This window comes from Isoptericola sp. NPDC056605 (genome assembly GCF_042792795.1).
GTDB lineage: Bacteria > Actinomycetota > Actinomycetes > Actinomycetales > Cellulomonadaceae > Isoptericola.
The window spans coordinates 539,071-594,611 of record NZ_JBHTVT010000001.1 but is presented as its reverse complement, the minus strand read 5'-3'; the positions used below and the strand labels follow the sequence as shown (position 1 = coordinate 594,611).

Genomic DNA, 55,541 nt, shown 5'->3' with positions numbered 1-55,541 from the left:
TGCTCGGCTCATCGGGGATCCTCCGCTGGTCGGGCCGGGACGTGCGCCGTCGCAGCGTCCCGCGACCAGGTTGCCATCAACTTTCACGATGTCAACCGACAGGGAAACTCTTCTACCTCCTCGGGCCACCGCCCGGTTGTCCCTCAGACGCACACGGCTGTCCCCGGCACGCAGACGGCCCCGTCGAGGGCGGCCCACCCGTGGTGTGGTGATCCACCGGCATCGGCAATCGGTCCCGGAAGCAGACCGCGCACCGATCCCGCCGGAACGCGCATGGCCAGGAGGTGCCCGTGGATCCCCGTCGCATGCCGACCGACCCGCCCCAGCCCACCTCTCCGCCCGCGCCGGCGGACGACGGCTCCACCCTGGAGCACGCGCTCGACATCCCGCCGGCGCCGCTCACCGGCTCCTACCGCTGCCTGCTCCCGGCTGAGACCTGGTGGTGGTCGGAGGGGATGTACCTCGTCCACGGGTTCGAGCCGGGCGAGGTGGTGCCGTCCACCGCTCTCGTCCTGGCCCACAAGCACCCCGACGACCGCGAGCGGGTGCGGCGGCTGCTCGCCGCGGCGCAGCGCACCGGGACCCCCTTCGCCAGCGTGCACCGCATCATGGACGCGCGCGGTCGCGAACGTACCGTCGTGCTCTCCGGCCAGGTCCGGCCCGCCGCGGAGGACCCCGCCACGGCCGTGCTCCAGGGCTTCGTGACCGACGTGACGGCCGAGGTCAGCGAAGACGCGGCCCGGATGGCCTCGCGGCAGGTGGCCGCGTCGGCGCAGAGCCGGTCCGCGATCGACCAGGCCAAGGGGGTGCTGATGCTGCTCTACGGCCTCGCGGCCGAGGACGCCTTCACCGTCCTGCGCAGCGCCTCCAACACGCACAACGTCAAGGTGCGGGACCTCGCCGCGGCCGTGCTGGCCGCCGCGCGCACGCACGGGACGGCGGCGCGGCCCGTCGTCGAGGACCTGCTGCGCCAGGCGCTCCTCGCGACCGGACGGTCCGTCACGACGCCCTGACGTCCGGCGCTCACCGGCGCAGGGTCTGCGACGGCAGTTCGTCGTGCGCCCGGCGGTAGGCGGCGGCGAAGTGGCCGAGGTGCAAGAAACCCCACCGGCGCGCCACGGCCGCGACCGTGACCACCTCCGGGTCACCGTCCAGGAGCTCGCGCCGCGCCCCGTCCAGCCGGGCCCGGCGCAGCGCGTCCCCCGGGGTGGCGCCCAGCGAGCGCCGGAACGCCGCCTGCAGTCCGCGGGTGGAGACGTGCACGGCGGCCGCGACGTCGTCGACCGTGATCGCCTCGTGCGCGTGCTCGTCGATGTACGCCGACGCCCTGCGGACGACCGGCGGCAGCACGCGCTCGGCCGCTCGCCCCTGGTCGTCGAGGGCGACGTTCGGGAAGGCGTGCAGCAGGGAGAGGGCGACGTGGTGCGCCAGCGAGCTCTGCAGCACCGCCGACGACAGCGCCTCGGCGTCGCGGGTCAACGACTGCGCGGCGTACCGTGTCGTCGCCTTCCAGGCGCGCGCCGCCGCCGGGTCTCGCGGGGACCCTGACCGGAACAGGTGGGTCGGCTGGTCGCGCCCGGTCAGCCGCGCGGCCACCGCGCGCACGTAGCCGCGGTCGAGGGTGAGACCGCTGGTCCGGGCGGTCTCCCAGGTCGCCGTCGCGCGGTCCGGCGCGTCGAGCAGCACCGGGCCAGGGCCGAAGGCCTCCCCCGCGTGCTGCAGCTCGATCTCCCCCCGCAGCTGGAGCACGACGATCGGCTCGGGCTCGTCCAGAGCCGAGCTCCCCGGCATGGGGAGCGTGTGGTCCGTCCAGGCCAGGCGCGCGATCGCGGCGGAGCGGATGGAGAACTCGAAGGCCTGCTTCGGCGCGCGCAGGTGGACCCGGGGAAAGATCCTCTCGAGCGCCTGCTCGGCCTCCTGGGCGTCGGAGGTCCGCAGCTCGAAGCCCGCGACCGGTGTCGTCATCCGCCTACCGTCGCGATCCCGCGGGCGCAGCGCAACAGACCAGGTCACGAGTTCGGGACACGGGCCGGTCGCCCCGCCCCGCCGCGTTCGGCGGGCGTCCGACACCGTTCTCCGCCACTGTGGGAGAAGCGCCTCGGGACCCGCCCGCCACAGGAGACCCCATGGACCACCGTCTGGACCACCGCCGCTCCAGCTCACGCCCCCGCCGCACCCGCGTGCTGGCCGCCCTGGGCGCGGCGGTGCTGACCGCGACGACCGCCGTCGTCGGCACCACCGCCGCGTCCACCGCGAGCGCCCACCCGCACGGTGGCGGGCACGGTGACGTGAAGGTGCCCACCGCGGTCGGGTACGGCGGCGCCGTCAGCACGGTGGACCCGGAGGCGAGCCGGGTCGGCCTGGACGTGCTGCGCAAGGGTGGCAACGCGGTCGACGCGGCGGTGGCGGCGGCCGCCGCGCTGGGGGTGACCGAGCCGTACAGCGCCGGGATCGGCGGCGGCGGGTACTTCGTCTACTACGACGCCGACACCGGCGAGGTGCAGACGATCGACGGCCGGGAGACGGCGCCGGCGGAGATGCCGAACAACGCGTTCATCGACCCGGCGACCGGCAAGCCGTACCCGTTCACGCCGGACCTGGTGACGAGCGGCGTCTCGGTGGGCACGCCGGGTACGCCCGCCACCTGGCAGACGGCGCTCGACGAGTGGGGCACCTACTCCCTGAAGAAGGCGCTGAAGCCGGCGACGCAGCTGGCGCGGCGGGGCTTCGTCGTCGACCAGACGTTCCACGACCAGACGGCGGACAACGCCGAGCGGTTCGCGGCGTTCCCCGCCACGGCGGAGCTGTACCTGCCGGGCGGGGCGCCGCCCGCCGTCGGCAGCGTGTTCCGCAACCGCGACCTCGCCGCCACCTACGACCTCCTGGCCAAGCGCGGGACCGACGCGTTCTACGGCGGACGGCTCGCGGCGGAGATGGTCGACGTCGTGCAGCACCCGCAGACCTCCCCCGACACGGACCTGCCCGTGCCCCCGGGCTACCTCGACCTCGACGACCTGGCCGGGTACGAGGCGCTGGTGCAGGACCCGACCGTGTCCGACTACCGCGACTACGACGTCTACGGCATGGCGCCGTCGTCCAGCGGCGGGTCCACGGTGGGCGAGGCGCTGAACATCCTCGAGACGTTCGACCTGTCCGGGATGGACGACGCGGCCTACCTGCACCACTACCTGGAGGCGAGCGCCCTGGCGTTCGCCGACCGCGGCGCGTACCTGGGCGACCCGGCGTTCGTCGACGTCCCCCTCGACACCCTGCTGTCGGACGACTTCGCGGCCGAGCGCGCGTGCCTGCTCGACCCGGAGGCGGCGGCGACCAAGCCCGTGGCACCCGGGGACGTCGACGCCGACGACGCGGCGTGCGGCGAGACGATCGCCCCCGCCGACTCGGACACGGAGAACGTCTCGACGACGAACCTCACCGTGGTGGACGAGGACGGGAACGTCGTCGAGTACACCCTCACGATCGAGCAGACGGGCGGCTCGGGGATGCTCGTGCCGGGCCGCGGCTTCCTGCTGAACAACGAGCTCACCGACTTCTCCACCGTGTGGGCGGCCGACGACCCGAACCGCATCGAGCCGGGCAAGCGGCCACGGTCGTCGATGGCGCCGACGATCGTGCTGCGCGACGGCGAGCCCGTCCTGGCCCTCGGCTCGCCCGGCGGCTCCACGATCATCACGACCGTGCTGCAGACGCTCACCAACCACCTCGACCGCGGCATGCCGATCGGCGACGCGCTCGCCGCCCCGCGCGCCGCTCAGCGCAACACGGCGTCCGTCACCGCGGAGCCGGAGTTCATCGAGGCCTACGGCCCGGAGCTGGAGGCGTACGGGCACACGCTCGTGCCGGCCGGAGACGCGTTCACGTCCGCCGCGGAGATCGGCGCCGCGACGGCGGTGCAGATCGGCGACGACGGCCTGCTCACCGCCGTCTCCGAGCCGCGCCGCCGCGGCGGCGGCGCGGCCATGGTGGTGCACCCGGCCGAGGAGTGAGCCGCTACAACCGCGGCGGCTGCTTGTACTGCTCCAGCAGGGTGCGACGGTCGAACTCCGGCGTCGGCCCGCTCTGGCTGGCGCCGTCGGGCTTGTCGTAGCGCTGGCTCGCGCGCTGGCGGTGCCGCATCGAGCGGGCGGTGCCCCAGCACAGGACGACGACGACCACGACCCACACGCCCTGCAGGGCGAGCTCGACGCCCTCGGGGAGCTCGACCGTGAACAGCACGACCGTGGCGGCGACGAGCACGGCCAGCCCGGCGCCGGCCAGCACCCCGGGCCGGATCCTCATGCCAGCGAGCGTAGCGGCCTCCCGGGGACAGCTCTCGGGGGCGGCCGTGCCGCAGGGCCTCAGCCCTGCGGCAGGACGACGTTCACCAGGTTCGCCGAGGAGCCGCGGACCATCTCTCCCGCGGCGTCCTCGACCCAGCCCGCGACGGACAGCCGCGTGAGCGGGACGTCCGTCGTGCGCATCGGGAACGCCACGTAGGAGCTCGCGCCCGGGGCGACCTGCCTGGTCACCTCGCCGTAGACGGACGAGGCCACGATCGTGAGGGTCTCCGGGTCGGTGTTGAGCACCCGCACCGTGAGGTAGTTGCTGCCGCCCATGGTGCGGATCTGGGCGGTCGGCAGAAAGTCCGTGCCCCCGTTGAACCCGTCGCCCGAGACGACCACGAAGTCCCGGACGGCCTCGTCCTCGACGACCGTTCGCACCCCGTCCGGTGAGGCGGCGGACGCCGTGGCCGCCCCGGCCGCGCCCGTGGCAACCAGCGACAACGCGAGGAGGACGCCGGACGCGGCGCGGACGGTGGATCGCGTGCGGGACATACGAGGCTCCTTCGGCCGGGACGGGTGGCCACGTCGCCGCGGCCAGGCACGAAACTACTGGCAGACCCCGTCCCGGCACGACGGACACCCGGCGCGCGCCGCCAGCCCGGCGCCGGGCTGCACCCGGGCCTCAGCCCTCCGGGAGGACCACGTTCATCATGTTGATCCCGGTGCCTCGCACGACGTTCCCCTCGGCATCGAGCACCTCCGCCACGATGAGCAGGGGGACGAGCGGCACGGTCGACGTCCGCAGGTTGACGGCGACGTAGCCGGACCTGCCGGGCTCGACGAGCAGCGACCTCTCGCCGTAGGCGCTGGAGACCCGCACGTGCGCGGGCTCGACGTCATCGTTGTGCACTCGCACGGCGAGGTAGTTGCTGTCTCCCATGAGCCGGATCTGCGCCTCCGGCCGCACCCAGACACCGCCGTTGAGCGCGTCGCCGCCGACCCCGACGAAGTCGCGCACCGGGGTGACGTCGGCGGCAGACGCGACGGCGACGTCCTGCGCGCGCGCCGGAGCTGAGGCAGACGCGGGGATGGTGGTCACGCCCGCAAGGACGGCCGCGACCCCCGCGATCGCGGCGGCGCGGGACCTGCGGGACAGACTTCTCGAGGACATGCACGATCTCCTTCGAACGGGACGGTGTGGCCGCGTTCGTCGCGGCCGGGCACGAACCTACTGATGGCCCCGGTACCGGCGCGGTGACGCTCAGCGTGAGGCCGCGTGCGACAGGGGCGACGGTGTCGCGGCGCCCTCCAGGACGGCGGGCAGGTCGGCGACGCTGTCGAGCAGGTGCGTGTGCGGCGCGGCCTCCAGGACCGCACGCGGCACGCCGCCGCTGAGCACGCCGACGACCAGCGCGGCGCCGGCGTTCGTCCCGGCCTCGAGGTCGAGCACCGTGTCGCCGACGGTGAGCACGCGCGCGACGTCGGCCACCCCCGTGCGCTCCATCGCCCGGTGCACCATGAACGGCGCGGGGCGGCCCGCGGGCACGTCGTCGGTGGTCACGACGGCGTCCACGACCCCCTCGGTCCAGCCGAGCCGGTCGAGCAGCAGGCCGGTGACGTCGGCGGAGAAGCCGGTGGTCAGGGCGATCCGCGCGCCCCGTGCCCGGAGGTCGGCGAACGTGTCGAGCACGCCCGGCATCGCCACCGGCGGGGTGGCGTCGTACGCCTCGCGCAGCAGGCGCTCGAAGTCGGCGAACGCCGGCTCGACGGCGGACGGGTCGCCGCCGAGCGCCAGCAGCGCACGGATGGCGGTGCGCTTGTCGGCGCCCATCCAGCGGGCGACGTCGGCGACGTCGGCGGTGCTGCCGTGGCGGCGCACGGCGTCGTGCAGCGCGCGGTAGACGGCGCCGCCCTCCTCCACGGTGGTGCCGGCGACGTCGAACGCGGCGAGCGCGATACGGGCGGACTCGATGCGGTCGGGGGCGGCGGGTTCGGTCGTGGCGGTGTCGTTCACGGGGTTCCTTCCGGTGGGTGGGTCGGTGGCGGGGCGCTCAGGCGATGACGCCCGCCCGGTCGAGGACGTCGGCGGCGAGGCCGAGCCCGGTGGTCATGCCGATGCCCGTGGTGACGGCGGCGACGTGCACGCCGGGCGCGGGCTCGGCGACGAGGAACTCTCGCCCGGGGGCGGTGGCGTAGGTACCCTGCCAGCGCTCGACGACGCGCAGGTCGGCGCCCGGACGGGACGCGAACAGGTCGCGGCCCAGGCGCAAGAGCACGTCGAAGCCCTCCTCGTCCTGGAACACGGGCGCGTCGTCGGCGCGCAGGTGGGTGTCGCCGAGCAGCAGCGAGCCGCCCTGCGGGGTCGCCATGAGGTTGACGTCCCAACGCGCCCCGGCGGGGTCCGCCGCGGCGAGCTCGGCCGCGACGTCGGCCGCCGACGGGCAGGCCGCGAACGCCGCGTAGCGCACCATCGACCAGCCGGTGAGCAGCGGCGTCGTCAGGCCGAGGGGCACGTCGGGCCGCACCCGCAGCATGTGCAGCCGGCAGCGGCGCAGCCCGGCCTCCTCGGCGAGGTCCGGCAGCAGCCGGTCGAGGTCGTGGTGCGCGGCGACCACCACGACGTCCGCCTCGAGGGCGCCGCGCGTCGTCTCGACCCGGCCGGGCCCGACGGAGCGGGCCGCCGTGCGCCAGCGGAACGTCACGCCCTGCGCCTCGAGCCACCGTGCCAGGGCGGGGGCCGCCGCCCTGGGGTCGACGAGCAGGTCGAGCGGCAGGTGCGCTCCCCCGACCACGGGCTCCGGGCGGACGGGCACGGCCGCCCGCGCCGTGGCGGCGTCCAGGAGCCGCACCTCGTCCGTGCCGCGCTCGGCCGCGAGCTCGCCGAGCAGGCGCAGCTCGGCGGCGGTGCGCGCGACGACGTGCGTGCCCACCGGGGCGACGTCGAACCCCGCCGCGGCCCCCAGGGACAGCCAGCGCTCGCGGGCGGCGAGGGCGTACCGGCGCGCGTCGCCGGCCTGCGCCGTCGTGCACACGTGGCCGAAGTTCTGCACGGAGGAGCCGACCACCCCGGCCGCCTGCTCGACGACCGTCACCCGGTACCCGCGCCGGTGGGCCTCCGCCGCGGCGCCCAGGCCGACCACCCCCGCCCCCACGACGACGACGTGGCCTCGGGTCGCGGGGGCGCGGCGGGTCGAGGAGGGGTGCGGGACCGTCGTGGCGGGGCGGGTCATCGTGTTCCTCCGGGGTGGTGGTCGGGCTCGTTCACCGCACGGCCACTTGGGGCCGGTACGGTCCGGGCGTGAGCAGCGAGAAGGGGCCGTCGGCGCGGATCGTGCGCGTGCTCGCGGACGAGCTCGCGGGGCTGCCGTCGGGCACGCGCGTCGCCTCCGAGGCAGAGGTGGGGCGCCGGTTCGGCGTCGGGCGCGCCGCCGCGCGGGCGGCGCTGGGCGAGCTGGAGCGCCGGATGCTCGTGAGCCGCATCCAGGGTCTGGGCACGTTCACCCGCCGCCGCGTCGACTACCTCGTGGCGCCGGGGCGCGCGCCGTCGTGGAGCCGGACCCTGCGCGAGGCGGGCGCGTCGCCGCGCACCGTGGTCCTGGCCTGCGACGACGTGCCCCTGCCCGACGACGTCGCCGCCGCGCTGGAGGTCCCGACCGGCACCCGCGGGTTCCGGCTGGTGCGCCGGTCGCACATCGACGAGATGCCCGCGGCGTGGGGCGTCGAGTGGCTCGCGCACGGGCTCGTGCCCGAGCTGCCCGCCGCGCTGCGGCTGGAGGAGTCGCTGGACACGATCCTGCGCGCGTCGGCCGGCACCCGCCCCGAACGGGCGTGGACGCGGGCGAGCGTGGAGCCCGCGCCCGAGGAGGCGAGCGACGGCCTCGGCTGCCGGCCGGGCGACCCGGCGTGGCTCATGGTGAGCCTCGCGCGCGACGGCGCGGACGGCCGCCCGCTGCTGTTCACGGAGCGCTGGGTGCGCGCCGACGCGGTGCGCGTCGTGCTGGAGCTGGGGCAGGGCCGCGACGCCTGAGCGGAGAGGCGTCACGGCGCCACCGCCGCGCGCGGCGCGGTGCCGGCGGGCCCGGTGAGGAGCCCGGCCAGGTCGACCAGCGGCGCGGCGGGGGTCACGAGCTCGCCCCACGGCACGACGTCCCGCGTGCGGTCCAGCAGCCTGAGCGCGGCCCGCAGGTGCCGCGGCTCGTAGTTGTGCACGCCGGTCACGGTCAGCCAGCCGCGCACGACCCGCTCCGGGTCGAGCGGCACGGCCGGCGACGGCGCCACCGACCCGACGAGCACGAGCCGCCCGCCGACGTCGAGCGCGTCGAGGCACCGGGTCACGGCCGGGGTCGCGCCGGAGAGCTCGATCGCGACGTCGGCGTCCCCCACGGACTCGCCCGTCCCCAGGGCCGCATCGGCGCCGAACCGGGCGGCGAGGTCGCGGCGGGCGGGGTCGGGGTCGGTGACGACGACCTCCGCGGCCCCGGCGTCCCGCGACGCGACGACCGCGGCCAGGCCGAGCATCCCCGCCCCGCTGACGAGCACGCGGCGGCCGGCGAGCGGCCCCGCGGCCTCGACCGCCGCCATCACTGTCGCGGTGGCGCACCCCGCGGGGGCAGCCAGCGCGTCGGGGACGGTCACGGGCACGCGGGCGATCGTGGCCCCCGCGGGCAGCACGAGGTGCCGCGCGTAGGTGCCGGACAGCGGCCAGCCCGAGTCGAACGCCTCGTGCCCCACCTTCCGCACCGACCGGCACTTCGCGGTGCGCCCGGCGCGGCAGCGGTCGCACTTGCCGCAGGCGACGGTGACGCCCCAGACGACGCGGTCGCCCGCGGCGAGCGCGCCGCCGTCGTCCCCCACGGCGCCGCCCGGGCCGACCTCGACGATCTCGCCGACCGCCTCGTGCCCGAGAACGGACGGCGACGGCGACGACCGCCGCCCCGAGACGGTGTGCCGGTCGCTGCCGCACACGGTGGCGAGGAGCACGCGGACGAGCACCTCGCCCGGGCCGAGCGCGGGGAGCGGGACGTCGACGAGGCGGACGGCGTCGCCGCCCTCCCACAGCGCGACGGTGGTCAGGACAGCTGAGCGCGGATCCACCCGGAGAGCCTCTCGATGAGCAGGACGACGACGAACACGAGCAGGACGATCCCGCCCGCCACCTGGAAGTGGAGGGTGCGGACGGCCTCGAAGAGCAGGAAGCCGACCCCGCCGGCGCCGACGATCCCGAGGATCGTCGAGGTGCGGATGTTGACGTCCAGCAGGTACAGGCCCGACCCGACGATCCCGGGCATGGCCTGCGGCAGCACGGCCGAGCACAGGACCTTCCACCAGCCGCCGCCCACCGAGCGCACGGCCTCGGCGGGCCCGGCGGGGAGCTCCTCGACGGCGTCCGCGACGAGCTTGCCGAGGAAGCCGATCGAGCCGATGCCGAGCGCGACGGCCCCCGCGACGGGCCCGAGGCCGACCGCGGCGACGAACACCACGGCGAGGATCAGCTCGGGGATGGCGCGCACCACGAGGACCACGGTCCGCGCCGCGCCGTACACGAGCGGGTGCGGCGCCACGTTGCGCGCGGCGAGCAGGCCCAGCGGCAGCGACAGCAGCACGCCGATACCGGTGGCGGACAGCCCGATGGCGAGCGTCTGGAGCAGGGCCGCCCACAGCGCGGGCCCCAGGGTGGTGAGGTCGGGCGGGAACGTGCGCCCGGCGACCGCGAGCAGGTCGGGCACGGACGTGGCGAGGGCGAGGGGGTCGATGTCGAGCCGCACGAACGACACGACCAGCAGCGCGGCGGCAGCCCCACCGGCCGCCCACCGCACCGCGCGGTCCCGGCCGTACGGGGGGTTCCGGGGCGCGAGGAGCGTGCGGCGGATCGCGACGGACAGCAGCTCCATGCCCGCCACCAGCACGAGGATCACGAGCACGATGCCCATCGCCTTGGGGTAGACCAGGCCGCGCAACGCGTCCTGCAGCGCGAAGCCGATGCCACCCGCGCCGACGAAGCCGAGCACCACGGACGTGCGCAGGTTGATGTCCACCCGGTACACGAACGCCGAGACCCAGGCGGGCACCACCTGCGGCACGACGCCGTTGAGCAGCTCGCGCACACGGCCCACGCCGACGGCGCGCACGGCCTCGCGCGGCCCCTCGTCGGCGCCCTCGATCGCGTCGGCGAACAGCTTGCCGAGCATGCCCACGGAGTGCAGGGCGAGGGCCAGGACGCCCGGAAGCACGCCCAGGCCCAGCGCCCGGACGAACAGCACGGCGAACACGAGGTCCGGCACCGCGCGGCAGAACGTGATGATCCCGCGCGCGACGGCGGCCACCGCGGGGTGCGGCGTCGTCGTGCGCGCCGCGAGGAACGCCAGCGGCACGGACAGCAGCGTCGCGAGCACCGTGCCGAGGAACGCCATGAGCACCGTGTCGAGGGCGAGCGTCGCGATCCGGGCCGGGTCGGACAGCTCCGGCGGCACCATCCGGCCGAGCAGGTTCGCCACGTCCTCGCCGCCGGCGACGAGCGTCGGCAGGTCCAGGCCGATCGCCGACGACGCGGCCAGCGCGAGCAGGACGGCGCCGCCCGCGAGCCAGCGCAGGGCGCGGCGCCGGCCGTCGGAGGGCGGGCGCAGCGGGTCCCCGCCGGACGGCGGTGCCGGGGCAGGCGCGAGGGACGTCGTCCCGGGAGGCGCCTGGAGGGACGCCGTCATGCCGCCACCGCCGCGGGCTCGACCCGCCGATAGATCGCCATCGCCTCGTCCCTCGTGAGGCCCGCCGCGGGCCGGTCGAGCACCTTCTCCCCCTGCCGCAGGCCGACGAGGCGGTCGGCCCAGCCGAGGGCGAGGTCCACCTGGTGCAGCGTGCACAGGACGGTCAGCCCCTCCTCCGCGCAGACCCGCACGAGCAGGTCCATCACCGTGCCGGCGTTCTCCGGGTCGAGGGAGGCGACGGGCTCGTCGGCGAGCACGACCTGCGGGCGCTGCATCAGCGTGCGCGCCAGCGCGACGCGCTGCTGCTGGCCGCCCGACAGGGTGTCCGCCCGCTGGTACGCCTGGTCCGCGAGACCGACGCGGTCGATGTGCGCCATCGCCTCCGCACGCATCCGGCGCGAGTAGGTCGACACGCCGTAGCGCGGCCCGCGCACGCGGCCCAGGCCGCCGATCAGCACGTTCTCGAGGCAGGTGAGCCGACCCACGAGGTTGAACTGCTGGAACACGAAGCCCACCTCGGTGCGCAGGTGCCGCAGCTCGCGCGCCGACGCGCGGTCCACGCGGGTGCCGGCCACCGTGACCTCGCCCGCCGTCGGCCGGTGCAGCCCGTTGAGGCAGCGCAGGAGCGTCGACTTGCCCGACCCGGACAGCCCGAGCAGCACGACGAGCTCCCCATGCCGCACGTCGAGGTCCACGCCGTCGAGCGCGGCGGTCCGACCGAACTCCTTGCGCAGCCCACGCACCCGCACCAGGGGCTCGTCGGTCGCGACGCCGGGCGCCGTCGGCATCGTCGGCATCGTCAGCCCTCGCACTTGTCGGACTTGGTGATCGTGCAGACCTCGCGGGTGCCGTCGTAGTCGGCGTCCTGCGCGGGCACGAAGCCCCACGCGTCCTCGTCGGTGAGCAGGCAGTCCCCGTCGCAGTACCCGTGCTCGCGCAGGTAGTCGGAGTTCGCCTTCTCGGTGAGCAGCGTCGCGAGCTTCTCGTTGACGTCGGCGCCGAGGGCGTCGTTGCCGACGAAGAGGGAGCCGGAGATCGTCTCCGACCTCCACACCTCCTTGAGGTCGCCGTCGGCGAGGTCACCGGCCGCCGGCAGGGTCTCCTCGACCATCGACTGCATCGCGAAGCCGACCTCGCAGTCCCCCGAGGCGACGGCGAGCGCCGACGCGTCGTGGCCGCCCGCATACACGGGCTCGACCCCGGCGGCGACGTCCTGCTCGGTGCCCGACGCGATGACGCCCGCGTCGATGAGCCCGGCGGAGGGGTAGAGGAAGCCCGACGTCGAGCCCGGGTCCACGAAGCAGACCGTCCTGCCCGCGAAGTCCTCCAGGCCGTCCACGGCGTCGTTGTCGCCCTGGGTGATGCCGAGCGAGAAGTAGCCGGGCTCGGCACCCTCCTCCGCGATGACGGACGCCAGCGGCGTGATCGCGGCGTCGTTGTGCGTCGCGAGGACGTACGCGAACGAGCCGAGGAACGCGAGGTCCACCTTGTCGGCGATGAGCCCCTCGATGACGCCCGCGTAGTCGGAGGCCTGGCTGACCTCGACCTGCGCCCCCGTCTCTTCCTCGAGCATCGCGACGATCGGGTCGTAGCCCTCGGCGAGGTTGGTCGAGTTCTCCGCGGGGATGGCGCCCAGGCGCAGCACCTCCGGGAAGCCCTGCTCCGTGGTGCCGCCACCCGCGGACGCCGTGCCCAGCGCACCGCAGCCGGCGAGCGTGAGGGCCGCGGCGCCGGCGAGCGCCGCGGCGGCGAGGGTGGTCCTGGTGGTCTTCATGTCGTCTCCGGTGAGGACTCGGCGATGGGGCTCGGCGCGGGCGCCGGTGGCCGGCGCCGTGCAGGAGTCTGGGAGCCCGCGACGACCGGCCGGCCCCGGGGAGGTGAACCCCCGGTGAAGCCTCGTTAACCGTCTCGCCAGGTCGTCCGGACAAGATGCACCGGTGTTCACCTCCCTCCCCTCCGCGACCGACAGGCCGTGGCCCCTCGGCGCCGCGCCCGCGGAGTGGTCGCTCGCCGGCGTCCGCGCCGTCCTGCCCGACCGCGTGGTGGACGACGCCCGCCTCGTCGTGCACCACGGCCGCGTGGCGGAGGTGGGCGAGCGGCCGCCGGGGTTCCGGGCGGACCTCGACGGCGGGGGTGCGTGGTGCCTGCCCGGGCTGGTCGACGTGCACACCGACGTGCTGGCGCACGAGCGCCGGCCGCGGCCCGGCGCCGACCTGCCGCCCGACCTCGCGGTGCGGACGGCGGCCGACCGCCTCGCCGCGAGCGGCGTGCTCACCGCGTTCCACGGGGTGCCGTTCGGCGAGCGCACCCCCGTGGGGCTCGCCGCGGGCGACCCCGGACCCGGCCCGCTGCTGGGGGCGCTGCGGGACCCCGAGGCCGCGGGGTCGGGGTCCCGCGTGCTGCACCGCGTGGACGTGCGGTGCGTGACCGGGCTCGCCGACCTGGAGGCGGCCCTCGCCGGTGACACCGGGGACGTCCCCCCGCTGGTGTCGCACGAGGACCACACCCCCGGCATCGGGCAGTACGCCGACCCCGCCACGATGGAACGTTTCCTCGTGGAGCGCGAGGGCATGACCCCGCCCGACGCGCGCACGCACGTGGCCGCCTGGCGCGCCGAGCGCGAGGACCGGGCGGACGTCGCGGCGGCCGCCCTCGACCGCCTGGGGTCGTGGGCCCGCGCCGGCCGGGTCCGGCTCGCCGGGCACGATCCCGAGACCCGCGCCGACGTCGAGGCACTGGTCGCGCGCGGCGGCGCCGTCGCGGAGTTCCCCACCACCGTCGAGGCGGCGCTCGCGGCCCGAGAGCTCGGCCTTCACGTCGTGGCAGGCGGGCCCAACGCCGTCCGCGGCTCCTCGCACGCCGCCAACGTCTCCGCGCGGGAGCTCGTGGCCCGCGGCCTCGTCGACGCGCTGGCGTCCGACTACGTGCCGTCGTCCCTGCTCACGGCCGTCGAGGTGCTCGTGCGCGAGGGCCTCGCCGACCTGCCGGGCGCCGTCCGGCTCGTCACCTCGGGCCCCGCGCGCGCCGCGGGGCTGGACGACCGCGGCGCCCTGGTGCCCGGTGCGCGGGCCGACGTCCTGCTCGTCCGGCGCGCGGGGCGGTGGCCCACCGTGGTCGCCGCACTGCGCGCCGGCCCGGCGGCGCGGTCCGGCCGAGGGGCGGGTGGCCCCGGCGTCAGCCGGTGACGAGCTTGCGGAGCAGGCCCTCGAGCTGTGCGCGCTCCTGGCGTGAGAGGGGCGCCAGCAGCCCGTCCTCGAGCTCGAGGTGCGCGGGGTAGGCCTCGTCGATGAGCCGGCGCCCCTGCGCGGACAGCGTCACGACGCGACCGCGACCGTCGTCGGCACGGCCCTGCCGGACCACCAGGCCCGCGGCCTCCAGCCGGTCGACCCGCTTGGACGTCGCGCCGGCCGTCACCATGGTGTGCTCCGCGAGCTCGCCCGGGTTCAGCGCGAACGGGGCGCCCGCGCGCCGCAGCGCGCACAGGACGTCGAACTCGCCCTCCCCGATCCCGAACCGCCGGTAGTTCGCCACGAGCGCGGCGGTGAAGTCGTCGGAGATCCGTCGCATCCGCCCGATCACCGCCATCGGGCTCGGGTCGAGGTCGGGGCGTTCCCGCCGCCACTGCGCGACGAACGTGGCGACGCGATCGGTCTCGGTCATGACCCCATCCTACTTTCCACGGAAAGTATGATGGTTTCCATGGAAACTTCTTCGCCGGCGCGCCGGGCGCTGGCCCGCGTCCGCTGGCCCCTCGTCGCCGCCGTCGGGCCGGTCGCGTTCGGGTCCACGTACTTCGTGACCCATCACTTCCTCCCCGGGGACGCCCCGCTGTGGGGGTCGGCCCTCCGCGCGCTGCCGGCGGGCGTCGTCCTCCTGCTGGTCGCGCGCCGGCTGCCTCGCGGCTCCTGGTGGTGGCGGTCTGTCGTGCTCGGCACCCTCAACATGGGGATCTTCTTCTGCCTCGTGTACGTCGCGGCCCAGCTGCTCCCGTCGAGCGTCGCCGCCTCGCTGATGTCGCTCAGCCCGCTCGCGATCGCGGGCGCGGCCTGGCTCCTGCTCCGCGAACGGCCCACCCCGCGCGTGGTCGTCGGGGCCGCCGTCGGCGGGGCGGGCGTCCTGCTGATCGTCGGCACCGCGACCGGCGCGCTCGACGGCTGGGGCATCGCGGCGTCCGTCGCCTCGATGGCCCTCTCGTCCGTCGGGGCGGTCCTCACCAAGCGGTGGCAGGACGGGACGCCCGTGCTCACGGTCACCGCGTGGCAGCTCGTCGTCGGCGGGGTCGAGCTGCTCGTCGCCGCGGCGCTCGTCGAGGGCGCGCCCCCCGCGCTGTCGGGCACCGAGGTCCTCGCGTTCGCGTACGTGAGCCTCGTCGCGACGGCGCTCGGGTTCGTCTGCTGGTTCAGCGGGTTCCGCCACCTCCCGGCCGGGGCCGTGGGCGTGATCGGCCTGCTGAACCCCGTCACCGGAGTCACCCTCGGCGTCGCGGCCGGGGGCGAGGTGCTCACCGGGTCCCAGGCGCTCGGGATCGCCCTGGTGCTCGCGAGCATCGTGCTCGTCAACCTGCCGCGCGGGACGCGTCGTCGCAGGGAGCAGCCGGACCTGGAGGTCGAGCCCGCTCAGCGCGTCGCCGCCTCCAGCAGCTCGAGCACGTGCACGTAGTCGCGCCCGGTGGCACGCGCCATGCCCATCTCGCAGGTGCGGTTGTTCGAGACGTACGCGTCGTAGCGGCCCCCGGGCAGCTCCCGCTCCCCCGCCGCGACGTCGGCCGCCTCGGCGTGCGTGGCGGCGGCGGTGAGCTCGGGGTGCAGCATGCCGCGGTCGCCGGCGAAGCCGCAGCAGCCCCAGGCCGCGGGCACGACGGCGTCGTCGGCGACGGCGGCCGCGACGGCGCGCAGGTCGTCCACGGCGCCCAGGTGCACGGTCGCGCAGGTCGGGTGCACGACGACCCTCCCCTGGCGCTCGACGTCGACCCCGCGGTCCGCGAGCGCCGGCAGCACGTCGGTGCGCACGAACGTCACGGCGTCGACGATGCGCAGCCGGGCGAACCTCTCGGCGTCCTCACCGGAGAGGTGGTGCGGCGTCTCGACCAGGCCGTGCGTGCAGCTCGACGCGTCGCACACGACCGGCAGCTCTCCCCCGCGGGTCGCCGTCCACAGGGCGTCGAGCACCTGCCGCGCCATCCGCGCCGCGCCACCCGGCAGGCCCTTGCTCACCCACGGCGTGCCGCAGCACAGCCCGCCGATGCCCTCCGGTACCGCGAGCCCGATCCCGGCGCGCTCGCACAGCACGCGGAAGGCGTACTCGGCGCCCACCGCGCTCCCGTCGAAGTCCGGCAGGCCCCGGGGCGCGGGGGCGAACAGCTCGCCCATGCACGACGAGAACAGGACGGCCCGGGGCGCACCACCGTCCGCGGCCGGGAGGTCGTCGGCCTCGCGCCGGAGTCCCGGGCCGGGCAGGTCGGCGTCGGCCCGCGGCACGACGTCGGTGCCGACGACGCCGCGCGCGACCTCCGAGGCGACCCGCACCACGGGCGTCGGCACCTTCGCCGCGACGCCCAGCGCGCCGCGCAGCACGTCCACGACCGGCCCCCACGACCCGGCGAGCGCCTCCCCGCCCTTCTGCACGACGGGCGGGTTCGACCGCGCCCGGTGCCCCTTCATCACGACGCCCGTGTCGATGCCGACGGGGCACGCCTCCACGCACATGGAGTCGGCGGCGCAGGTCTGCACGCCCCAGTACCGGTACGCCTGCTGCAGCTCCTCCCGCTCGCCCTCGGGCGCGACGGCGAGCTCCTTGAGCAGCGCGATCCGCTGGCGCGGCGTCGTCGTGACGGTGCGCGACGGGCAGCCGGGCTCGCAGTAGCCGCACTCCACGCAGCGGTCGACGAGCGGCGCGTCCTCGCCGCCGGCGGACGCCTCGACCTTGAGGTCGCGCAGGTGCTCGTGCGGGTCGTCCGTGATGACGACGCCCGGGTTGAGCAGGCCCCGCGGGTCGAACAGGTCCTTGACGCGGCGCATGACGGCGTACAGGTCGTCGCCGTACTGGCGGCGCACGAACGGCGCCATGATGCGGCCCGTGCCGTGCTCCGCCTTGAGCGAGCCGCCGTGCCCCAGGACCAGGTCGACGAGGTCGTCGCTGAACGCCGCGTACCGGTCCAGCTCGGCGGCGTCGCCCAGTCGCGGCGTGATCATGAAGTGCAGGTTGCCGTCCTTCGCGTGCCCGAAGGTGACGGCGTCGTCGTAGCCGTGACGGGCGAATAGGCCGCCCAGGTCGCGCACCGTGGCGGTGAGGTCCGGCACCGGGACGACGACGTCCTCCAGCAGCGCCGTCGCACCCGCGGGGCGGGCGCCCGCGACCGCCGTGTACAGGCCCTTGCGCACGCGCCAGAGGCGCTCGCGCGTGGCGGTGTCGGTGGTCAGCGCGGCGGGCAGCTCGAGCCTGAGGCCGTCGACGACGGCGCGCGCGGCGTCCTGCAGCGGGGCGAGCGCGTCGTCCGTCCCGGCGCGGTACTCCACCAGCAACGCCGTCTGGCCGGTGATGCCGGCGCCCTCTGCGAGGGACCGCATCGACGCGTCGGCCTTCGGGTCGGCCGCCGCGACCCGCAGCGACGCGGCGTCCATGAGCTCGATCGCCTCCGGCCCGGAGGCGCCCAGCGGCACCAGCGCGTCCGTGGCGCGCTCGAGGGAGTCGAACACGAGCAGCGTCGTCGCGACCTTCGTGAGCAGCGGCACCGTGCGGAAGGTGACGTCCGCGACCCAGCCCAGCGTGCCCTCGGACCCGATCATCAGGTGCTCGAGGATCTTCACCGGGCTGTCGTGGTCGAGCAGCGCGTTCACCGAGTAGCCCATGGTGTTCTTCATCGCGAACTGCCGCTGCACCTCGGCGCACATCGTCGCGCTGCCGCGCACCCGGTCGCGGAGCTCCGCGAGGCCGCGGTGCAGGTCCGGCTCCAGGACGGCGAGGCGCGCGTCGGCGTCCGGCGCCCCCGTGTCGACGACGGTTCCGCCGGGCAGCACGACCGTCATCGCCTCGACCGTCCGGTACGCGGTACGGGTGGTGCCCGACGACATCCCGGAGGAGTTGTTGGCCACCACTCCCCCGACGGTGCAGGCGATCTCGCTCGCCGGGTCCGGGCCCAGCCGCCGCCCGTGCCGCGCCAGGTGCCCGTTGACCAGGCGCAGCGTGGCGCCGGGCTGGCAGCGCACCCGGTCCCCGCCGTCGAGCACCTCGACGCGCGCGAACCGCGTGCGCGTGTCGACCAGCATCCCCGCGCCCGACGCCTGCCCCGACAGGCTCGTGCCGCCGGAGCGGAACGTCACCGCGAGGCCGCGGCGGCTCGCCTCCCGCATCGCGGCGACCACGCCGTCGACGTCGTGCGCGCGCACCACGACCTCGGGGCGCAGCAGGTAGTGCGACGCGTCGTGCGCGTGCGCCACCCGCGTCAGCAGGTCCGTCCGCAGCTCGTAGCCGTCCGCGCGAGCCGCCCCGCGCGTCGTGTCCCGTCCCGTCATCGCCCCTCCTGCGTGCCGAGCCCTGCGGCGAGCGCCGCCAACCGTCGACGCCGCGCCACGACGCTCGACGCCCGACCACCGTGGACACGGTTCGTCAGCAGCACCGCCGTCGCTCCCGTGGCGAGGTCGACGACGAACGACGTCCCCGTGAACCCCGCGTGCCCCACCTGGTCTCCCGACACCATGAACCCGGGGTCGCCCAGCCGCAGCCCGAGCGCCTGCCCCCACGGCGCGCCGGCGCGGCGGGCGACGTCGTCCGGCTCGACCAGCGCGCGCGACGACGCCTCGCTCACGACCTGCCGGCCGCCCGCGGCCCCGCGGTCGGCGACCAGCGCCGCCAGCCGTGCGACGTCGTCGAGCGTGCCGAACAGCCCGGCGTTCCCCACCGGACGGGCGGTCGCCGCGGCCAGCTCGTCGTGCACGCGACCCGTCGGCGTGCCCGGCTCGGTCGGTGCGACGTCGGCGGCGTCGACGACGTCGACGGGCGACCACCGCAGCCCCGCCGCCCCGAGCGGCGCACCGACGCGCCGCGCGACCACGCGGTCGAGCCGCTCGCCGGCGAGCTCCTCCAGGACCCGGCCGAGCGCGATGAAGCTCAGGCAGGAGTAGGCGTGCGCCGTCCCCGGCGGCGCGACCGGCGGCCCGAGGGCGTCGGCGAGCACGGCGTCCGGGTCGGCCGTGGTGCGCCAGGCGAGGGCCGTGGGACGCAGCCCGGCGGTGTGCGTGAGCAGGTGACGCGCGGTCGCGCCGGACGACGTCGCGGGCACGTCGAGCACCTCGCGGGCCGGAGCGTCGAGGTCGAGCAGGCCGTCGTCGACCAGCGTCGCCGCGGCGAGCGCCACGAAGGCCTTGGTCACCGACGCGAGGTCGAACCGGGTCTGCCCGCCCGTCGTCGCCCCCACGTCCCCCGGCCCGTCCGCGAACGCGCTCACCGTGCCCGCCGACGACGCGACGAGGGCCGCCGCGGAGGACCAGCCCTCGTCGGCGGCGCGCCCGTCGAGGAGACCGGCGGGCTGCGCGGGGTGCGGCACGGTGCGCTCCGTCCTCCGGGGTCGGCGCCGATCCCGGTCCTGGCAGATTTCTCCCTACCGTACTAGCGGTCCGGCACATGTCTTCAGGCCGGTGGCGGTGTCCGCGCCGCGACCGCGTTCCGTACTCTCGGCGGGTGCCCCACGACGCCCCCGCTCCCCCGCCCGCCGTCACGGCCCGCCGGATCCTGGTGGCGGGCACGTCCGGCGCGGGCAAGACGACGCTCGCGGGTCGGGTGTCGACCGTCCTCGGCCTGCCGTACACGGAGCTGGACGGCCTGTACCACGGCACCGGGTGGACACCTCGCCCGGAGTTCGAGGACGACGTGCGCGCCGTCGTCGCGCAGGACGCCTGGGTGAGCGAGTGGCAGTACACGGCCGTGCGGCCCCTGCTGCTCGAGCACGCCGAGCTGCTGGTCTGGCTCGACCCGCCGGTCCCCGTCGTGCTGTGGCAGGTCGGGACCCGCACGGTCCGGCGCCGGCTGCGCAGGACGGAGCTGTGGCACGGGAACGTCGAGCCACCCCTGCGCACCGTGCTCCGGGACCGCGACCACATCCTGCGGTGGGCGTGGCGCACGCGGCACAAGCTCCGCGGCCTCGACGAGCGGCTGGCCCGCGAGGCGCCGCACGTGCGGGTCGTGCGGCTGCGCAGCCGCCGTGACGTCGAGCGCTGGGTGCGCTCCCTGGCGTGACCCCGGGCGGCGTCGTCAGGAGCCGAACGTCTCCAGCCGGGTCGCGCGCTCCGTCTCCGTGAGGTGGGTGGTACCGCGCGCCGAACCGGAGGGCCGCGGCTACGTTCGCCCCTGTGACGACCGACCAGTCCGCCGCGACCGCGCCGCTGACCACCGCCCGCCTCGCGGCGCTCGCCGTCCCCGCCGCCGTGGTCGGCGTCCTGTCCGCCCTCGGCCTGGTGCTGGTGTCGTGGATCGCGGGCCGGCTGCAGGGCTGGCTGTGGGGCGCCCTGCCCGAGGCGCTCGGGGCACGCGCCGACTCCCCCTGGTGGATCGTCACGGTGCTCACCGCGACCGGACTCGCCGTGGGCGCCGTCGTGCGCTGGGCGCCGGGGCACGCCGGCGACGACCCCGCGACCACCGGGCTGGTCGCCGCCCCGCTCCCGGTCGGCACGGTCCCCGGCCTGGCGGCCGCCCTGGTCCTCGGTCTCGCGGGCGGGGTGAGCCTGGGCCCGGAGAACCCGATCATCGCCGTGAACGTCGCGCTCGCCGTCTGGCTCGTGACGCGGTCGCGCGTCGGCGTTCCCGTGCCCGCGGTGACGCTCATGGCGTCGGCCGGCACCATCGGCGCGATGTTCGGCACCCCCGTCGGCGCGGCGCTCGTCATGACCGAGTCGCTCGGCGGGCAGGGCCGCGGGCCGCTGTTCGACCGCCTGTTCGGCCCCCTCGTCGCCGCCGGCACCGGGTCGCTGACGATGTCGCTGATCGGGTCGCCCCAGCTGTCGGTGGACGTGCCCGGCTACACCGACCCCGCGTGGGGCGACCTCGTCGCCGCGCCCGCCGTGGCCGCCGCCGCTGCCCTGGTCTGCCTCCTCGGGGTGTGGGCGTTCCCCCACGTGCACGCGGCTTTCCACCGGATCGGCCACCCCGTGCTCATGCTCGGCGCCGGCGGCCTCGTGCTCGGCGTCCTCGGCGCGGTCGGCGGCCCGCTCACCCTCTTCAAGGGGCTCGACGAGATGCAGGAGCTCACCGCCGACGCCGCCGGCTACGGCGCCTGGGCGCTGCTCGGCCTCGCCGTCGTGAAGATGGCGGCGCTCGTCGTCGCGTCGAGCGCCGGCTTCCGCGGCGGCCGGATCTTCCCCGCCGTGTTCGTCGGGGTGGCCGTGGCGCTGTCCGCGCACGCCGTGGTGCCCGACGTGCACGTCGGGCTCGCCGTCGCCGCCGGGGTGATGGGCGCGACGCTCGTCGTCGCCCGCGACGGCTGGCTCGCCCTGTTCATGGGCGTGGCCATGGTCGCCGACGTCGCCGTCCTGCCCGTCCTGTGCCTCGCCGTCCTGCCGCTGTGGCTCCTGGTGCGCGGCCGGCCGCCGATGCTCGTCACAGCGCCGTGATGCCGTCGCCGATCATCTTGGCGCCGATGACGAGCAGCAGGACCGCCATGATCACGGCGTTGTTCTGGACCATCCAGGTCTTCAGGCCGTCGAGGACGGCGGCGGCGCGGTCCCCCGTCGCCAGGTAGATCACCAGCGGGGTCACGACGCCGACGCTGGCGACGAGGGCGAAGACGACGGCGGCCACGACCTGGGCGTTCGTGTCGCCCGGCGCGGCCGCGGCGATCGCGGCGCCGCCCGAGACGACCAGCAGCAGGTTCTTCGGGTTGACCGCGGACAGCAGGACGGCGAGCCCGAGGGCCTTGCCCGGCGTGAACTGGTCGATGGCCGCCATCCACTTCGGCGTCTCGGGCTCGACGCCCTCGCGCGGCCGCCCGCGCCACTGCCGCACCGCGAGCAGCAGGAGCAGGACGCCGAGCACGATCTTGACGACGCCCGCCCAGGCGGGCGGGCCGTCGTCGTCCGGCGCGGACGACCCGGCCAGCACGGCGACCAGCGCGACGACGACCAGGACGGCGACGAACCAGCCGATCAGGAAGGCGGCGGCGTTGGCCTTCGCCCGCCGGCTGACGAGCATGAGCACCACCGCCACGATCGGCAGCGGGCTGATGAGCACGCCCACCGCGACGGGAAGTGACTGGCCGATCGCTGCGCCCACCTGTGCTCCTCCGTCCGGTGACGGTCCGACCGTAGGCGGGGCGCGACGATGTCGCGCGCCCAGGCGTCAGCGCGAGGTGTCGACGCGGTCGTGCAGGACGGCGTCGAGCTGCTCGACGATCCGGACGTCGCCGTCCAGCCAGTCGACGTCGAGCAGCGACGTCCGGTCCAGCCAGCGCAGGTCGTCGTGCTCGACGAGAGGCCGTGGGTCGCCGCCGGTGACGGCCGCCAGCCAGAGGCGCAGCACGTGCCGGTCGGTGATGATCCAGGCGCCGTCGTCGGGGCCGGGCAGCTCGTCGCCGAGCTGGACCCGCACCCCCAGCTCCTCCATGAGCTCCCGGTGCAGCGCCTCGACCGGCGTCTCCCCCGGGTCCACCTTGCCGCCGGGGAACTCCCACCGGCCCACGAGGTGCTCGGGCCGGCTCCGCCGCGCCGCGAGCAGGCGCGCCGGGCGGTCGAGGTCGTCGACGATCGCGGCGGCGACCACGAGGCGGCGTGCTGTCATGACCGCGAGTCTGCCATCCGGACCCCCGGCGGGCCGTGCCGTGCCCGGTGCCCGGACGTGCGAGAGCCCCGCGCCGACGACCTCCCCTGTCGTCGGGCGGGGCTCGCACCTACCCGCTGTCAGCTGACCCCCAGGCCGGCCTGTCGCGCCCATGCGACGGCCTCGGCCCGGTTGGAGACACCGATCTTGCGATACACGCTGCGCACCTGCGACTTCACCGTGTTCCGGGTGACGAACAGCTTGGTCGCGATCTGCTCGAGGGTGACGTCCTCGGACAGGTTGGACAGGACCACCCGCTCGCGCCGCGTCAGCAGACGGTTAGTCACCGGGGCCATTTCGATCGTGCTCATCGTTCTTCCTCCGTCGACGGCCGTCGACCGAAGGTCGACCAGGGGAAGCCGTCATGGATGAAGATGGGAAGGGGCCCCTGTCATGACGCGGAATGTCGCGGGTTGTTGCCGCGCCGGGACGACGACGGCCGGTCGCTCCCCGTCGGAGGGTGCGGCCGGCCGTGTCGTCGCAGGTCAGCGCGGTTATCCCAGGCAATCAACGCAATTCGGGCCCGATGGTCACGATTCGGTCACGGGTTTCGGGAAAGCGTCAGCCCGCCTGGGCGGCGTACTCCTCGGCCGTCAGCAGCGCCCCGCGGGAGGTCACGTCGACCTTGAAGAGCCAGCCCGCGCCGAAGGGGTCGGAGTTCACGACGGCCGGGTCGTCCACGGCCGACTGGTTGACCTCCACCACGGTGCCGCTCACCGGCGAGTACAGCTCCGAGACGGACTTGGTGGACTCGATCTCGCCGACGACGGCGCCGGCCTCGATCGTCGCGCCCACCTCGGGCAGCTCGAGGTAGACGACGTCGCCCAGCGCGTCGGCGGCGACGGACGTGACGCCGATCGTGGCGGGCGACGCGTCGTCCACCCACTCGTGCTCGGCGGAGTAGCGGAGGTTCTCGGGGAAGTCGGCCATGGGGTCAGCTCCTTCGGGGTTCACGGCAGAGGGGTGGGGACCGGGTGGTTCAGGACGATCGTCCTACGCCCGCTGGTAGAAGGGCAGCGGGACGACGACGAACGGCTCGGCGCGGCCACGCACGTCGACGGCGAGGGCGGTGCCCTCGGCGGACACCTCGGGCGTCACGTACGCCATCGCCACCGGGTAGCCGAGCGTCGGCGACGGCGCGCCGGACGTCACGTGACCGACGACGGCACCCACGGCGCCGTCGAGACCGCGCTGCACGACGTCGTACCCCGCACGGGCGGGACGGCGCCCCTCCCCCCGCAGGCCGACGAGGACGCGTGCCGGAGCGCTCGCGGCGCGCGCCGCGAGGGCGTCGCGGCCCACGAACGGCAGCGGCTCACCGTCGGCGCCGGTCTTGTCGAGCTTCACGACCCGGCCGAGGCCCGCCTCGTACGGGGTGGTCGTCTCGTCGAGCTCGTGCCCGTACAGCGGCATGCCCGCCTCGAGCCGCAGCGAGTCGCGGGCCGACAGCCCGGCCGGGACGAGGCCCTGCCCCTCCCCCGCCGCGAGCAGCGCACGCCAGAGCTCCACCGCACGGTCCGAGGGCACGAACAGCTCGAAGCCGTCCTCCCCCGTGTACCCGGTGCGCGCCACGAGCACCCCGATCCCGGCGACGGTGGCCTCGGCCGACGCGTAGTACCTCATGCCACGGACCGTGTCGACGTCGCCGTCCGCCGTGAGCGACGCGACGATCTCCTCCGCCTGCGGGCCCTGCACCGCGACCAGTGCCGTCTCGGTCGACCGGTCGGTGACGACCGTGTCGAACGCGGCGGCACGCGCGACCAGCTCGGCGGCGACCCGCGGCGCGTTGCCGGCGTTCGCGACGACGAGGAAGTGCTCGTCGGCCAGGCGGTAGACGATGAGGTCGTCCAGCACCGAGCCGTCGTCCGCGCAGATCATCGAGTACCGCGCCCGGCCGACGCCGATCGCGCTCGCGTTGCCCACGAGCGCCTGGTCCAGCGCGGCGCCGGACTGCGCGCCCTCGAGGTGGATCTCCCCCATGTGCGACAGGTCGAACAGCCCCGCGGCCTCACGCACCGCGCGGTGCTCCGCGAGGTCGGAGGTGTACCGCAGCGGCATCAGCCAGCCGCCGAAGCCGGTGAGGCTGGCGCCCAGCGCGACGTGCTCGTCGTGCAGCGGCGTGGTCTTGTCCTGCTGGTCCTCGGCCATCGAGGCTCCCTTCGGTGTGGTGGGCGCTCGGGCTCAGTGAGCGGTCGGCTCGGCGTAGGACTCGAGCGGCGGGCAGGCGCAGACGAGGTTGCGGTCGCCCTTGGCCCCGTCGATCCGGCGCACGGGCGACCAGTACTTCGCCCCCCGCAGGCTGGCCAGCGGGAAGGCGGCGAGCTCGCGGGAGTACGGGTGCGTCCACTCGTCGGCGACGACGCTCGCCGCCGTGTGCGGCGCGTGCCGCAGCGGCGAGTCCTCGGCGCTCCACTCCCCCGCCCCGACGCGGTCGATCTCGCCGCGGATGGCGATCATCGCGTCGACGAAGCGGTCCAGCTCGGCCAGGTCCTCGCTCTCGGTGGGCTCCACCATGAGCGTGCCCGCCACCGGGAACGACATCGTCGGCGCGTGGAAGCCGTAGTCGATGAGGCGCTTCGCCACGTCCTCGGCCGTCACGCCGGTCTCGGCGGTCATCGGCCGCAGGTCGAGGATGCACTCGTGCGCCACCAGGCCGTTCTCGCCCGTGTAGAGCACCGGGAAGTACGGGTCCAGGCGCTTGGCCACGTAGTTGGCGGTCAGGACGGCGGCCTTCGACGCCTCCGTCAGCCCGTCCGGGCCCATCAGGGCGAGGTACGCGTACGAGATCGGCAGGATGCCCGCCGACCCGTGCGGCGCCGCGCTCACCGGCGCGATGCCGTCCTGCGCGTCGATCCCCGGCGTCGGGTCCGCCGGGAGGAACGGCACCAGGTGCGCGGCCACCGCGACCGGGCCCACGCCCGGGCCGCCGCCGCCGTGCGGGATGCAGAACGTCTTGTGCAGGTTGAGGTGCGAGACGTCGCCGCCGAACTCGCCCGGCCGGGCCAGCCCGACCAGCGCGTTGAGGTTCGCGCCGTCGATGTACACCTGTCCACCAGCGTTGTGTACAAGGTCGCAGACCTCGCGGACGTGCTCCTCGTAGACGCCGTGCGTCGACGGGTACGTGATCATGATCCCGGCCACCTGCGGACCGTGCTGCTCCAGCTTCGCCCGCAGGTCGTCGAGCTGGATCTCGCCGTCGTCCGCCGTGGCCACGACCACCACGCGCAGGCCCGCCAGCGCCGCCGACGCCGCGTTCGTGCCGTGCGCCGACGCCGGGATCAGCACGATGTCGCGGTGCTCCTCGCCCCGCGACCGGTGGTAGCCCTTGATCGCCAGCAGCCCCGCGAACTCGCCCTGCGAGCCCGCGTTCGGCTGCACCGACACGCCCGCGTACCCCGTGATCTCCGCGAGCTGCGCCTCCAGCGTCGACACCAGCTCCGCGTAGCCCAGCGCCTGGTCAGCCGGCACGTACGGGTGGATGTCCGCGAAGCCCGGCCAGCTGATGGCCTCCATCTCCGCCGTCGCGTTGAGCTTCATCGTGCACGAGCCCAGCGGGATCATCGTGCGGTCCAGCGCCAGGTCCTTGTCGCTGAGCGCACGCAGGTACCGGAGCATCGAGGTCTCGGAGCGGTGCACGTGGAAGATGGGGTGCTGCAGGTACTGGGTCGTTCGGGTCACGGCCGCGGGGAGGTCGGAAACCCCTCGCGCGGACGCGTTCACGGGCGCCTGGGCGCCCTCCACTTCGGGAAGGTCTACGTCCGCGCGAGGGGTTTCCGACCTCTCCACGTGCTGCACCGCGTCACCGTTCCTCAGCACGGCGGTGAAGGCGGAGAGAACGGCGGTCACGTCCGCGGGGGTGGTGGTCTCGTCGCAGGCGATCTGTACATGGTCGGGGTCCGCCTTGTACAGGTTGTAGCCGGCGTCCGCTGCGGCGGTCACGACCTGCTGGGCCTGGCCCGGGACGACGGCGCGGACGGTGTCGAAGAAGACGTCGTGCTCGACGGTGACGCCCGCCGTGCGGAGGCCCGCCGCGACGGCGGCGGCGCGGGCGTGGGTGCGCTCGGCGATCGCGCGCAGGCCGTCGGGGCCGTGGTACACGGCGTACATCGAGGCCACAATGGCGAGCAGCGCCTGGGCGGTGCAGATGTTGCTCGTCGCCTTCTCGCGGCGGATGTGCTGCTCGCGGGTGGCGAGGGCCAGGCGCAGGCCCGTGGCGCCGTCGGCGTCGGTCGAGACGCCGACCAGGCGGCCGGGGAGCTGGCGCTCCAGGCCCTTGCGGACCGCCATGAAGGCGGCGTGCGGGCCGCCGTAGAACAGCGGGACGCCGAAGCGCTGCGCCGAGCCGACCGAGACGTCCGCGCCGAGCTCGCCGGGGGAGGTCAGCAGCGTGAGGGCCAGCAGGTCGGCGGCCACGGTCACCAGCGCGCCGCGCTCCTTGGCCTCCGCGACGACGCCGCGCGCGTCGAGCACCCTGCCCGAGGCGCCCGCCTGCTGCACGACGACGCCCACCAGGTCGCCGTCGGGCAGCGCGCCGCCCGCCGCGACGAACGCGTCGAGGCCTGCCGCCAGGCCGCCGTCGAGCCCCACCACGACCACCGGCAGCCCGATGGCCTCCGCACGACCGCGCGTGACCGACAGGCTCTGCGGGAACAGGTCCGCGTCGAGGACGACGTACCCGCTCTTCGCGCGCGAGGCGCGCCACATCAGCGCGACGGCCTCGGCGACGGCGGTGGCCTCGTCGAGGAGGGACGCGCCCGCGATCCCCAGGCCGGTGAGGTCCTCCACGGCCTGCTGGAAGTTGAGCAGCGCCTCGAGGCGACCCTGCGAGATCTCCGGCTGGTACGGCGTGTACGCCGTGTACCAGGCGGGGGACTCGAGCACGTTGCGGCGGATCACCGGGGGAGTGGTGGTGCCGTAGTAGCCCAGCCCGATCATCTGGCGCTTGACCTGGTTCTTCCCCGCGAGGTCCCGCAGGTGCGCGAGCACCTCGGCCTCCGAGCGGGCGGCCGGCAGGTCCAGCGGGCGGTCGGTGCGGATCGACGCGGGGACGGCGGCGTCCACCAGCGCGTCGAGGCTCGCGTGGCCGAGGGTGTCGAGCATCGCGGCGACCTCGCGGCCGCGGGGGCCCACGTGCCGGTCGGCGAAGACGTCGGGGTCGGCGCCGGTGAGGACGTCGTCCGGGATGGTGGTCACGTCGGAGCTCCGTAGGTCGGGCCGGGCAGGCGGGGGACTGGCTGGTCCTCCCCGCTCTGTCATCGGACGCGCACGCGTCGACCTGAGAGTTTTGCCGGTCCGCCATCGCGTCGTCGCAGACGTGACCTACGACGTCGACGGGGCGCGCCGACTTGCACCGTCGGTGGGCCCGCACCGTCGCGAGGACGGGCAGGGCCGCTTTCCAGAGTTGCCTCGCCGTGACGGTACGGATGCCTGAGAGATTCCCGGGGAGGGTTGCTCCTTCGGCGCCGGCCGGCCACCTTGCGGGGCACGGCGCGAGCTCTCCCGTCGCGGTTCGAGCGGCTATGTGGCAACCGCACCTGAGGTACGGCCGCGTTGTGGGGGCAGCCGGGGCTGCGGTGTGACGCTGCCGATCCTACCCGGCCGCGGCGCCGTCCCGGGCCTTGCGGGCGTCGCGGGCCCGGGTGCCGGTGGCGAACGCGCCCACGACCAGCACGGCGCCGGCGAGCACCAGGTAGAGCGCCAGGAGCTGCGCCGACGTGGCGACGTCCGCGCCGGGCCGCAGCAGCATGACGAGGCCGAGCACGATCCACAGCACCGCGTTGACGAGCTGCCAGTCCCACGACGTCGTGCGCAGCGCGCGCCCGCGCAGCGCGCCGATGACGCCGACCACGCCGGCCGCGCACGCCCACACCGCCACGACCAGGTACATCACCGGGCCGGTCATCGACGGCCACACGATGATGAGGACCCCCGCGAGCAGGCTGACCACGCCCGCGATGAGGCGCCAGCTGATCTCGTCGCCGGCGCCCTGCGGACGGCCCGACCGCTTGGTCGGGGCGCCCTCGACGGTGAGCAGCACGCCCTGCACGACGATCAGCGCCCCGACGAGCCATCGCACCCACACGAGGCCGCGGTCGGGGTTCGCGAACAGGACGATCCCCGCCGCCAGGTACAGCAGGGCGCGCAGGTAGACCAGTCCCCAGAGGCGGCGCGCGACGCCGAAGGTCCGGTCGGACAGGGGAGCGGCCCCCGCGTCCGACGACCCGGCCGGCCCCGACGTCGTTCCGCTCATGCTGGTGATGCTAGGAGCGGTCCCGCCAGGTCGCGCGCCGGGGACCTGCGACGTCGCGGGCAGGACGAGCGTCAGCCGAGCTCGAGGTCGCGCGTCACCTCGACCATGGCGTCGACGACGGCGCGCACGGCGGGGCCGGGCTCGTGCCGCGTGGCGCGGTGCCGCGCCACGATGCGGCGGGTGCCGAGGCCGGCGAGGCGCGCGACCTCGACGCCCTCCGGCACGTCCCCGCCCTGGAGCGCGAGCGCCGGCAGCATGGCCACGCCCTGGTTCGCCGCGACGAGCGAGAGCGCGGTGTCGAAGTCGAAGAAGGCGTGCCGCTGGCTGACCGTCGTCCCCAGGGTGCGGGCCAGGCGGCGCAGGGCGCGGTCGGAGGCGGTGTCCGCCTCCGCGCCGACCCACTGCAGGTTCGCCAGGTCGTCGAGGCGCTCGGGCATGGGCAGGCCGGCGGGCACGACGACGCACCAGGGCTCGTCGAGCAGCGGGACGTCGTGCACGCCGCGGGGTGCGGGGGAGTCCATGTCGGCGTCGCGCTCGAGCAGGATGACGTCGAGGTCGCCGGCGCGCAGCATGCGGATCGCCTCGGCCGGCTCGTGCTCGCGCACGTCCACCTCGACGGCGGGGTACTGCTCGGCCAGGTCTAGCAGCATGGGCGCCACGACGGCGCGGATCCCCGTCTGGAAGGCGCCCAGCACGACCTTGCCGCTCACCCCCTCGCCGAGCCCGGCGATCGCCTGCCGGGCCTCGAGCAGCTCGGCCTCGATCCGCTCGCCCGCCTCGGCCAGCACCCGGCCCGCCGGGGTGAGGGTGACGCCGCGCGGCCCGCGGTCGAGGACGGCGATGCCCTCCTCGGCCTCGAGACGGGCGATCTGCTGGGACACCGCGGACGGGGTGACATGCAGAAGATCTGCTGCCGCGAGCACGCCCCCGGCGCGGTGCACGGCAAGGAGGAAGGCAAGTCTCCGTGGGTCTGTGGCCATGTAGGGATACTAACTGCCGGTCGGAGAAGGATTTGATTGTGCTGAACGCAGATCGTGTTGCAGAATCGTTTCGACGCCAGCCGGACCACTCCGGTTCCCGGTTCTCGGGGCGGCGTCCCACATCCCTCAGATCTTCCTTCCCGTGGCACACCTGTGCCACGCCGACCCCCCGGAGGTGCCCGTCATGACGATCTCCCTGCTGACCGTGATTACTGCCCTCGGGTGGGTCGGCGCCGTCGCCGTCGTCCTCGCCTACGGCATGGTGAGCAAGGGCCGCTGGACCGCCGACTCGCTCCCGTTCCAGCTGTCCAACTTCGCCGGCGCGGCCGTGATGCTCGTCATCGCGATCACGAACGGCATCTGGCCGTCCGCCCTGTCCAACGTCGCCGCGGTCATCATCGGCGCCGCCGCGATGCGCACGATGGCCCGCGCCCGCCGCGCGGAGCGCGCCGCCGCCGCGCAGCTCGCCGCCGTCCAGGCGACCGGCGACCCGCACGCCGTCGCCGTCGTCGACGGGTCCGCCGACCCGACCGCCGGCGCCCTCGTCGCCGAGACCTCGGCCGACGCCGCGTCCGTGTCCGACGTCGCGGAGCTGCCGCGCCAGGAGCGCGTCGACCTCGCCGCCTGACGGCGACGACCGGGACGGTCCGGCGGTGGTGACGCCGTCGCGTCACTCCCGTCGGTGGCGCACGAACGCCGGCACCACCGCCCACAGGCCGAGCAGCACGACGGCCGACCCGGCGCCCACGACGATCCCCGCCGTGCGGCCCAGGACGACGTCGAACACGAGCTCCGCCGTGCCCGCCAGCGCGACGGCGAGGAGCACGAGCCCGGCGCGCGCCATCAGGTCGCCCCCGGTCACCACCGAGCGCTTGAGGTGCTTGCGGAACAGCGCCCGGTGCAGCGCGACCGGGGCCACCAGGAGCCCCGTCGTCGCCACGCACACGAGCACGAGGGTGAGGTACACCGCGCGCTGGAAGTCGTCCAGGTCCGCGAAGCGGCTCTGGAACGGCAGGATCAGCAGGAAGCCGGTGAGGATCTGCACGCCCGTCTGCATGACGCGCAGCTCCTGAAGCAGCTCGTTCCAGTTGCGGTCCGAGCGCTGCTCCGGCGTCTCCGGGCGGCCGTGGGCGCGGTCGGGCACGCCGCCCGTGGGCTCGTCCGTCATCCCGCGTCCTCACCGAGCGCGACGTCGACCACGACGGCGCGGTGGTCGCTGACGCCGAGGTCCACGGCCCGCGCGGCGGCGGCCGCGGTGACCGGACCGTCGGCGAGCGCGTGGTCGATCCTGAGCCAGGGCCTCGTGCGCGGATAGGTCGGCACGTGCACGAGCTCGCGCCAGCCCGTGCGCCGGGCGGGCAGGTCACCCCGGGTGTTGAGATCGCCCAGCAGCACCAGCGGGCGCGGCGCGTGCCGCAGCCGGCGCCGCAGCCGCCGCAGCTGCGCGCCCTTCCACGGCTCGCTCTTCGACAGGTGCGTGGCGACGACGGTCAGCGGGCCGTCGGGGGTCGCCACCGCGGCCGCGACGGCGACGCGCGGCTCGTCCACGCCCAGCGGGGGCACCCCCGGCACGTTGAGGCCGGGCAGCCGCATGGCGTGCCAGGCACGCACCGGGTGCCGGCTGAGCAGCGCGATGCCGTAGCCGGCCGGGGCGGGCAGGCGGCCGTCGTCGCCCTCGGTCGTCCGGGGCGCCCGTCGTCGGCGCCACGCCGGGTCGAGCGACCCGCGGACCGCGGGGACGAAGCGGTGCTCCGGCATCCCGAGCGCCGCGGCGAGGCGGTACGCCTGCGCCTCGCCGTCGGACCGCGCCTGGCCGTGGTCCACCTCCTGCAGCGCGACGACGTCGGCGTCCAGCGCCTCCAGCGCCGCGGCGAGCCGGTCGAGGTCCACCTGCCGTCCGTCCACCAGCGCGTGCTGGACGTTCGCCGTCACCAGCCGGATCATCCGCCCTCCGTCCGCGAGGTAGTCCGGGGCCTGCCGAGGTAGTTCAGTGCTCGCCGAGGTAGTTCAGTGCTCGTCGAGGTAGTTCAGTGCTCGTCGAGGTAGTTCAGCGCTCGCCGAGGTAGTTCGAGTCATCGCGAGGTAGTTCGAGTCATCGCGAGGTAGTGAGAGCCTCCCGCACGACGCCGCGTCTCGCACCCACGGCCGGTCCGAGCTACCTCGCGGAGATTCCGACTACCTCGGCGAGGGGCGAACTACCTCGGCATCAGAGGGTGCGGTGCCAGGCGACGATGCGGTCGACGGCCCGGGAGACGACGTCGGGCGCGGCGGCGAAGGAGAGGCGTACCCAGTCGCCCCCGCCCACGACGTCGAAGTCCGCGCCCGGGGTGATCGCGACGTCGGCCTCGGCGAGCAGCCGGCGGCAGTACGTCACGGAGTCGCCGCCGACGGCGTCGCGGAAGCCGGCGACGTTCCCGTACAGGTAGAACGCGCCGTCGGCGGGGGCGACGGGGCGCCACCCGAGCTCGTCCACCCGATCGAGCAGGGCCTCACGCGAGGCCGCGTACCGGGCCACGTTCTCGGCCGCGGCGGCGTACCCGGCGGGGGAGAACGCCGCGACGCCCGCGTGCTGCGCCAGCGCCGGGGGCGACAGGGCCACGTTGCCCGCGAGCGCGTCGACGGGACCGACCAGCTCGTCGGGCAGCACGAGCCAGCCCAGCCGCCAGCCGGTCATGGCCCAGTACTTGGAGAACGAGTTCACGACGACCGCACCGGAGCCCGTGTACATCGCCGCGGTGGCCTGCTGTACATCGCTGGAGTACGCGATGCCGTGGTAGATCTCGTCGCTGATCAGGCGTACGTCGTGCTCGTCGCACCAGCGGGCGAGGGCGGCCAGCTCGGCGGGCGGCAGCATCGTGCCGGTCGGGTTCGCGGGGGAGGCCACGACCAGGCCGTCCAGGCCGCCCTCGTAGTACGCCTCCATGAGCTGGGACACCGTGGGCTGGTACCGGGTGTCGGGGCCGCAGTCGAGCTCCACCACCTCGCAGCCCAGCGCGGCGAGGATGTTCTTGTACGCCGGGTAGCCCGGGCGGGCCAGCGCGACCCGGTCCCCGACGTCGAACGCCGCGAGGAACGCGAGCAGGAAACCGCCGCTCGACCCGGTCGTCACGGCGATGCGCGCCGGGTCGACGTCGACGTCGTACCAGCGGCGGTAGTGCCCGGCGATCTCGCGCCGCAGCGCGGGCACGCCCATCGACTCCGTGTAGCCCAGGTCGGCGGTGCGCAGCAGCTCCGCCGCCTTCTCCCGGACGACGTCCGACGCGCCCGTGGACGGCTCGCCCGCGCACAGGTTGAGCACGTCGTGGCCGGCGGCGCGGCGCTCGTTGGCCGTGGCCAGCACCTGCATCACGGCGAACGGCGGCACGTGGCTACGACGCGAGACCTTCATACGGCCATCATGCCGGGTCGCCCGCGACCGCCGCCGCCGGGTCCGCGCCTAGTCTGGGAGCAGACGAACCGGAGGGATGCCGATGTTCCGACGCCGCCGTGCCGACCAGGGCGACCCCGCGCGCCGGGCCGCGCAGTACCAGGTGGACCGGGAGGTCGCCGCGGAGGCCGCGGACCCGGACGCCGAGGCCGGCGACACGGACCGCGTCGCCGCGCAGCCCCGCCGCCGCATGGACGACCGCGCCCTGTGGGTGGACACCGTCGTCGACCAGGCGATCCGGCGCGGCGAGTTCGACGACCTGCCGCTGGCCGGCAAGCCCATCCCCGGGCTGCGCGGCACCCACGACCCCGACTGGTGGCTCAAGAACCTCGTCGAGCGGGAGCAGATCACCGGCGTCCTGCCCGCCGCGCAGCTGCGGCGCGACGACGCCGAGCTGGACGAGACGCTCGACCGGGAGCCCGAGGAGAAGCGGGTCCGCGAGGTCGTCGAGGACTTCAACGCGCGGGTGGTCGACGCCCGCCGGCAGCTGCTCGGCGGCCCGCCGGTCGTGACGCCGACGCGCGACGTCGAGCGCGAGGTGCAGCGGTGGCGCGAACGCCGTCGCGCCCGCGGGATCTTCTGAGGCCGCCGTGGGCGACGTCGTCGTGGTGACGGGACCGCCGGGATCGGGGAAGTCCGCCGTCGGGTCGGCCCTGGCCGACCTGCTCGACCCCTCCGTGCTCGTCGAGGCGGACTGGTTCTTCGGCCGGTGGCGGCGCGGCGCCGTCGACCCCTGGCTCCCGGAGGCGGCGGCCCAGACCGCGCCCGCCGGCCGGGCCGCGCTCGCCGCGACCGTGGAGTTCGCCCGCTCCGACGCCTGGGTGGTCTACGACGGCGTGCTGCACCAGGAGGCCGCCCGGGACCTCGCGGTCCGCGCCGCGGACGTGGGCGCCGCCGTGCACCGCGCCGTCCTGCTGCCGCCGGTCGACGTGTGCCTCGCCCGCGTGGCCGCGCGCACGGGTCACGGCTTCGACGACCCCGCCGCCACCCGGGCCATGCACGCGGCGTTCGCGGCGGAGGTCGACGGCGCGGAGGCCGACCCGGCGGCGGAGCACGCCGTCCTGCGCGACGACGCCGCGTCGCCGGCCGGCCTCGCGACGCGGGTCCGCGACCTGCTGCTCGCCGGGGCGCTGCGGGCACCCGGGCCGGTCGCGACCGGGGGAGCGCGGCCGTGACCCGGCACGCCGTCCTGCTCGACCTGCAGGGCACGGTCCACGAGGGCGACGGCCTGGTCCCCGGCGCCGACGCCGCGGTCGCCGCGCTGCGCGACGCCGGCCACGCCGTCCGCTTCGTCACCAACACGGACTCGCAGGACTCGGCGTCGATCCTCGCGCGGCTGCGGGGGATGGGGCTCAGCCTGGACGCGGACGAGCTGTTCACCCCGGTGGACGCCGCGGTCGCGGACCTCGAGGGGACCGGCGCGCGGGTGCACGTGCTCGCCACCGCCGCCGTCCGCGACCAGCTCGCCGCGCGCCTCGACGTCGTCGGGCCGGAGGACGACCCCACGCACGTGCTCGTGGGCGACGTGCACGACGTGCTCGACTACCCCGCCCTCGACGCGGCGTTCCGCGGCGTGCTCGGCGGGGCGGAGCTGCTGGCGCTGCAGCACGGCCGCTGGTTCCTTCGCGACGGACGGCCGGCGCTCGACACGGGGTCCGTGGTCGCCGCGATCGAGCACGGCGCCGAGGTGACGGCCCACACGCTGGGCAAGCCGAGCACGGGGTTCCTGCGGCTCGCGCTGAGCACCGTCAGCCCGGCGCCGGAGCCCGACCGCACGTGGGTGGTGGGCGACGACCGCTCGTCGGACGTCGCGATGGGCCGCGCCGCCGGCGTCCGCACAGTGCTGGTGCGCACGGGCAAGTTCGCCCGTCAGGCCGACGACGACTCCCTGCCGCGCCCCGAGCACGTGCTGGACGACGTCACCGCGCTGCCGGAGCTGCTCCGCCGGGGGTGAGGGCGTCGGGGACTGCGGTTACCGTGACGCCGTGACGACGCGCCCGCACGACCCCACCCTCACCGCCGCGTGCCTGGTGTCCCGCGCCGCGGCGGCGCTGGCGGTGACGCCGCGGCCCACGACGGTCGACGGCCTCGTGGCCGGCGACCCCGGCGCGGTGGTGCGGGGCGTCGCGGTGACCACGCTGGCCACGCTCGAGGTGCTGGAGCGCGCGGTCGCGGCCGGGGCGAACGTCGTCGTCACGCACGAGCCGCCCGACTACGACCACACGGGCGCCGCGGTGCCCGACCTGGAGGCCGAGGGCGACCCCGTGCTCGCCGCCAAGCGCACGTTCGTGGCCGACCACGGCCTCGTCGTGTGGCGCGCGCACGACGCCTGGCACGACCGGCGCCCGGACGGCGTCGACGAGGGCGCGGCCCGGGCGCTGGGCTGGACGCTCGACCCCGCCGCGGACGGCGCGTCGGTGTGCGACGTCGGCCCGACGACGCTGGGCGCGCTGGCCGCGCACGTCGCGACGGCGCTCGGGTCCCGCACGGCCCGCTTCGTGGGCGACCCCGCCCAGCCGGTGCGCCGCGTCGGCCTGGACCTCGGGTTCCGCGGCTTCGCGCGCAACCGCGCGCTGCTGCGCCGCGCCGACGTGGACGCCGTCGTCGTGGGGGAGGCGCACGAGTGGGAGACCCAGTCCTACGCCCTGGACGCCGCGCACCTCGGCACGACCGGCCGGGGCGCGCCGAAGGGGCTGGTCGTGGCCGGGCACGTGCCGGCCGAGCAGGCGGGCATGAGGCACTTCGCCGACTGGCTGCGCGACGTCGTGCCCGAGGTGCCGGTGACCTTCCTGCCCACGCCGGACCTCGCCCGCCCGGCGACGGCTCACTCCACGTAGGCGAGCGCGTCGATCTCGACGAGCATCTCCTCGCGCGGCAGCCCGACCATGACGGTGGTGCGCGACGGCAGCACGGCGTCCGGGCCGAGCCGCTCGGTGAGGAACGCGCCGTACGCGTCGTTCATGGCGGCGAAGTCGTCGCGCGTCGTGAGGTAGACGCGCAGCATGACGACGTCCTCCATCGTGCCGCCGCCGGCCTGGACGATCGCCTCGACGTTCTGGAGCGTGCGCGTGGTCTGCGCGGCGACGTCGCCGGGGTAGAGGTACTCGTTGGTCGCCGGGTCCACGGGGCCCTGACCGGAGACCTGCAGCAGGTTGCCGACGCGTACGCCCTGGTGGAACGTGTGCGCCGGGGCGGGGGCCTGGTCGGTGGAGATCGCGGTCTTCGAGGTCTGCTCAGCCATGTGCTGGTCCTTTCGGGGGGTGGTGCGGCCGCTCTGGACCCGGCGTGCATTTCGGCGGCCGGTGCGGCATCGTCGCACCGTCGACGGGGAACGAGGAGGGCCTGACGATGGACGGTACCGGAGCCGAGGACACCTGTCGGATCGACCGCGAGAAGGTCGCCGCCCGGGAGGGCGAGCGCGTCGGCTGGCGGCACAAGGCGATCCCGCCCGAGCTGTGGGGGCTGACCGTCGCGGAGGTCCGCGAGCGCCGCCCCCGCCTGTCGCAGCTCCCCACCCCGCTGCTCACGCTGTCCCGCTCGGCGCTCGACACCAACCTGCGCGTGATGGCCGACTGGTGCGCCGAGCGCGGCCTCGACCTCGCCCCGCACGGCAAGACGACGATGGCGCCGCAGCTGTGGGCCGAGCAGGTCGACGCCGGGGCGTGGGCGATCACGGTCGCGAACCCGTTCCAGCTGGGCGTGGCCCTCGAGTTCGGCGTGAGCCGCGTGATGGTCGCGAACAGCGTGGTCTCGCCGCTCGCGCTGCGCTGGATCGCCGACGAGCTGGCCGCCGACCGGGACCTGCGGGTGCTGGTCTGGGCGGACTCGCCGGTCACGGTCGACCTCATGCACGACGCCCTGGCCGCGCACGTCGCCGCGTCCGGCTCGCGCCCGCCGATCGACGTGCTCGTCGAGCGCGGCGGCGCCGGGGGCCGCACGGGTGCCCGCGACCTGGGCACGGCGCTGGCGGCGGCGGAGCGGGTCGTCGCGTCGCCGCACCTGCGCCTGGCGGGCGTCGGCGGGTACGAGGGTGCCCTGGCGCACGACTCGGACGCCCGCAGCCGGGACGTGGTGCGCGGCTACCTGCGCGACATGGTCGAGGTGCACGAGCGCCTCGCGGCCGACGGGCGCTACGAGGTGGACGTCCCGGTCGTGACGGCGGGCGGCAGCGCCTACTTCGACGTCGTCGACGAGGTCATGTCGCCGCTGGTCGCGACGGGGGCGCGCGTGGTGCTCCGCAGCGGCGCGTACGTGGTGCACGACGACGGCTTCTACCGGCACATCTCGCCGCTGGGCGAGGAGCCGCGCAGCGGCGGCCCCGGGTTCCGCAGCGCGATGCACGGATGGGTGCGGGTGAGCTCGCAGCCCGAGCCGGGGCTCGCGCTGTTCGACGCCGGCAAGCGCGACCTGCCGTTCGACGAGGGCCTGCCCGAGGTGCAGCTCCGGCGCCCGCGCGCGGCGGGCGAGGAGCCCGCCGCCGTCCCCGGCGTCCAGGTCACCGCCCTCAACGACCAGCACGGATTCCTGCGCTGGGACGCCGCGGACGCACAGGTCGACCTGCGCATCGGCGACGAGCTGCGGCTGGGCCTGTCGCACCCGTGCACGGCGATGGACAAGTGGTCGCTCGTGCCGGTGGTCGACGACGCCGACGCAGCCGACCCGGTCGTCGTCGACCTCGTGCGGACCTGGTTCTGAGGGGGCGGGCATGACCGCCGACCTGCTGGTCCGCGACGCGCTGGTGCTCGACGGGACCGGCGCGCCGGGCGTCGTCGCCGACGTCGCCGTCACCGACGGGCGCATCACCGCCGTCGACGAGGGCCGCTCCGGCGCGCGCGCCGCCGGCGCCCGGCGGACCGTGGACGCCGAGGGCCGCGCGCTGACCCCCGGGTTCATCGACATGCACGCGCACTCCGACGTGCAGATCCTCGCGAACCCGGACCACACGGCGAAGGTGAGCCAGGGCGTCACGCTGGAGGTGCTGGGCCAGGACGGCCTGTCGTTCGCCCCGGTCGACGAGCGCACCCGCACGGCGATCCGCGCGCAGATCGCCGGTTGGAACGACGACCCGCCCGGCTTCGCCTGGGACTGGGAGTCCGTGGCGGGCTACTTGGACCGCCTCGACCGCGGGATCGCGTGCCACGCCGCCTACCTCGTGCCGCAGGGCACGCTGCGCCACCTCGTCGTCGGGCCGGACGAGCGCCCGGCCACGCCCCCGGAGGTCGCCCGGATGGGCGAGCTGCTCGCCCAGGGGATGCGGGAGGGCGCGCTCGGCATGAGCAGCGGGCTCACCTACACGCCCGGCATGTACGCCGACGACGACGAGCTCGCCGCGCTGCTGCGCGTCGTCGCGGCCCACGACGGCTACTACAGCCCGCACCACCGGTCGTACGGCAAGGGCGCGCTCGAGGCGTACGCCGAGATGATCGACCTCGCCCGCGCCACGGGCTGCGCGCTGCACCTCACGCACGCGACGATGAACTTCAAGCCCAACAAGGGCCGCGCGGGCGAGCTGCTCGCCCTGATCGACACCGCGCTGGACGACGGCGTCGACATCACGCTCGACACCTACCCGTACCTGCCCGGCTCGACGACGCTCAGCGCGATCCTGCCGAGCTGGTCGTTCTCGGGCGGCACGGACGCGCTGCTCGCACGGCTGGCCGACCCCGCCGACCGCGAGCGCATCGTCGACGAGCTGGAGCACGTCGGCACCGACGGCTGCCACGGCTGCGTGGCCGAGTGGGACACGATCGAGATCAGCGGCGTGCAGAACCCGGCGCTGGCCGGTCGCGTGGGCCGCACGGTCGAGGCGATCGCCCGCGACGAGGGCCGCGCGCCCGGCGACGTGTTCGTGGAGCAGCTCGTGGCCGACCGGCTCGGCACGACGATCCTGCAGCACGTGGGGCACGAGGAGAACGTGCGCGCGATCATGCAGCACCGCACGCACTGCGGCGGCTCGGACGCGATCCTCGTGGGCGGCCGCCCGCACCCGCGCGCCTGGGGCACGTTCCCGCGCTACCTCGCGCGGTACGTGCGCGAGCTCGGCGTCCTCACCCTCGAGGACTGCGTGCACCACCTCACCGGGCGGCCCGCCGCCCGCCTGAAGCTCGTCGACCGCGGCCTGGTCCGCCCCGGCTACGCCGCGGACCTCGTGCTGCTCGACCCCGACACCGTCCAGGACTCCGCCACGTTCGAGGACCCGCGCCAGCAGGCGGCGGGCATCGACCTGGTCCTGGTCGACGGCGTCGCCGTCATCGACGACGGCGCACGGACCGACGCCCTCCCCGGGCACGCGCTGCGACGCACGGGGAGCGGCACCCGCTGAGACAGGAGGAACCCGGGATGCGCATGCTGCTGCACGCCGCGGGGGACGACGACAACACCCTCGAGCTGATCAACCAGCCGTGGTCGGAGCACGACACGCAGGTGCTGGTGGTCACCGCCATCGGCATCGCCGTCGTGGTGCTGCTCATCACGATGCTCAAGATGCACGGCTTCCTCGCCCTGACCATCGGGTCGTTGTTCGTGGCGATCGGGTCCGGCATCCCGCTCGGCGACGTCGCCGGGGTGTTCGAGACCGGCGTCGGGGACGTGCTGGGCACCGTCGGCGTGCTGGTGGTGCTGGGCGCCATGCTCGGCAAGCTGCTCGCGGACTCCGGGGGAGCCGACGAGATCGTCGACAAGATCTTCCGCGGCAGCACGGGGAGCCTGCCCTGGCGGATGGCGCTCATCGCGTTCCTCATCGGCATCCCGATGTTCTTCGAGGTCGGGCTGGTGCTGCTGATCCCGGTGATCATGCTGGCCGTGCGCCGCTCCGGCCTGCCCGCGATGCTGCTGGCCATGCCGGCGCTGGCCGGCCTGTCGGTGCTGCACGGCTTCGTCCCCCCGCACCCCGGGCCGCTGGCGGCCATCGGCAACCTGGGCGCGGACGTCGGCATCACCATGGCGCTCGGCCTGGTCATCGCGGTGCCCACCGTGATCATCGCCGGCCCGGTGTGGGGCCGGTTCGCCGCGAAGCTGGTCCCGATCGGCGCGCAGGGCGGCGGCGGGGGCATCGTCGCCGGCGACACGGACGGGGGCTCGGGCGGCTCCGGCGAGCCGGGCACGGTGAAGACCCGGAACCCCACGTTCGTGCTCACGCTGGTGACCATCCTCAGCCCGGTGATCCTCATGCTGGTGCGCGCCGGCGTCGAGGTGTGGGCCAGCCCCGACTCATGGTTCTTCCCGTTCGTGTCGTTCATCGGCGAGCCGCTGGTGGCGCTGCTCATCGCGGTCCTGCTCGCGATGATCACGTTCGGCACCAGCGTCGGGTTCTCGCTCGGCACCCTCGGCTCGAAGATGACGGAGAGCCTCAAGCCCATCGCGAGCGCCACGATGATCGTCGGCGCCGGCGGCGGATTCAAGGCCGTGCTGGTCGAGGGCGGCACGGGCATCGCGATCGGCAAGGCGGCCGTCGCGATGAGCCTGTCCATCCTGCTGCTCGGCTGGCTCATCGCCGTGCTGGTGCGCATCGCCACCGGGTCCGCCACGGTCGCCATCGTCACGGCGTCGGGCATCGTCGCGCCGCTCGCCACCGGCCTGACGCCGACGCACCTCGCGCTCCTCGTGCTCGCCATCGGCGCCGGGTCGCTCATCCTGTCGCACGTCAACGACGCCGGGTTCTGGCTGGTCAAGGAGTACTTCGGCATGACCGTCGGGCAGACGTTGAAGACCTGGACGGTGATGGAGACGATCATCGCCGTGCTCGGGCTGCTGTTCACCTGGCTGCTCTGGCTCGTGGTGTAGCCGGTCGTCCGGCACGGCCGGGTCGCGCGTCCTCGCCGGGTTCCTTACCTTCGGGTCGTGGAGCAGTCCGGCACGAGCAGCACGTGGGAGCCCGACGTGCTGCCCGGCTTCGAGCGCCTGACCCTGCCGCTGGAGCCGGACTTCGAGGGCGACGTCGTCGCGACGCTGGTGCGGAGGGCCGTCGAGCCCCCGGTCGCGACGTCCGACCCGCCCGCCGGCGGCACCGGACGGGACGCGGGCATCGACGTCCTGTACGTGCACGGCTGGGTGGACTACTTCTTCCAGACCCACCTCGCGGCGTTCTGGGAGCGGCAGGGCGCCCGGTTCTACGCGCTCGACCTGCGCAAGTACGGCCGCAGCCTGCGCGAGCACCAGACCCCGGGCTTCGTCACCGCGCTGGCGACGTACGACGAGGACGTCGAGGCGGCGCTGGCGGTCCTCGGCCACGGCCCGGAGGCGTCGTCGGGGCGCCGCCTGGTGCTCATGGGCCACTCGACGGGCGGGCTGGTGCTCAGCCTGTGGGTGTCGCACCGGCCGGGCCGGGCGGACGCGCTGGTGCTCAACAGCCCGTGGCTCGAGTTCCAGACCCGCAGCGTGGGGAGGTGGGTGCTGGAGCCGGGCCTGCGCGCCCAGGCCGCGCTCGCACCGCGCAGCCACCTGGTGAACGTGGACCTCGGGTTCTACGCCCGCAGCGTCTCGCGGCGGTTCGACGGCGCGTGGGACATCGACCCGACCTGGCGCCCCGACACGGGCTGGCGTGCCACGCCGGCATGGCTGTCGGCGATCTTCCAGGGGCAGGAGCGGGTGTCCCGCGGGCTCGGCATCGACATCCCGGTGCTGGTGCTGCTGTCCGCCCGCTCGACGGCGCCCGTGCGGTGGAGCCCCGAGATGATGACCACCGACTCCGTGCTCGAGGTGGGCGGCGTCGCCCGCCGCGTCCCCGCGCTGGGCAGCCTCGTCACGCTGGCCCGGATCGACGGCGCCCTGCACGACGTCACGCTCTCCGCCCCCGCCGTGCGCGACGTCGTCTGGCGCGAGATGTCCCGCTGGGTCCGCGCCTACGTGCCCTCCGCGCCGCCGGCGGCCGCGCCGGAACCGCGGGGCGTGGCCGCCTGGTGGCGTCGCACCTTCGGCGACGGCCGCCCGTCGCGGCGCGAGGTCAGAGCGCCCGCACCAGCTCGATCTCCTCGCCCTGCTCGAGGACGAAGCGCTCGCCCGACGGCGTGAACCCGAGCTTCGCGTAGGCGGCCTGCGCGCGCGGGTTGTCGACGTGCACGCACAGCCGGGCCCGCTCGACGCCGAGTCCGCGCGCCCAGTCCTGGACGCCGTCGAACAGCCGCGCCAGCAGGCCGCCGCCACGGTGCTCGGGCCGCACGAACACGCCCACCAGGTGCACCTGCCGCTGCGTGACCGGGCCGCCCAGGACGTCGGTCGACCCCGGCTCCTCGACCAGGCCGATCGTCGTGCCGACCCAGCGACCGTCGGCGTCGACGGCGACGAACGCCGCCGCCGCGTCGCTCGTGGCGTTGCCGCGCGCCCGCTCCTGCCAGAACGCGTCCGGGCGGGCGGCCGCCACGTCGTGCGTCTCGAGGAACGCCACGGGCGCCGCCGGGTCCTGGAGCGCCGCCAGGCGCAGGTCGCGGGTCTCGCGCCACTCGCCCTCCCGGGCGCGGCGGACGATGAGCGGGGCCGGCGGAGTCGTCATCCGCCGATCCTGTCACCTCGCGACCCGGCCCGGCCGCCACCCCCCGCCGAGGTGGTCACCGATCTGCCGAGGAAGCACGTCGCGACGGCGACTCGCCGAGCCGGGCGCGCACGTGCGCGACGACGCCGTCGGCGGCGGCCTCGACCTCCGCCAGGGTGGTCTCGAAGCCGGACTCGTCGCCGTACCAGGGGTCGTCGACGTCGAGCAGGTGCTCGTCGCCACCCGGCTCGACGACGGGGGCGTCGGGGTCGAACGACCGGTACAGGCGGATCTCGGCGAGCCCGGCGGAGCCCGCGGCACCGTCGGCGAGACGGCGCAGGCGTCGGGCGTGCTGCGCCGTCATGGGCAGGACCAGGTCGTGGTCGGCGAGGTCCCTGGAGGTCACCTGGCGGGCGCGGTGGCCGTCGCCCGTCGGGTAGCCGTGCGCGGCCAGCGTGCGGCGGGCGCGCCCGTCCACCGGGTTGCCGTGCTCCTCGTCGCTCACGCCCGACGAGTCCACGACCACGCGGTCGCCGAGACCGGCGGCCTCGAGGCGGTCGCGCAGCACGATCTCGGCCATGGGGGAGCGGCAGATGTTGCCGGTGCAGACGGTCATCACGCGGTACGGGGTGGCGGTCACGGGCCCATTCTCGCCTCTCGCCGAGCCCCGCTCCCGATCCGTGCCTACCGTGAGGCATGGCGAGATGGGCGGCGGACGGGCTGATCGCCGTGACCGGCGCCAGCGGGCGGCTCGGGTCACGACTGGCGTTCCGGCTCGCGGCGGAGGGCGCGCGACAACGGCTGGTCGTGCGGGACCCGGCGCGCGCGCCGCGGCTCAGCGACGGCCGGGCGCTGCCGGTGTCGGAGGTCGCCGTCGCCGACGGCTTCCACGACGCCGACGCGATGCGGGCCGCGTTCGACGGCGTCCGCACCGTGTTCCTGGTGAGCGCGCGCGAGGCGCCCGACCGCGTCGCGCAGCACACCGCGATGATCGACACGGCGGCGGCCGCCGGCGTCGAGCGGCTGGTGTACACGTCGTTCGCGGGCGCGGCGCCCGACGCCGTGTTCACGTTCGCCCGCGACCACTGGCACACGGAGCAGCACCTCGCCGACGTCGCCGCGCGCACCGGGCTGCGCTGGACGGTGCTGCGCGACAACCTCTACTTCCACGCGCTGAGCACGTTCGTCGGGCACGACGGCGTGATCCGCGGCCCGGCGGCGGACGGGCGCGTCGCGGCCGTGTCGCACGACGACGTCGCGGACGTCGCGACCGCCGTCATCCTCGACGAGCGGCCCGCCCGGCACGACGGCGCCGTCTACGAGGTCACCGGGCCGCAGGCGCTCACCCTCGACGAGGTCGCGGCCACGCTCGGCCGCGCCGCCGGCCGCGACCTCACCTACCACCCCGAGACGGAGGAGGAGGCGTACGCCTCCCGCGCCGGGTACGGGGCGGAGCCGTTCGAGCTCGACGGGTGGGTCTCGTCGTACACGGCCATCGCCGCGGGCGAGCTGGCGCACGTCTCCGACGACGTCGGCCGCCTCGTCGGCCGACCCGCGCGCTCGCTCGCGCAGTGGCTGGACGACTACCCCGGCGAGTGGGCGCACCTGCGGCGCGCGTAGGCCGCCTCCCCGGGCCTCGCGTTCACCCTGAGGAAAACCCTTGGCCTCCCCGCGGCGGCGGGCGTAGCGTCGTCGGCACATGAGAAGGGAGGTGATCCGAGCTGTGAAGACTCTTCGGACCCATGAGGTGGTCGCGCGCTAGTCGCGCGCGCTAGAACGTCGGGCGGGTAGCGAGTTCCTCGCGACCACCGGAGCCCGCGGGTGCCGTGACCTCGTCCAGCACGGCAGGAGGTTCGACCTCCAGCCCGCGGGCTTTCTGCTGCCCAGGACCGGGCTGCCCAGGACCGCGGACGCCCCGACGTCAGGCGAGCACCGCCGCGCGACGCTCCCGCCGCAGCCGCCGCTCGGCCTGGGCGACGAGCTCGTCCGCGTCGGCGGCGCCGGCCACCGACCACGCGGCAGCGGCGTGCAGCCCCGGCCACACCGGGGCGTCGAGCGCGCTCGACGCCCCGGCGACCTGCGCGAGCAGGTGCTGACGCAGGGCGTCCACGGACGCCGCCGCCTGGATGTCGTCCATCGCCGGCAACGTCGCCAGGACGGCGAACCCGTCGCCCTCCACGCGACCCGCCTCGCACCCGGCGGGCAGCGCCGCCCCGATCCGGGCCGCGAGCTCCGCGAGCACCACGTCTCCGGCGTCCTGCCCGTGGTCGGCGTTGAGCCTCGCCATGTCCCGCACGTCGAGCAGCACCAGCACCACGCGGGTCGCGCCGCCGCGCACCAGGGCGCAGCGGCGCCGCAGCGCGTACCAGGTGGCGGCCCGCCCCGGCAGCCGCGTCAGCGGGTCGTGGGTCGAGCGCTCGGCCAGCTCGGCGACGACGGCGCGCATCACGTCGGCCGTGCTCGCCGCGCCCCAGGCCGACGGTCCCCTCACCAGGACGTCGTCGTAACGGCGGTCCGCGGTGCGGGCCATCGCGAGCGACGCGACGTCCGCGAGCGCCGTCCCGGGCTCGACGACGAGCGGCGACCAGTCCGCGACCGCCCCGGTGGGCCGTCGCTCCAGGACCGCGCGCCCGTACCCGAGGCGTCCCGTGAGCGCGGCCGTCAGGCCCGACCGCGTGACGATGCCCGTGCGGGTGGGCGCCGTGTCGTCCTGCACGGCGACCGAGCCCACCTCCGGACGCCGGAAGATCACCTCGAGCTGCCCGACGGGCAGCGTGGAGCCCACCACCAGCACCGGCTGGGCCAGCTCCGCGACCGACGCGACGCGCGTCGCCCGGCGAGGAGCGACGTGGCGGGCCAGGCGGGCGATCTCGTCGTGCACAAGCGGAAGTATGGCCAGCCTGGACGTCGTGCGAGGCGCTCCGCGGAGATGTTCGCCGAGCGTTCGCGGGCCGTTCAACCACGGGACCACGATGGGAGCGCGACCACCCAGCGCCCGGGTTGTCGTGTCCCTAGAGTGTCGCGAGGGTACGCGATGTCTGTGATGTCTCGGGGGGCGACACATGCGAGGGACGAGGACGACGGCCGGTCGCAGGACGACGAGCGGCCTGCTGGCCGCCGCGCTCGCGCTGGGCGGTCTGGTGGGCGTCGGTGCGCAGACCGCGACGGCGCCGCCGGCGGCCGCCGCCGCCGAGGGCGACGTCAACCCGTTCTCCTCCTCCGGCGGGTACACCGTGTACGCGCAGCGCGACGCGATCGTCGGCAACCAGGAGCTCGAGGGCTCGCTGGCCGCCGGGCGGAACCTCACCGACACGACGGCCGCGCAGTGGGCGGTGATCCACGTGGCCGCGGGCACCGCGGACTACACGATCCCCACCGTCGACGGCGACCCGACACGCCTCCTCATCGGCCGGTTCGACCCGGACGAGTCGCGCAACGTTGGCCAGGTCAACATCACGAGCCGCGGTGCGACCACCCCGGAGAACGTCGGCACCCTCAAGACGGTGGACCGTGACCTCGGTCCGTACGCCACGTCGGCCCGGGGCGAGGGCTGGGTGCGGGAGTCCGAGCAGGGCTCCAACCCACCCCTCATCGACGCGACCGCGCAGACGTTCCCCGCCGACGCGGAGCCTCCGACGGGCAGCAACACCTCGATCTTCACCGAGCAGACCGGCGACACGCAGGACGTCGTCGCCGGGTACGTGCAGGCCGGGCAGGACGCCAGCCTCGACGACACCACCGCGTGCCTCGCGACGATCACGGACCCGGGCGGCCACGACGTGAACCACGTGACCGTCGCCGAGGACGACGGGTCACGGAAGGTCCTCTCGCTCCTCGCCTCCGACCGGCCCAACGTCGTGGCGTACGAGGACGTCGCTGGCGCCGACCTCCTCCAGTTCTCGGCGGGCAGCGCGGTGCCCGGTCAGCAGAACCCGCTGATCATCCGCGTGCCCGCCGGGACGACGGACGTGCAGGGGCTGCGGGTCGACCCGCAGGGCCAGTACTCGCCGTACATCCTGTGGGACCTGTCGGCCGTCACGGGCGACGTGACCGTCGCGCACACCGGGGAGCGCATCGACGGGTCGATCTTCGCGCCCAACGCCAACGTCACGGTGGACGCGGCGCCCCTGGACGGCCAGGTCGTCGGGCAGGACGTCACCCTGCTGGGCGGCGAGGTGCACTCCTTCATGTTCGCGGGCACGGTGCCGTGCGGCGAGCCGCACGGCACGTTCGAGCTGTCCAAGGAGCTCGACGGGATCGGCGCCGACGACCTGCCCGACGGCACGACGTTCCAGGTCGACTGGACCGCCACGTCGCCGGACGGCGAGGTGCTCGGCTCCGGCACGCTCGACCTGCCCGCGGACGGCGGCGCGGTGCGCCCGCAGGACGTGGACGGCACGCTGAGCACCTTCCCCGTCGGCACGGTCGTGACGTTCGAGGAACGGCCCCCGGGCGACGTGCCCGGCTGGGACTGGACGGGCGCGTCCGTGTCGCCGTCGTCGCTGACCATCACCGACGAGGGCGACGCCGTCGTGGACGCGACGGTGACCAACACGGCGGAACGCACCCGCGGCACGTTCCAGGTCGTCAAGACCGTGGTCGCCACCCTGGACGACCCGATCGACGTCGACGAGGGCACCACCGTCACCGTGGGGTGGACCGCCGTCGACCCGGACGGCAACGAGAGCAGCGGCACCATCGAGCTCGTCGCGAACGAGGACGGGTCGTTCGATCCGACCGGGCCGGTCGACGACGCCGGGAACGAGGTCACCTTCCCGGTCGGCACCGAGGTCACCGTGGCGGAGACCGACCGCGGTGTCCCGCCCGACGGCGCCACCTGGGGTGACGAGTCGTGGAGCCCTGGCACGACGTTCACGATCGACCGCGAGGACCAGGTGGTCGAGGACATGGTCACCAACATCCTCGTCGACGAGAACGTCGTCCCCGCCACCGCACGGTTCAGCATGGTCAAGGTGCTCGACGTCGACGGCCCGGTCGACCCGAACCTCCAGTTCTCGGTCGAGTACACGTTCGACCCGCCCGGCGGCCCGCGGGAGGGGCGCGTCCGCGAGATCGCCGTCGGCGACCCGGTGACGATCACCACCCTGCTGGACGACGAGCCCATCCCTGCCGGGACCACCGTGTGGGTGCGCGAGCACGACCCGTCCTTCGACGACGGCATCGTGTGGGAGGACCCGGTGCTCTCGGTGGACGGCGAGCCGCTCACCGACCCCGACGAGGACGGCTTCTACCCGCTGGAGCTCTCCGGCGGCCCGACGGTCGCCCTCGAGGTGACCAACGTGGGGAGCGTCCCCACAGGGTCGTTCACCGTGGCCAAGACCCTCGACGGGCCGGTCGCCGAGGACGTGCCGGAGGGCCTGGAGTTCACGGTGGCCTGGACCGCGACCTACGTCGACGGCACCACGACCAGCGGGTCCACCACGCTCGCGCCCGACGGCGAGCCCGTCGCGCCGACCGACGCCACCGGCGACCCCGTCGACTTCCCGGCCGGCACGACGGTCACGTTCGACGAACCGGTGCTGCCCGACGTGCCCGGCTGGGACTGGGGTACCCCGACGATCTCACCGGCGGAGATCACGGTCGGCGCCGACGAGACGGCGGCGGTCTCCGTCACCAACTCCGCCACGGTGGAGCACGGCACGTTCGAGGTCGCGAAGGCCCTCGAGGGCGCCGAGCCGGGCGACGTGAGCGCGGACGGCTTCGACGTGCCGTGGACGGCCACCCTGCCCGACGGCAGCACCGACGACGGCGTGCTGCGCGTGCCGACCGACGGGACCGCCGTCGGCCCGGACCGCGCGTTCCCCGTGGGGACCACCGTGCGCGTCACGGAGGAGGAGCCGTCGGACGACGTGCTGCCCGACGGGTGGACCTGGGCCGTCCCGACCTGGTCCCCAGGCAGCAGCCTCACGATCGACGAGGGCACCGGCACGACGACGTTCACCGTGACGAACTCGGCCGTGCCCACGACGACGCTGCGGATCGAGAAGCTGGTCGAGGGCACGGACCTGCCCGACGGCACCCGCTTCCCGGTCGAGTACCGCGTGGACGACGGCCCGGTCCAGCAGGGCGACCTCGTGCTCGGTGACCCGTTCGAGGCGGACGACGTCCCGCTGGGCACCACGGTCGAGATCCGCGAGGCCGACCCGCCCGCCGTCGACGACGCCACCTGGGCGACGCCGCGCTGGGCGATCGACGGCCAGGAGCTCGAGGCCGACGACGACGGCTGGGTGGTGATCCACGCGAACGACGAGCGGCTCAACGCCGTCACGCTGACGAACACGGCCCGTCCGACGACGCCGGAGACCCCGGGCGGCCAGCTGCCGGAGACCGGGTTCGGCGGGGGCACCCTCCCGCTGCTGGCCCTCGGGCTGCTGCTCCTGGGGATCGCGGTGCGCCTCGTGGCCCGGACGATCCGCGCCTGACGGCCGGGGGGAGGTGCGTCCGGTGGCTCCGGGGACGGAGGGCGTGCCCGACGTCGGGGCGCTGCGGCGCGGCGCGTACGAGCGCGCCGTCGCCCGCCCGCGGCTGCCGTTCGCCGGCACGGTGACGGACCTGGCGCACGACGGTGTCGCGATGCGTCGCTACACGCCCGACCGCCACCAGCCCGGCGCCGCGGCGGTCTTCCTGCACGGCGGGTACGGCCTCTTCGGCGACCTCGAGCTGCAGGACGGCTGGTGCCGGCGGACCGCCGAGGCCCTCGGCGTCGTCGTGCTCGCCGTCGACTACCGGCTCGCGCCGGAGGCGACGCTCGACGACGCCGTCGCGGACGCCGTGGCCGCGCTCGACCTGCTCGCCGGCGCGGGCGTCGACCGCGTCTACCTCGCCGGCGACTCCGCGGGCGGCGCCGTCGCCGTCCTCGCCGCGTCGCGCCCGGCCCACCGGCCGGCGGGCCTGCTGCTCACCAACCCCAACCTCGACCTGTCGCTCGAGTCCTACGACGACGCCCTGCCGGGCGGACCGGGCCGCGAGCTGTCGACGTACGCCATGCGCGCGTGGACCGGCGTCGACCCCGCGGACGCGCCGCGGCTGCACCGGTCCGCGCGCGGGCTGCCCCCGACCCTCGTCGCGGTGGGCGAGCGGGACTCGTTGCTGCCCGAGGCGCGGGCGCTGGCGGACGCCTGCCACCGCGACGGCGTGCCCTGCCGGCTGGTCGAGCTGCCCGGCGCCGAGCACGGGTTCGTCGGCACCGAGCGCGCGGGCGAGGTGCTCGCCGAGGCCGCGACGTTCTTCGGCCTCGGCTGAGCACGCCCGGTCAACGCCCGGCCGCCTCCGCGACGCCCACCGCGACGGCGAGGTCCTGCCACGACATGCCGGACCCCTTGAAGACGTTCGGCCGGTCCGTGGCGCGGGATCGCCCGCGCACGACGTCGGCGAGCGGCACGAGGGCGTCGGGTCGCAGCGCGCCCTCCTCGACCGCGAGCACGACGTCGCCGCACTCGCGCATCGCGGTCGCGCGGTCCTCGACGACGACGAGCGCCCGCCCCATGAGCCCGGCGTCGAGCTCGCGACGGTCGGGCTCGTGCGAGCCGATGGCCACGACGCACGCGCCGTCGCGCACCAGGGCGCCGTCGAAGAGCGGCTCGCCCGCCGACGTCGCGCACACCACGAGGTCGGCGTCGGCGACGTCGGCGGTGCTCCCCGCGCGGGCGGGGATCCCGCGCGCGACGAGGCCGTCGACGGCGGCCGTGAGGCGTCCGCGGTCGCGGCCGACGAGCGCGACGTCGTCGAGGTCGCGCACCGCCGCCATCGCGACCGCGTGCTCGACGGCCTGCGGCCCGGCGCCGACGCCGACCAGGCGCCGCGCGTCCGGCGCCGCGAGGTGGTCCGCCGCGACGGCCGAGGTCGCGGGCGTGCGCAGCTCGGTGAGGGCCGACCCGTCGAGCTGCAACCGGGGCGTGAGCGTGGCGGCGTCGAGCAGCAGGTAGGTCGCCTGGATGCGCGGCAGGCCGCGCGCGGGGTTGCCCGGCGCCACGGACGCGATCTTGACCCCGGCCCACTCGCCCAGCACCGACGGCATGAGCAGCAGGTGCCCCCCGCCGGCGGCCACCGACGACCGGGCCGGGTCGTCGGCGGGGTCGAAGCCGTCGCGCAGCGCACGCTCGACGAGCCGGCGGGCGTCGTCGGGCCCGACCCGGCGGCGGACCTCGTCGGCCGTGACGAACGGCAGCCCGGTCACGCGGCCACCTCCTCGCGCGCCTCGCGCGCCTCGATCCGGGCGCGCTCGAGGCGCACGACCCGGCCGGACAGGGACACGGCGACGAGCGCGACGACCGCGAGTCCCACCATGTACACGGCGATCGGCCACCAGGCGCCGTCGAACCGCGAGAGCAGCCAGGTCGCGAGCAGCGGCGCGGTGCCGCCCGCCAGCGCGGCGCCGATCTGGTAGCCGAGCGTGACGCCGGTGTAGCGCACGCGGGTGGTGAAGGTCTCGGACATCAGCGTGCCCAGCGTGGCGGTGACCGGGGGCCACACGATGCCCAGCCCGATGACGACGGCCGCGTAGACGGCCCAGTCGACCTGGAGGTCGAGCAGCAGGAAGAAGGGCGCCGCGAAGAGCGCGATGAGCACGGTGCCGCCGAGGAAGACGGCGGGTCGGCCCAGCCGGTCGGAGAGCCTTCCGATCGCGAGGATCGCCAGCGTGCTGACGAACGCGGCGGCGCTCACGGCGTTGAGGACCACCGACTGCTGCATGCCGAGGGTGCCGGTCGCGTAGCTCACGACGAACGTGGCGAAGATGTAGAACGGGCCGGTCTCCACGACCTTGGCGCCGACGGCGACGAGCACGGAGCGCCAGTGGTCGCGCAGCGTGTCCTTGATCGGGAGCTTGGCCACGTTGCCGCTCGCCTTGGCCTCCCGGAAGGCGGGGGTCTCGGCGAGGCCCTTGCGGATCCACAGGCCGACGAACACGAGCACCACCGAGGCGATGAACGGCAGGCGCCAGCCCCAGGACTCGAACGCCCCGGAGGGCAGCGAGGTGACCAGCGCGAAGGCGATGGTCGACAGGAGCATGCCGATGGTCACGCCGGTCTGCGGCACGGAGCCGAAGAAGCCGCGGCGGTTCTCCGGCGCGTACTCGTAGGCGAGCAGCAGGGCGCCGCCCCACTCGCCGCCGATCGCGAGGCCCTGGATGACGCGGCAGAGGATGAGCAGCGCCGGCGCGAGGACGCCGACCTGCGCGTACGTGGGCAGCAGGCCGATCGCGATCGTCGCGCCACCCATGAGGGAGAGCGTGATGACCAGCGTCTTCTTGCGGCCGATCTTGTCACCGATGTGGGAGAAGACGATGCCGCCGAACGGGCGGATGAAGAACGTCAGCGACAGCGACAGGTACGACAGCATCAGCGAGACGGCCGGGTCGTCCGTCGGGAAGAACTGCTTGTCGAAGATGAGGGCCGCTGCGGTGGCGTAGAGGAAGAAGTCGAACCACTCGATCGCGCTGCCGGAGAGGCTGCCGACCAGCACCCGGAGGTTGGTGGCCGGTTTCCCGACCGTGGACTGCTGCGAAGTCACGCGCCTGCTCCCGTCCGGCCCGCCACGTCGGGGGCCTCGAATGGCGTGCAACGTACAATTGCACCGACCGCGGACGCAAGGGCTTCCCGCGTCGTGAGCAGGGCGGATCCCGGTCAGCCGGCGTCGGCGGCGTCGCCCGCCGGACCCGCCGAGGCCCTCGACGACGCGCCCGAGCCCTGCCCCGACCAGACGTCGCGCACGTGCCTCAGGTGCCGGCGCATCCACGCCTCCGCGCCGGCCGCGTCGCCGGCCTCCAGGAGGTCGAGCAGCTCGTGGTGCTCCCGGATCGTGGCCACGAGACGACCTTCCTCGTGCAGGCCCTGGAGCCCGAGCAGCCGCGACATGCCGCGCAGCCGGCGGACCTCCTCGACCAGGCGCGCGTTCCCCGCGAGGGCGAGCACCTCGGTGTGGAAGGCCGTGTCGGCCGCGACGAACTCCTGCAGCTCGCCGGCCGCCGCCGTCGCGTCGATGCGGTCCGCGAGGGGGCGCAGCGCCCGCACCTGGGCGGCCGTCGCCAGCGTCGCGACGCGCGCCACCGTCGGCGCCTCGATGAGCTCGCGGATCTGGAGGATCTCCTCGAGCGCGACGTCGCCGAGCTCCACCACGCGGTAGCCCCGGTGCCGCAGCGTCTCGACCAGCCCCTCGCGGGTGAGCTCCATCATCGCCTCGCGCACCGGGGTCGCCGAGACGCCCAGCCGCTGGGCGAGGGCCGGGGCCGAGTAGATGGCCCCGGGCTCGAGCTCGCCGGCCACCATCGCCTCCCGCAACGTCACCAGGACGCGCGACCGGATGCTGTCGGGGACGTCCATCGACGCCAGGATCGACGGCCTGCCGCGGCCGCCCGCACCGCTGCTCATCTGCTGTCTCCTGGCCTCGACGTCACGGACGTGGCCAGGATGCCACGGGACCGCCACGGGTGTGCGCAGAGCGGACGCCCACGGCCCGGTCATGGGACCGGCCGGCCCGTCGGAGGGGTCGACGGGCCGGCCGGGGTCGGGGTGACGGTGCGCCCGCGCGGGGCGCTCCGTCGAGAGCGGGTCGGCTCAGCCGAAGGTCACCTCCAGCGTGCCGTCCGCGGCGAAGGACCAGTCGAGGTCGCCCGCGTAGGCGCCGCAGGCGGCGCTGTTGGAGCCGGACCAGAACTCGTTGGTGCCGTCGTCGCTCCCGACGATCCGGTCGTTGGAGCCGCTGTCGCACGACACGTTGCCGCTGAACCGGTGGCTGCCCTCGTCGAAGTTGAAGTTGCGCTCCTCGTTGCCGATGCTCACGTTGTCGGCGACCGTGATCGAGCCCGGGTTGCTGTTGTACGTGAACCCGTGCTTGCCGTTCTCGTAGGCGATGCTGCCCGTCACCACGTGGTCGACGGGGATGTCCTCGCCGCCCAGCTTGTAGCCGTTGCGGTCGCCGCTGCCGGCCTGCGAGCCGTCCGACAGCGTGCCGTTGTCGTAGGAGAGCGAGTCCTCGATGGTCACCACGCCGATGGGGCCCGTGTCCGACTTGGCGTACAGGTCCCAGCCGTCGTCGATGTTGTTGTGGGACACGCAGTCGCGGAACACGTTGCCCTCGCCGACCGTCAGCTTGGCCGCGAAGCCGTCCGCGTCCTCGCCGTCGGAGTCCACGTTGTCGTAGGACTCGGAGGAGAGCACCAGGTTGTTCGCCGGCCACTCCGCCTTCGGCGCGCCCGCGACCAGGCGGGCGATCTGCAGACCCGTGTCGGCGTTCCCGCGGGTGACGACGCGCTCGATCACGTTGTCGTCGCCGCCGAGCAGGATGCCGTTGTCGCCGGAGTTCTGGACCGTGATCCCGTACACGTGCCAGAAGTTGCCGCCGATGGCGAGGCCCCGGTTGGCGGAGTCCTCGGCCTGCGCGGAGAAGTCGAGCACCGGCGTCTCGCCCGGGTACGCCGACAGGAGCGTCCGCTCCGACGACGTGCCGTCGTTGCCCGGCTCGATCGTGAGCGTGTCGGCCAGGTCGTACTGGCCGCCGCGCAGGTAGATCGCCCCGCCCGGCTCCACGGCGGCGATCGCCGCGGCGACCGTCGTCGGGTCGGCCTCCGTGCCCGCCGCGCCGGCCGAGCCGTCGGGCGCCGCGTAGATGACCTCGCCGCTCGGGGTCGGCGGGTCGGTCGGCTCCGGGTCGGTCGGGTCCGTCGGGTCGGTGGGGTCGGTCGGGTCCGTCGAGCCCTGGCCGGCGTACGTCTCCAGCTCGGCCACCTTCGGCGTGCCGGAGGCGCTGGTGATCTCGAGGTCGAGCTTGCTCAGCGTGGTCGTGGGCAGGTTGACGACGCCCGCGCGGCTGCCGGTCGCGAGCACGGCTCCGGTGTCGTGGTTGACGACGCGGAACCCCGTGATCGTGCCCTCGGAGCCGGCCGCCTCGACGACCTTGGCCTGCGCCACGGTCTGCGGGGTGGCCCACTTGACGGACACGCGACCCGTGGTGCTCGACGGCGACCAGAACGTGCTCAGGTTGCCGTCGGTCACGTTGCCGAAGCTGCTGCCCGACGCCTTGGACGAGCCGTCCGCGCCGGCGCCGAGGCTGAGGTTGGCCCCGCTCGGCTCGTCCGTCGGGGGGTCGGTCGGCTCGCCGGTCGGCGGGTCCGTGGGCTCGCCGGTCGGCGGGTCGGTCGGCTCCGGCGTCGTCGCCTCGCACGAGCCGTCGGACACCCTGAGGCCCTTGTTCGCCCCGGCGGTCGCGGCGACGACGTCCGGCACGCAACCGGCGTCGTCGAGCGAGTAGTCGTAGGGGATGCTCACCGACGTCGTCGACGTCGGGTTCGGGCCGGCGGGGTTGTTGTCCTCGCCCGGCTCCGACCAGGTGACGTTGTCGAACGTGTTCCCGGCGACCTGCCAGTAGCCGGGCAGGTCGGTGTAGAACGTGCCGAGCACGTCCTTCGAGTCCTGGAAGTAGTTGCTGTCGACCTTCGCCTTGCCGCCGGCGCGCGCGTTGATGCCGGACTCGTGGATGTCGACGTAGTGGTTGTTGTAGATGTGGGCCGTCGCCCCGCGCAGCAGGGGGAGGCGCGAGTCGATGTTCTCGTAGAGGTTGTGGTGGTAGGTGACCGGCCCGTTGCCCAGGTCGCTGTCGCCCGAGCCGACGAGGCC

At 75.1% G+C, this 55,541-nt stretch carries 52 protein-coding genes and 1 riboswitch (2 of these 53 only partly in view); of the genes, 19 read left to right on the top strand and 33 right to left on the bottom strand.

Going from position 1 to position 55,541, the window contains the following annotated elements:
• On the bottom strand, positions 1–12 hold the start of the coding sequence (locus tag ACFQ8Y_RS02705; RefSeq protein ID WP_430584516.1) for a phosphodiester glycosidase family protein. Its footprint begins 4,083 nt before the window's first position; the window shows 12 of its 4,095 coding nt (coding positions 1–12); its start codon is at positions 10–12; its stop codon lies beyond the left edge, outside the window.
• Positions 13–290: 278 nt separating this feature from the next.
• Between ACFQ8Y_RS02705 and ACFQ8Y_RS02700 the strand changes: the two genes are divergently transcribed.
• A complete protein-coding gene (locus ACFQ8Y_RS02700; RefSeq protein WP_430584515.1) occupies positions 291–1,013 on the top strand; it encodes a PAS and ANTAR domain-containing protein in 723 nt (240 codons plus the stop codon).
• Positions 1,014–1,023: 10 nt separating this feature from the next.
• Here the strand turns inward: ACFQ8Y_RS02700 and ACFQ8Y_RS02695 are convergent, their stop codons facing one another.
• Positions 1,024–1,965, bottom strand: a complete 942-nt coding sequence (locus ACFQ8Y_RS02695; RefSeq protein WP_430584514.1) for a helix-turn-helix transcriptional regulator — start codon at positions 1,963–1,965, stop codon at positions 1,024–1,026.
• Positions 1,966–2,126: 161 nt separating this feature from the next.
• Here ACFQ8Y_RS02695 and ggt point away from each other — a divergent pair, with 161 nt between their 5' ends.
• The gene (gene ggt, locus ACFQ8Y_RS02690; protein WP_430584513.1) at positions 2,127–4,007 is read left to right on the top strand and encodes a gamma-glutamyltransferase; all 1,881 of its coding nucleotides are present in this window, start codon (positions 2,127–2,129) and stop codon (positions 4,005–4,007) included.
• Between the two features lie 4 nt (positions 4,008–4,011).
• On the opposite strand, the gene ACFQ8Y_RS02685 is transcribed toward ggt, so the two are convergent.
• From ACFQ8Y_RS02685 to ACFQ8Y_RS02665, 5 genes are all read right to left on the bottom strand, one after another.
• Complete coding sequence (locus ACFQ8Y_RS02685) at positions 4,012–4,299, bottom strand: hypothetical protein (RefSeq protein WP_430584512.1); 288 nt, start codon at positions 4,297–4,299, stop codon at positions 4,012–4,014.
• Between the two features lie 59 nt (positions 4,300–4,358).
• A complete protein-coding gene (locus ACFQ8Y_RS02680; protein WP_430584511.1) occupies positions 4,359–4,835 on the bottom strand; it encodes a hypothetical protein in 477 nt (158 codons plus the stop codon).
• Positions 4,836–4,965: 130 nt separating this feature from the next.
• The gene (locus ACFQ8Y_RS02675; protein ID WP_430584510.1) at positions 4,966–5,454 is read right to left on the bottom strand and encodes a hypothetical protein; all 489 of its coding nucleotides are present in this window, start codon (positions 5,452–5,454) and stop codon (positions 4,966–4,968) included.
• Positions 5,455–5,544: 90 nt separating this feature from the next.
• Positions 5,545–6,297 (bottom strand): phosphonatase-like hydrolase, encoded by a 753-nt coding sequence (locus tag ACFQ8Y_RS02670; protein ID WP_430549489.1) that lies wholly within the window; start codon positions 6,295–6,297, stop codon positions 5,545–5,547.
• A 37-nt stretch (positions 6,298–6,334) separates the two neighbouring features.
• On the bottom strand, positions 6,335–7,513 hold the full coding sequence (locus ACFQ8Y_RS02665) for a TIGR03364 family FAD-dependent oxidoreductase (protein WP_430549488.1): 1,179 nt from the start codon (positions 7,511–7,513) through the stop codon (positions 6,335–6,337).
• Positions 7,514–7,581: 68 nt separating this feature from the next.
• On the opposite strand from ACFQ8Y_RS02665, the gene ACFQ8Y_RS02660 reads away from it, so the two are divergent.
• Positions 7,582–8,310, top strand: a complete 729-nt coding sequence (locus ACFQ8Y_RS02660) for a GntR family transcriptional regulator (protein ID WP_430549487.1) — start codon at positions 7,582–7,584, stop codon at positions 8,308–8,310.
• Positions 8,311–8,321: 11 nt separating this feature from the next.
• Here the strand turns inward: ACFQ8Y_RS02660 and ACFQ8Y_RS02655 are convergent, their stop codons facing one another.
• The 4 genes from ACFQ8Y_RS02655 to ACFQ8Y_RS02640 are packed head-to-tail and all read right to left on the bottom strand — an operon-like array spanning position 8,322 to position 12,758.
• The gene (locus ACFQ8Y_RS02655) at positions 8,322–9,377 is read right to left on the bottom strand and encodes a zinc-binding dehydrogenase (RefSeq protein ID WP_430584509.1); all 1,056 of its coding nucleotides are present in this window, start codon (positions 9,375–9,377) and stop codon (positions 8,322–8,324) included.
• A complete protein-coding gene (gene phnE, locus ACFQ8Y_RS02650; protein WP_430584508.1) occupies positions 9,353–10,984 on the bottom strand; it encodes a phosphonate ABC transporter, permease protein PhnE in 1,632 nt (543 codons plus the stop codon). The genes ACFQ8Y_RS02655 and phnE overlap by 25 nt, the downstream gene beginning before the upstream one ends.
• On the bottom strand, positions 10,981–11,772 hold the full coding sequence (phnC, locus tag ACFQ8Y_RS02645) for a phosphonate ABC transporter ATP-binding protein (protein ID WP_430584507.1): 792 nt from the start codon (positions 11,770–11,772) through the stop codon (positions 10,981–10,983). Before phnC ends, phnE begins: the two co-directional genes overlap by 4 nt.
• Before the next feature lie 11 nt (positions 11,773–11,783).
• A complete protein-coding gene (locus tag ACFQ8Y_RS02640) occupies positions 11,784–12,758 on the bottom strand; it encodes a phosphate/phosphite/phosphonate ABC transporter substrate-binding protein (protein WP_430549483.1) in 975 nt (324 codons plus the stop codon).
• A 163-nt stretch (positions 12,759–12,921) separates the two neighbouring features.
• On the opposite strand from ACFQ8Y_RS02640, the gene ACFQ8Y_RS02635 reads away from it, so the two are divergent.
• Positions 12,922–14,169: an alpha-D-ribose 1-methylphosphonate 5-triphosphate diphosphatase gene (locus ACFQ8Y_RS02635; RefSeq protein ID WP_430549482.1), complete on the top strand. Its 1,248-nt coding sequence runs from the start codon at positions 12,922–12,924 to the stop codon at positions 14,167–14,169.
• On the opposite strand, the gene ACFQ8Y_RS02630 is transcribed toward ACFQ8Y_RS02635, so the two are convergent.
• The gene (locus ACFQ8Y_RS02630) at positions 14,159–14,644 is read right to left on the bottom strand and encodes a MarR family winged helix-turn-helix transcriptional regulator (RefSeq protein WP_430549481.1); all 486 of its coding nucleotides are present in this window, start codon (positions 14,642–14,644) and stop codon (positions 14,159–14,161) included. The two genes, ACFQ8Y_RS02635 and ACFQ8Y_RS02630, sit on opposite strands and share 11 nt — an antisense overlap.
• Positions 14,645–14,683: 39 nt before the next feature.
• Here ACFQ8Y_RS02630 and ACFQ8Y_RS02625 point away from each other — a divergent pair, with 39 nt between their 5' ends.
• A complete protein-coding gene (locus ACFQ8Y_RS02625) occupies positions 14,684–15,643 on the top strand; it encodes a DMT family transporter (RefSeq protein WP_430549480.1) in 960 nt (319 codons plus the stop codon).
• On the opposite strand, the gene ACFQ8Y_RS02620 is transcribed toward ACFQ8Y_RS02625, so the two are convergent.
• Positions 15,601–18,495 (bottom strand): FAD-binding and (Fe-S)-binding domain-containing protein, encoded by a 2,895-nt coding sequence (locus ACFQ8Y_RS02620; RefSeq protein WP_430584506.1) that lies wholly within the window; start codon positions 18,493–18,495, stop codon positions 15,601–15,603. The two genes, ACFQ8Y_RS02625 and ACFQ8Y_RS02620, sit on opposite strands and share 43 nt — an antisense overlap.
• Entirely contained in the window at positions 18,492–19,526 is a 1,035-nt protein-coding gene (locus ACFQ8Y_RS02615) for a serine hydrolase domain-containing protein (protein WP_430584505.1), read from the bottom strand. Before ACFQ8Y_RS02615 ends, ACFQ8Y_RS02620 begins: the two co-directional genes overlap by 4 nt.
• 134 nt (positions 19,527–19,660) lie before the next feature.
• Here ACFQ8Y_RS02615 and ACFQ8Y_RS02610 point away from each other — a divergent pair, with 134 nt between their 5' ends.
• Positions 19,661–20,215, top strand: coding sequence for an AAA family ATPase (locus tag ACFQ8Y_RS02610; protein ID WP_430549477.1), 555 nt, complete (start codon positions 19,661–19,663; stop codon positions 20,213–20,215).
• Positions 20,216–20,328: 113 nt separating this feature from the next.
• A complete protein-coding gene (locus ACFQ8Y_RS02605; protein WP_430584504.1) occupies positions 20,329–21,585 on the top strand; it encodes an ion channel protein in 1,257 nt (418 codons plus the stop codon).
• Here the strand turns inward: ACFQ8Y_RS02605 and ACFQ8Y_RS02600 are convergent.
• The 8 genes from ACFQ8Y_RS02600 to ACFQ8Y_RS02565 all read right to left on the bottom strand — a co-directional run bounded on the left by ACFQ8Y_RS02600 (position 21,572) and on the right by ACFQ8Y_RS02565 (position 30,016).
• On the bottom strand, positions 21,572–22,243 hold the full coding sequence (locus ACFQ8Y_RS02600; protein ID WP_430549475.1) for a GAP family protein: 672 nt from the start codon (positions 22,241–22,243) through the stop codon (positions 21,572–21,574). The genes ACFQ8Y_RS02605 and ACFQ8Y_RS02600 overlap by 14 nt on opposite strands.
• Positions 22,244–22,309: 66 nt before the next feature.
• Positions 22,310–22,747: a (deoxy)nucleoside triphosphate pyrophosphohydrolase gene (locus ACFQ8Y_RS02595; protein WP_430584503.1), complete on the bottom strand. Its 438-nt coding sequence runs from the start codon at positions 22,745–22,747 to the stop codon at positions 22,310–22,312.
• 119 nt (positions 22,748–22,866) lie between these two features.
• Complete coding sequence (locus ACFQ8Y_RS02590) at positions 22,867–23,097, bottom strand: LuxR C-terminal-related transcriptional regulator (protein WP_430549473.1); 231 nt, start codon at positions 23,095–23,097, stop codon at positions 22,867–22,869.
• 250 nt (positions 23,098–23,347) lie between these two features.
• Entirely contained in the window at positions 23,348–23,716 is a 369-nt protein-coding gene (gene gcvH, locus ACFQ8Y_RS02585) for a glycine cleavage system protein GcvH (protein WP_430580211.1), read from the bottom strand.
• Positions 23,717–23,779: 63 nt separating this feature from the next.
• Positions 23,780–24,934 (bottom strand): glycine cleavage system aminomethyltransferase GcvT, encoded by a 1,155-nt coding sequence (gcvT, locus tag ACFQ8Y_RS02580; RefSeq protein ID WP_430584502.1) that lies wholly within the window; start codon positions 24,932–24,934, stop codon positions 23,780–23,782.
• A gap of 33 nt (positions 24,935–24,967) precedes the next feature.
• Positions 24,968–28,042: an aminomethyl-transferring glycine dehydrogenase gene (gcvP, locus tag ACFQ8Y_RS02575; protein ID WP_430584501.1), complete on the bottom strand. Its 3,075-nt coding sequence runs from the start codon at positions 28,040–28,042 to the stop codon at positions 24,968–24,970.
• Between the two features lie 149 nt (positions 28,043–28,191).
• A riboswitch (glycine riboswitch) is annotated at positions 28,192–28,298 on the bottom strand.
• 78 nt (positions 28,299–28,376) lie between these two features.
• A complete protein-coding gene (locus ACFQ8Y_RS02570) occupies positions 28,377–29,036 on the bottom strand; it encodes an HdeD family acid-resistance protein (RefSeq protein ID WP_430549470.1) in 660 nt (219 codons plus the stop codon).
• Positions 29,037–29,107: 71 nt separating this feature from the next.
• Entirely contained in the window at positions 29,108–30,016 is a 909-nt protein-coding gene (locus tag ACFQ8Y_RS02565) for a LysR family transcriptional regulator (RefSeq protein ID WP_430549469.1), read from the bottom strand.
• A gap of 184 nt (positions 30,017–30,200) precedes the next feature.
• Here ACFQ8Y_RS02565 and ACFQ8Y_RS02560 point away from each other — a divergent pair, with 184 nt between their 5' ends.
• Positions 30,201–30,644 carry a hypothetical protein gene (locus tag ACFQ8Y_RS02560; RefSeq protein WP_430584500.1) on the top strand — a complete coding sequence of 148 codons (444 nt, stop codon included), beginning with the start codon at positions 30,201–30,203 and terminating at the stop codon, positions 30,642–30,644.
• A 42-nt stretch (positions 30,645–30,686) separates the two neighbouring features.
• Here the strand turns inward: ACFQ8Y_RS02560 and ACFQ8Y_RS02555 are convergent, their stop codons facing one another.
• From ACFQ8Y_RS02555 to ACFQ8Y_RS02545, 3 genes are all read right to left on the bottom strand, one after another.
• Entirely contained in the window at positions 30,687–31,184 is a 498-nt protein-coding gene (locus ACFQ8Y_RS02555; RefSeq protein ID WP_430549467.1) for a DUF6328 family protein, read from the bottom strand.
• Complete coding sequence (locus tag ACFQ8Y_RS02550; protein WP_430563570.1) at positions 31,181–31,948, bottom strand: endonuclease/exonuclease/phosphatase family protein; 768 nt, start codon at positions 31,946–31,948, stop codon at positions 31,181–31,183. Before ACFQ8Y_RS02550 ends, ACFQ8Y_RS02555 begins: the two co-directional genes overlap by 4 nt.
• Positions 31,949–32,222: 274 nt before the next feature.
• Positions 32,223–33,404: an aminotransferase class I/II-fold pyridoxal phosphate-dependent enzyme gene (locus ACFQ8Y_RS02545; RefSeq protein WP_430549465.1), complete on the bottom strand. Its 1,182-nt coding sequence runs from the start codon at positions 33,402–33,404 to the stop codon at positions 32,223–32,225.
• A gap of 76 nt (positions 33,405–33,480) precedes the next feature.
• Between ACFQ8Y_RS02545 and ACFQ8Y_RS02540 the strand changes: the two genes are divergently transcribed.
• The 4 genes from ACFQ8Y_RS02540 to ACFQ8Y_RS02525 are packed head-to-tail and all read left to right on the top strand — an operon-like array spanning position 33,481 to position 36,280.
• The gene (locus tag ACFQ8Y_RS02540; RefSeq protein WP_430549464.1) at positions 33,481–34,026 is read left to right on the top strand and encodes a DUF1992 domain-containing protein; all 546 of its coding nucleotides are present in this window, start codon (positions 33,481–33,483) and stop codon (positions 34,024–34,026) included.
• Between the two features lie 7 nt (positions 34,027–34,033).
• Positions 34,034–34,618, top strand: coding sequence for an AAA family ATPase (locus ACFQ8Y_RS02535; protein WP_430584499.1), 585 nt, complete (start codon positions 34,034–34,036; stop codon positions 34,616–34,618).
• Complete coding sequence (locus tag ACFQ8Y_RS02530; RefSeq protein WP_430584498.1) at positions 34,615–35,397, top strand: HAD-IIA family hydrolase; 783 nt, start codon at positions 34,615–34,617, stop codon at positions 35,395–35,397. Before ACFQ8Y_RS02535 ends, ACFQ8Y_RS02530 begins: the two co-directional genes overlap by 4 nt.
• Before the next feature lie 31 nt (positions 35,398–35,428).
• On the top strand, positions 35,429–36,280 hold the full coding sequence (locus ACFQ8Y_RS02525) for a Nif3-like dinuclear metal center hexameric protein (protein WP_430584497.1): 852 nt from the start codon (positions 35,429–35,431) through the stop codon (positions 36,278–36,280).
• On the opposite strand, the gene ACFQ8Y_RS02520 is transcribed toward ACFQ8Y_RS02525, so the two are convergent.
• Complete coding sequence (locus ACFQ8Y_RS02520; protein WP_430584496.1) at positions 36,268–36,684, bottom strand: RidA family protein; 417 nt, start codon at positions 36,682–36,684, stop codon at positions 36,268–36,270. The genes ACFQ8Y_RS02525 and ACFQ8Y_RS02520 overlap by 13 nt on opposite strands.
• Positions 36,685–36,791: 107 nt before the next feature.
• On the opposite strand from ACFQ8Y_RS02520, the gene ACFQ8Y_RS02515 reads away from it, so the two are divergent.
• Genes ACFQ8Y_RS02515 through ACFQ8Y_RS02500 form a run of 4 tightly spaced genes read left to right on the top strand, consistent with a single transcriptional unit; the run spans position 36,792 to position 42,452 of the window.
• Entirely contained in the window at positions 36,792–38,138 is a 1,347-nt protein-coding gene (locus tag ACFQ8Y_RS02515; RefSeq protein WP_430549459.1) for an amino acid deaminase, read from the top strand.
• Between the two features lie 10 nt (positions 38,139–38,148).
• Positions 38,149–39,765 (top strand): amidohydrolase family protein, encoded by a 1,617-nt coding sequence (locus ACFQ8Y_RS02510; protein WP_430584495.1) that lies wholly within the window; start codon positions 38,149–38,151, stop codon positions 39,763–39,765.
• A 17-nt stretch (positions 39,766–39,782) separates the two neighbouring features.
• A complete protein-coding gene (locus tag ACFQ8Y_RS02505) occupies positions 39,783–41,225 on the top strand; it encodes a gluconate:H+ symporter (RefSeq protein ID WP_430549457.1) in 1,443 nt (480 codons plus the stop codon).
• 57 nt (positions 41,226–41,282) lie between these two features.
• The gene (locus tag ACFQ8Y_RS02500; RefSeq protein ID WP_430549456.1) at positions 41,283–42,452 is read left to right on the top strand and encodes an alpha/beta hydrolase; all 1,170 of its coding nucleotides are present in this window, start codon (positions 41,283–41,285) and stop codon (positions 42,450–42,452) included.
• Here the strand turns inward: ACFQ8Y_RS02500 and ACFQ8Y_RS02495 are convergent.
• Together ACFQ8Y_RS02495 and ACFQ8Y_RS02490 are read right to left on the bottom strand one after the other, a co-directional pair.
• Positions 42,385–42,930: a GNAT family N-acetyltransferase gene (locus ACFQ8Y_RS02495; RefSeq protein WP_430584494.1), complete on the bottom strand. Its 546-nt coding sequence runs from the start codon at positions 42,928–42,930 to the stop codon at positions 42,385–42,387. The genes ACFQ8Y_RS02500 and ACFQ8Y_RS02495 overlap by 68 nt on opposite strands.
• Positions 42,931–42,985: 55 nt before the next feature.
• A complete protein-coding gene (locus ACFQ8Y_RS02490) occupies positions 42,986–43,525 on the bottom strand; it encodes a low molecular weight protein-tyrosine-phosphatase (protein ID WP_430584542.1) in 540 nt (179 codons plus the stop codon).
• 80 nt (positions 43,526–43,605) lie between these two features.
• On the opposite strand from ACFQ8Y_RS02490, the gene ACFQ8Y_RS02485 reads away from it, so the two are divergent.
• Positions 43,606–44,529 (top strand): SDR family oxidoreductase, encoded by a 924-nt coding sequence (locus ACFQ8Y_RS02485; RefSeq protein ID WP_430584493.1) that lies wholly within the window; start codon positions 43,606–43,608, stop codon positions 44,527–44,529.
• Positions 44,530–44,830: 301 nt separating this feature from the next.
• Here ACFQ8Y_RS02485 and ACFQ8Y_RS02480 read toward each other — a convergent pair whose 3' ends face one another.
• Positions 44,831–45,790, bottom strand: a complete 960-nt coding sequence (locus ACFQ8Y_RS02480) for a diguanylate cyclase domain-containing protein (RefSeq protein WP_430584492.1) — start codon at positions 45,788–45,790, stop codon at positions 44,831–44,833.
• Positions 45,791–45,971: 181 nt separating this feature from the next.
• Here ACFQ8Y_RS02480 and ACFQ8Y_RS02475 point away from each other — a divergent pair, with 181 nt between their 5' ends.
• Together ACFQ8Y_RS02475 and ACFQ8Y_RS02470 are read left to right on the top strand one after the other, a co-directional pair.
• Entirely contained in the window at positions 45,972–49,352 is a 3,381-nt protein-coding gene (locus ACFQ8Y_RS02475; RefSeq protein WP_430584491.1) for a DUF5979 domain-containing protein, read from the top strand.
• 22 nt (positions 49,353–49,374) lie between these two features.
• Positions 49,375–50,172 carry an alpha/beta hydrolase gene (locus tag ACFQ8Y_RS02470; protein WP_430584490.1) on the top strand — a complete coding sequence of 266 codons (798 nt, stop codon included), beginning with the start codon at positions 49,375–49,377 and terminating at the stop codon, positions 50,170–50,172.
• Positions 50,173–50,182: 10 nt separating this feature from the next.
• On the opposite strand, the gene ACFQ8Y_RS02465 is transcribed toward ACFQ8Y_RS02470, so the two are convergent.
• The 4 genes from ACFQ8Y_RS02465 to ACFQ8Y_RS02450 all read right to left on the bottom strand — a co-directional run.
• Complete coding sequence (locus tag ACFQ8Y_RS02465) at positions 50,183–51,106, bottom strand: ornithine cyclodeaminase family protein (RefSeq protein WP_430584489.1); 924 nt, start codon at positions 51,104–51,106, stop codon at positions 50,183–50,185.
• On the bottom strand, positions 51,103–52,440 hold the full coding sequence (locus ACFQ8Y_RS02460) for an MFS transporter (RefSeq protein ID WP_430584488.1): 1,338 nt from the start codon (positions 52,438–52,440) through the stop codon (positions 51,103–51,105). The genes ACFQ8Y_RS02465 and ACFQ8Y_RS02460 overlap by 4 nt, the downstream gene beginning before the upstream one ends.
• 113 nt (positions 52,441–52,553) lie before the next feature.
• Entirely contained in the window at positions 52,554–53,297 is a 744-nt protein-coding gene (locus ACFQ8Y_RS02455; protein WP_430584487.1) for a GntR family transcriptional regulator, read from the bottom strand.
• A gap of 186 nt (positions 53,298–53,483) precedes the next feature.
• On the bottom strand, positions 53,484–55,541 hold the 3' portion of the coding sequence (locus tag ACFQ8Y_RS02450; RefSeq protein ID WP_430584486.1) for a hypothetical protein. It continues 591 nt past the right edge of the window; the window shows 2,058 of its 2,649 coding nt (coding positions 592–2,649); its start codon lies off the right edge, out of view; it ends in the stop codon at positions 53,484–53,486.

What these genes read in the sequence shown, in the direction of transcription:
- ACFQ8Y_RS02565 (WP_430549469.1), bottom strand. Translation starts at nt 30,016, where the DNA reads ATGGCCACAGACCCACGGAGACTTGCCTTCCTCCTTGCCGTGCACCGC.
- gcvP (WP_430584501.1), bottom strand. Translation starts at nt 28,042, where the DNA reads ATGACAGAGCGGGGAGGACCAGCCAGTCCCCCGCCTGCCCGGCCCGAC.
- ACFQ8Y_RS02640 (WP_430549483.1), bottom strand. Translation starts at nt 12,758, where the DNA reads ATGAAGACCACCAGGACCACCCTCGCCGCCGCGGCGCTCGCCGGCGCC.
- gcvH (WP_430580211.1), bottom strand. Translation starts at nt 23,716, where the DNA reads ATGGCCGACTTCCCCGAGAACCTCCGCTACTCCGCCGAGCACGAGTGG.
- ACFQ8Y_RS02680 (WP_430584511.1), bottom strand. Translation starts at nt 4,835, where the DNA reads ATGTCCCGCACGCGATCCACCGTCCGCGCCGCGTCCGGCGTCCTCCTC.
- ACFQ8Y_RS02475 (WP_430584491.1), top strand. Translation starts at nt 45,972, where the DNA reads ATGCGAGGGACGAGGACGACGGCCGGTCGCAGGACGACGAGCGGCCTG.
- ACFQ8Y_RS02455 (WP_430584487.1), bottom strand. Translation starts at nt 53,297, where the DNA reads ATGAGCAGCGGTGCGGGCGGCCGCGGCAGGCCGTCGATCCTGGCGTCG.
- ACFQ8Y_RS02495 (WP_430584494.1), bottom strand. Translation starts at nt 42,930, where the DNA reads ATGACGACTCCGCCGGCCCCGCTCATCGTCCGCCGCGCCCGGGAGGGC.
- ACFQ8Y_RS02540 (WP_430549464.1), top strand. Translation starts at nt 33,481, where the DNA reads ATGCCGATGTTCCGACGCCGCCGTGCCGACCAGGGCGACCCCGCGCGC.
- ACFQ8Y_RS02695 (WP_430584514.1), bottom strand. Translation starts at nt 1,965, where the DNA reads ATGACGACACCGGTCGCGGGCTTCGAGCTGCGGACCTCCGACGCCCAG.
- ACFQ8Y_RS02630 (WP_430549481.1), bottom strand. Translation starts at nt 14,644, where the DNA reads ATGACCGAGACCGATCGCGTCGCCACGTTCGTCGCGCAGTGGCGGCGG.
- ACFQ8Y_RS02510 (WP_430584495.1), top strand. Translation starts at nt 38,149, where the DNA reads ATGACCGCCGACCTGCTGGTCCGCGACGCGCTGGTGCTCGACGGGACC.
- ACFQ8Y_RS02520 (WP_430584496.1), bottom strand. Translation starts at nt 36,684, where the DNA reads ATGGCTGAGCAGACCTCGAAGACCGCGATCTCCACCGACCAGGCCCCC.
- ACFQ8Y_RS02545 (WP_430549465.1), bottom strand. Translation starts at nt 33,404, where the DNA reads ATGAAGGTCTCGCGTCGTAGCCACGTGCCGCCGTTCGCCGTGATGCAG.
- ACFQ8Y_RS02490 (WP_430584542.1), bottom strand. Translation starts at nt 43,525, where the DNA reads ATGACCGTCTGCACCGGCAACATCTGCCGCTCCCCCATGGCCGAGATC.
- ACFQ8Y_RS02555 (WP_430549467.1), bottom strand. Translation starts at nt 31,184, where the DNA reads ATGACGGACGAGCCCACGGGCGGCGTGCCCGACCGCGCCCACGGCCGC.
- ACFQ8Y_RS02560 (WP_430584500.1), top strand. Translation starts at nt 30,201, where the DNA reads ATGACGATCTCCCTGCTGACCGTGATTACTGCCCTCGGGTGGGTCGGC.
- ACFQ8Y_RS02515 (WP_430549459.1), top strand. Translation starts at nt 36,792, where the DNA reads ATGGACGGTACCGGAGCCGAGGACACCTGTCGGATCGACCGCGAGAAG.
- gcvT (WP_430584502.1), bottom strand. Translation starts at nt 24,934, where the DNA reads ATGGCCGAGGACCAGCAGGACAAGACCACGCCGCTGCACGACGAGCAC.
- ggt (WP_430584513.1), top strand. Translation starts at nt 2,127, where the DNA reads ATGGACCACCGTCTGGACCACCGCCGCTCCAGCTCACGCCCCCGCCGC.
- ACFQ8Y_RS02665 (WP_430549488.1), bottom strand. Translation starts at nt 7,513, where the DNA reads ATGACCCGCCCCGCCACGACGGTCCCGCACCCCTCCTCGACCCGCCGC.
- ACFQ8Y_RS02675 (WP_430584510.1), bottom strand. Translation starts at nt 5,454, where the DNA reads ATGTCCTCGAGAAGTCTGTCCCGCAGGTCCCGCGCCGCCGCGATCGCG.
- phnC (WP_430584507.1), bottom strand. Translation starts at nt 11,772, where the DNA reads ATGCCGACGGCGCCCGGCGTCGCGACCGACGAGCCCCTGGTGCGGGTG.
- ACFQ8Y_RS02570 (WP_430549470.1), bottom strand. Translation starts at nt 29,036, where the DNA reads ATGAGCGGAACGACGTCGGGGCCGGCCGGGTCGTCGGACGCGGGGGCC.
- phnE (WP_430584508.1), bottom strand. Translation starts at nt 10,984, where the DNA reads ATGACGGCGTCCCTCCAGGCGCCTCCCGGGACGACGTCCCTCGCGCCT.
- ACFQ8Y_RS02685 (WP_430584512.1), bottom strand. Translation starts at nt 4,299, where the DNA reads ATGAGGATCCGGCCCGGGGTGCTGGCCGGCGCCGGGCTGGCCGTGCTC.
- ACFQ8Y_RS02595 (WP_430584503.1), bottom strand. Translation starts at nt 22,747, where the DNA reads ATGACAGCACGCCGCCTCGTGGTCGCCGCCGCGATCGTCGACGACCTC.
- ACFQ8Y_RS02625 (WP_430549480.1), top strand. Translation starts at nt 14,684, where the DNA reads ATGGAAACTTCTTCGCCGGCGCGCCGGGCGCTGGCCCGCGTCCGCTGG.
- ACFQ8Y_RS02620 (WP_430584506.1), bottom strand. Translation starts at nt 18,495, where the DNA reads ATGACGGGACGGGACACGACGCGCGGGGCGGCTCGCGCGGACGGCTAC.
- ACFQ8Y_RS02485 (WP_430584493.1), top strand. Translation starts at nt 43,606, where the DNA reads ATGGCGAGATGGGCGGCGGACGGGCTGATCGCCGTGACCGGCGCCAGC.
- ACFQ8Y_RS02590 (WP_430549473.1), bottom strand. Translation starts at nt 23,097, where the DNA reads ATGAGCACGATCGAAATGGCCCCGGTGACTAACCGTCTGCTGACGCGG.
- ACFQ8Y_RS02505 (WP_430549457.1), top strand. Translation starts at nt 39,783, where the DNA reads ATGCGCATGCTGCTGCACGCCGCGGGGGACGACGACAACACCCTCGAG.